The 57,671-nt window shown below is 51.1% G+C and carries 53 protein-coding genes, 1 other RNA gene and 1 riboswitch (1 of these 55 running past the window's edge); of the genes, 22 read left to right on the forward strand and 32 right to left on the reverse strand.

Translation table 11 applies throughout. The annotated features are described in order from the left end of the window. Positions 1 to 30 precede the first annotated feature (30 nt). The 7 genes from gcvP to GBAG_RS16730 form a co-directional block, all read right to left on the reverse strand. Complete coding sequence (gene gcvP / locus GBAG_RS16700) at positions 31 to 2,904, reverse strand: aminomethyl-transferring glycine dehydrogenase (protein ID WP_034498308.1); 2,874 nt, start codon at positions 2,902 to 2,904, stop codon at positions 31 to 33. Between the two features lie 65 nt (positions 2,905 to 2,969). Next, complete coding sequence (gcvH, locus tag GBAG_RS16705; RefSeq protein ID WP_034498310.1) at positions 2,970 to 3,359, reverse strand: glycine cleavage system protein GcvH; 390 nt, start codon at positions 3,357 to 3,359, stop codon at positions 2,970 to 2,972. A 22-nt stretch (positions 3,360 to 3,381) separates the two neighbouring features. Further along, positions 3,382 to 4,479: a glycine cleavage system aminomethyltransferase GcvT gene (gene gcvT / locus GBAG_RS16710; protein WP_034498432.1), complete on the reverse strand. Its 1,098-nt coding sequence runs from the start codon at positions 4,477 to 4,479 to the stop codon at positions 3,382 to 3,384. A gap of 421 nt (positions 4,480 to 4,900) precedes the next feature. After that, a complete protein-coding gene (gene ubiI, locus GBAG_RS16715) occupies positions 4,901 to 6,103 on the reverse strand; it encodes an FAD-dependent 2-octaprenylphenol hydroxylase (RefSeq protein WP_034498312.1) in 1,203 nt (400 codons plus the stop codon). A gap of 24 nt (positions 6,104 to 6,127) precedes the next feature. Then, positions 6,128 to 7,306: a 2-octaprenyl-6-methoxyphenyl hydroxylase gene (gene ubiH, locus GBAG_RS16720; RefSeq protein WP_034498314.1), complete on the reverse strand. Its 1,179-nt coding sequence runs from the start codon at positions 7,304 to 7,306 to the stop codon at positions 6,128 to 6,130. Beyond that, positions 7,303 to 8,619 (reverse strand): Xaa-Pro aminopeptidase, encoded by a 1,317-nt coding sequence (gene pepP, locus GBAG_RS16725; RefSeq protein ID WP_034498316.1) that lies wholly within the window; start codon positions 8,617 to 8,619, stop codon positions 7,303 to 7,305. The genes ubiH and pepP overlap by 4 nt, the downstream gene beginning before the upstream one ends. A gap of 27 nt (positions 8,620 to 8,646) precedes the next feature. After that, positions 8,647 to 9,225: a YecA/YgfB family protein gene (locus tag GBAG_RS16730; RefSeq protein ID WP_156104905.1), complete on the reverse strand. Its 579-nt coding sequence runs from the start codon at positions 9,223 to 9,225 to the stop codon at positions 8,647 to 8,649. Between the two features lie 168 nt (positions 9,226 to 9,393). On the opposite strand from GBAG_RS16730, the gene zapA reads away from it, so the two are divergent. From zapA to GBAG_RS16740, 3 genes are all read left to right on the forward strand, one after another. Beyond that, on the forward strand, positions 9,394 to 9,723 hold the full coding sequence (zapA, locus tag GBAG_RS16735) for a cell division protein ZapA (RefSeq protein WP_034498319.1): 330 nt from the start codon (positions 9,394 to 9,396) through the stop codon (positions 9,721 to 9,723). A gap of 41 nt (positions 9,724 to 9,764) precedes the next feature. Next, a non-coding RNA gene (gene ssrS / locus GBAG_RS22325) (6S RNA) lies at positions 9,765 to 9,948 on the forward strand. A gap of 26 nt (positions 9,949 to 9,974) precedes the next feature. Then, positions 9,975 to 10,571: a 5-formyltetrahydrofolate cyclo-ligase gene (locus tag GBAG_RS16740; RefSeq protein WP_034498322.1), complete on the forward strand. Its 597-nt coding sequence runs from the start codon at positions 9,975 to 9,977 to the stop codon at positions 10,569 to 10,571. Between the two features lie 2 nt (positions 10,572 to 10,573). On the opposite strand, the gene GBAG_RS16745 is transcribed toward GBAG_RS16740, so the two are convergent. From GBAG_RS16745 to rpiA, 3 genes are all read right to left on the reverse strand, one after another. After that, the gene (locus GBAG_RS16745; protein ID WP_034498324.1) at positions 10,574 to 11,185 is read right to left on the reverse strand and encodes a DUF2238 domain-containing protein; all 612 of its coding nucleotides are present in this window, start codon (positions 11,183 to 11,185) and stop codon (positions 10,574 to 10,576) included. A gap of 116 nt (positions 11,186 to 11,301) precedes the next feature. Next, positions 11,302 to 12,540, reverse strand: a complete 1,239-nt coding sequence (serA, locus tag GBAG_RS16750) for a phosphoglycerate dehydrogenase (RefSeq protein WP_034498327.1) — start codon at positions 12,538 to 12,540, stop codon at positions 11,302 to 11,304. 281 nt (positions 12,541 to 12,821) lie between these two features. Then, entirely contained in the window at positions 12,822 to 13,481 is a 660-nt protein-coding gene (gene rpiA / locus GBAG_RS16755) for a ribose-5-phosphate isomerase RpiA (protein ID WP_034498330.1), read from the reverse strand. Positions 13,482 to 13,646: 165 nt separating this feature from the next. On the opposite strand from rpiA, the gene argP reads away from it, so the two are divergent. Continuing rightward, positions 13,647 to 14,546 (forward strand): DNA-binding transcriptional regulator ArgP, encoded by a 900-nt coding sequence (argP, locus tag GBAG_RS16760; protein WP_034498332.1) that lies wholly within the window; start codon positions 13,647 to 13,649, stop codon positions 14,544 to 14,546. An 87-nt stretch (positions 14,547 to 14,633) separates the two neighbouring features. On the opposite strand, the gene GBAG_RS16765 is transcribed toward argP, so the two are convergent. The 14 genes from GBAG_RS16765 to tkt form a co-directional block, all read right to left on the reverse strand. Beyond that, positions 14,634 to 15,368 carry an oxidative stress defense protein gene (locus tag GBAG_RS16765; RefSeq protein WP_034498335.1) on the reverse strand — a complete coding sequence of 245 codons (735 nt, stop codon included), beginning with the start codon at positions 15,366 to 15,368 and terminating at the stop codon, positions 14,634 to 14,636. Between the two features lie 104 nt (positions 15,369 to 15,472). Next, entirely contained in the window at positions 15,473 to 16,111 is a 639-nt protein-coding gene (argO, locus tag GBAG_RS16770) for an arginine exporter ArgO (protein WP_034498337.1), read from the reverse strand. 134 nt (positions 16,112 to 16,245) lie between these two features. Then, entirely contained in the window at positions 16,246 to 17,106 is an 861-nt protein-coding gene (gene mscS, locus GBAG_RS16775; protein ID WP_034498340.1) for a small-conductance mechanosensitive channel MscS, read from the reverse strand. Positions 17,107 to 17,264: 158 nt separating this feature from the next. Continuing rightward, positions 17,265 to 19,559 (reverse strand): formate C-acetyltransferase, encoded by a 2,295-nt coding sequence (pflB, locus tag GBAG_RS16780; protein WP_034498343.1) that lies wholly within the window; start codon positions 19,557 to 19,559, stop codon positions 17,265 to 17,267. Between the two features lie 30 nt (positions 19,560 to 19,589). After that, the gene (tdcD, locus tag GBAG_RS16785; protein WP_034498345.1) at positions 19,590 to 20,798 is read right to left on the reverse strand and encodes a propionate kinase; all 1,209 of its coding nucleotides are present in this window, start codon (positions 20,796 to 20,798) and stop codon (positions 19,590 to 19,592) included. 41 nt (positions 20,799 to 20,839) lie between these two features. Continuing rightward, positions 20,840 to 22,171, reverse strand: coding sequence for a threonine/serine transporter TdcC (gene tdcC / locus GBAG_RS16790; protein ID WP_034498348.1), 1,332 nt, complete (start codon positions 22,169 to 22,171; stop codon positions 20,840 to 20,842). A 24-nt stretch (positions 22,172 to 22,195) separates the two neighbouring features. Next, a complete protein-coding gene (gene tdcB, locus GBAG_RS16795) occupies positions 22,196 to 23,185 on the reverse strand; it encodes a bifunctional threonine ammonia-lyase/L-serine ammonia-lyase TdcB (protein WP_034498350.1) in 990 nt (329 codons plus the stop codon). A gap of 96 nt (positions 23,186 to 23,281) precedes the next feature. Continuing rightward, positions 23,282 to 24,220, reverse strand: coding sequence for a transcriptional regulator TdcA (gene tdcA, locus GBAG_RS16800; RefSeq protein WP_034498353.1), 939 nt, complete (start codon positions 24,218 to 24,220; stop codon positions 23,282 to 23,284). A 464-nt stretch (positions 24,221 to 24,684) separates the two neighbouring features. Next, positions 24,685 to 25,764: a class II fructose-bisphosphate aldolase gene (fbaA, locus tag GBAG_RS16805; protein ID WP_034498356.1), complete on the reverse strand. Its 1,080-nt coding sequence runs from the start codon at positions 25,762 to 25,764 to the stop codon at positions 24,685 to 24,687. 228 nt (positions 25,765 to 25,992) lie between these two features. Beyond that, positions 25,993 to 27,156 (reverse strand): phosphoglycerate kinase, encoded by a 1,164-nt coding sequence (gene pgk, locus GBAG_RS16810; RefSeq protein ID WP_034498359.1) that lies wholly within the window; start codon positions 27,154 to 27,156, stop codon positions 25,993 to 25,995. Between the two features lie 49 nt (positions 27,157 to 27,205). Continuing rightward, positions 27,206 to 28,225, reverse strand: a complete 1,020-nt coding sequence (epd, locus tag GBAG_RS16815; RefSeq protein WP_034498361.1) for an erythrose-4-phosphate dehydrogenase — start codon at positions 28,223 to 28,225, stop codon at positions 27,206 to 27,208. Between the two features lie 369 nt (positions 28,226 to 28,594). Next, positions 28,595 to 30,598, reverse strand: coding sequence for a TonB-dependent receptor domain-containing protein (locus GBAG_RS16820; protein ID WP_034498364.1), 2,004 nt, complete (start codon positions 30,596 to 30,598; stop codon positions 28,595 to 28,597). A 92-nt stretch (positions 30,599 to 30,690) separates the two neighbouring features. Continuing rightward, entirely contained in the window at positions 30,691 to 31,761 is a 1,071-nt protein-coding gene (yncE, locus tag GBAG_RS16825) for a 7-bladed beta-propeller protein YncE (protein ID WP_034498366.1), read from the reverse strand. Positions 31,762 to 31,878: 117 nt separating this feature from the next. Continuing rightward, entirely contained in the window at positions 31,879 to 33,870 is a 1,992-nt protein-coding gene (tkt, locus tag GBAG_RS16830) for a transketolase (protein WP_034498368.1), read from the reverse strand. A gap of 265 nt (positions 33,871 to 34,135) precedes the next feature. On the opposite strand from tkt, the gene loiP reads away from it, so the two are divergent. Then, positions 34,136 to 34,894, forward strand: coding sequence for a metalloprotease LoiP (loiP, locus tag GBAG_RS16835; RefSeq protein ID WP_034498370.1), 759 nt, complete (start codon positions 34,136 to 34,138; stop codon positions 34,892 to 34,894). A 107-nt stretch (positions 34,895 to 35,001) separates the two neighbouring features. On the opposite strand, the gene speB is transcribed toward loiP, so the two are convergent. The 4 genes from speB to GBAG_RS23295 all read right to left on the reverse strand — a co-directional run bounded on the left by speB (position 35,002) and on the right by GBAG_RS23295 (position 38,476). Further along, positions 35,002 to 35,922 carry an agmatinase gene (speB, locus tag GBAG_RS16840; RefSeq protein WP_034457777.1) on the reverse strand — a complete coding sequence of 307 codons (921 nt, stop codon included), beginning with the start codon at positions 35,920 to 35,922 and terminating at the stop codon, positions 35,002 to 35,004. Between the two features lie 165 nt (positions 35,923 to 36,087). Then, positions 36,088 to 38,064, reverse strand: a complete 1,977-nt coding sequence (speA, locus tag GBAG_RS16845) for a biosynthetic arginine decarboxylase (RefSeq protein ID WP_072011206.1) — start codon at positions 38,062 to 38,064, stop codon at positions 36,088 to 36,090. Then, positions 38,057 to 38,203 (reverse strand): acid stress response protein YqgB, encoded by a 147-nt coding sequence (gene yqgB / locus GBAG_RS22330; protein ID WP_147295624.1) that lies wholly within the window; start codon positions 38,201 to 38,203, stop codon positions 38,057 to 38,059. Before yqgB ends, speA begins: the two co-directional genes overlap by 8 nt. Before the next feature lie 102 nt (positions 38,204 to 38,305). After that, complete coding sequence (locus tag GBAG_RS23295; RefSeq protein ID WP_425591311.1) at positions 38,306 to 38,476, reverse strand: hypothetical protein; 171 nt, start codon at positions 38,474 to 38,476, stop codon at positions 38,306 to 38,308. Positions 38,477 to 38,864: 388 nt separating this feature from the next. Between GBAG_RS23295 and metK the strand changes: the two genes are divergently transcribed. From metK to ruvX, 8 genes are all read left to right on the forward strand, one after another. Further along, positions 38,865 to 40,019, forward strand: coding sequence for a methionine adenosyltransferase (gene metK / locus GBAG_RS16850; protein ID WP_034498374.1), 1,155 nt, complete (start codon positions 38,865 to 38,867; stop codon positions 40,017 to 40,019). Between the two features lie 405 nt (positions 40,020 to 40,424). Then, a complete protein-coding gene (locus GBAG_RS16855; protein ID WP_034498377.1) occupies positions 40,425 to 41,819 on the forward strand; it encodes a sugar porter family MFS transporter in 1,395 nt (464 codons plus the stop codon). Positions 41,820 to 41,890: 71 nt separating this feature from the next. Beyond that, complete coding sequence (locus GBAG_RS16860) at positions 41,891 to 42,406, forward strand: SprT family zinc-dependent metalloprotease (protein ID WP_072011209.1); 516 nt, start codon at positions 41,891 to 41,893, stop codon at positions 42,404 to 42,406. 92 nt (positions 42,407 to 42,498) lie between these two features. Then, the gene (endA, locus tag GBAG_RS16865) at positions 42,499 to 43,206 is read left to right on the forward strand and encodes a deoxyribonuclease I (RefSeq protein WP_034498381.1); all 708 of its coding nucleotides are present in this window, start codon (positions 42,499 to 42,501) and stop codon (positions 43,204 to 43,206) included. A gap of 53 nt (positions 43,207 to 43,259) precedes the next feature. Further along, the gene (gene rsmE, locus GBAG_RS16870; RefSeq protein ID WP_034498382.1) at positions 43,260 to 43,991 is read left to right on the forward strand and encodes a 16S rRNA (uracil(1498)-N(3))-methyltransferase; all 732 of its coding nucleotides are present in this window, start codon (positions 43,260 to 43,262) and stop codon (positions 43,989 to 43,991) included. Positions 43,992 to 44,005: 14 nt separating this feature from the next. Next, complete coding sequence (gshB, locus tag GBAG_RS16875) at positions 44,006 to 44,953, forward strand: glutathione synthase (RefSeq protein ID WP_034498383.1); 948 nt, start codon at positions 44,006 to 44,008, stop codon at positions 44,951 to 44,953. Between the two features lie 78 nt (positions 44,954 to 45,031). Continuing rightward, positions 45,032 to 45,595: a YqgE/AlgH family protein gene (locus GBAG_RS16880; protein WP_034498384.1), complete on the forward strand. Its 564-nt coding sequence runs from the start codon at positions 45,032 to 45,034 to the stop codon at positions 45,593 to 45,595. After that, a complete protein-coding gene (gene ruvX, locus GBAG_RS16885) occupies positions 45,595 to 46,014 on the forward strand; it encodes a Holliday junction resolvase RuvX (protein WP_034498386.1) in 420 nt (139 codons plus the stop codon). Before GBAG_RS16880 ends, ruvX begins: the two co-directional genes overlap by 1 nt. Here the strand turns inward: ruvX and GBAG_RS16890 are convergent. Both GBAG_RS16890 and GBAG_RS16895 read right to left on the reverse strand, forming a co-directional pair. Then, positions 46,011 to 46,475: a type II toxin-antitoxin system HicB family antitoxin gene (locus GBAG_RS16890; RefSeq protein WP_034498387.1), complete on the reverse strand. Its 465-nt coding sequence runs from the start codon at positions 46,473 to 46,475 to the stop codon at positions 46,011 to 46,013. The genes ruvX and GBAG_RS16890 overlap by 4 nt on opposite strands. A gap of 106 nt (positions 46,476 to 46,581) precedes the next feature. Beyond that, complete coding sequence (locus tag GBAG_RS16895; RefSeq protein WP_034498389.1) at positions 46,582 to 47,580, reverse strand: type IV pilus twitching motility protein PilT; 999 nt, start codon at positions 47,578 to 47,580, stop codon at positions 46,582 to 46,584. A 15-nt stretch (positions 47,581 to 47,595) separates the two neighbouring features. Here GBAG_RS16895 and GBAG_RS16900 point away from each other — a divergent pair, with 15 nt between their 5' ends. From GBAG_RS16900 to hemW, 5 genes are read left to right on the forward strand one after another with little or no spacing between them, the layout of a single operon-like run. Continuing rightward, positions 47,596 to 48,300, forward strand: coding sequence for a YggS family pyridoxal phosphate-dependent enzyme (locus GBAG_RS16900; protein WP_034498391.1), 705 nt, complete (start codon positions 47,596 to 47,598; stop codon positions 48,298 to 48,300). 26 nt (positions 48,301 to 48,326) lie between these two features. Beyond that, positions 48,327 to 48,881, forward strand: a complete 555-nt coding sequence (locus GBAG_RS16905) for a YggT family protein (protein ID WP_034498393.1) — start codon at positions 48,327 to 48,329, stop codon at positions 48,879 to 48,881. Continuing rightward, positions 48,878 to 49,168, forward strand: a complete 291-nt coding sequence (gene yggU / locus GBAG_RS16910; RefSeq protein ID WP_034498396.1) for a DUF167 family protein YggU — start codon at positions 48,878 to 48,880, stop codon at positions 49,166 to 49,168. Before GBAG_RS16905 ends, yggU begins: the two co-directional genes overlap by 4 nt. Positions 49,169 to 49,196: 28 nt before the next feature. Then, entirely contained in the window at positions 49,197 to 49,790 is a 594-nt protein-coding gene (locus tag GBAG_RS16915; RefSeq protein ID WP_034498398.1) for an XTP/dITP diphosphatase, read from the forward strand. Further along, the gene (hemW, locus tag GBAG_RS16920) at positions 49,783 to 50,919 is read left to right on the forward strand and encodes a radical SAM family heme chaperone HemW (protein ID WP_034498400.1); all 1,137 of its coding nucleotides are present in this window, start codon (positions 49,783 to 49,785) and stop codon (positions 50,917 to 50,919) included. Before GBAG_RS16915 ends, hemW begins: the two co-directional genes overlap by 8 nt. A gap of 44 nt (positions 50,920 to 50,963) precedes the next feature. Here hemW and GBAG_RS16925 read toward each other — a convergent pair whose 3' ends face one another. Together GBAG_RS16925 and sgrT are read right to left on the reverse strand one after the other, a co-directional pair. Further along, positions 50,964 to 52,142, reverse strand: coding sequence for a sugar efflux transporter (locus tag GBAG_RS16925; RefSeq protein WP_034498402.1), 1,179 nt, complete (start codon positions 52,140 to 52,142; stop codon positions 50,964 to 50,966). 247 nt (positions 52,143 to 52,389) lie between these two features. Beyond that, the gene (sgrT, locus tag GBAG_RS22340) at positions 52,390 to 52,551 is read right to left on the reverse strand and encodes a glucose uptake inhibitor SgrT (RefSeq protein ID WP_072011208.1); all 162 of its coding nucleotides are present in this window, start codon (positions 52,549 to 52,551) and stop codon (positions 52,390 to 52,392) included. A gap of 88 nt (positions 52,552 to 52,639) precedes the next feature. On the opposite strand from sgrT, the gene sgrR reads away from it, so the two are divergent. From sgrR to thiQ, 4 genes are all read left to right on the forward strand, one after another. Beyond that, complete coding sequence (gene sgrR / locus GBAG_RS16930) at positions 52,640 to 54,298, forward strand: HTH-type transcriptional regulator SgrR (protein WP_034498405.1); 1,659 nt, start codon at positions 52,640 to 52,642, stop codon at positions 54,296 to 54,298. Between the two features lie 36 nt (positions 54,299 to 54,334). Next, a riboswitch (TPP riboswitch) is annotated at positions 54,335 to 54,434 on the forward strand. Between the two features lie 36 nt (positions 54,435 to 54,470). Beyond that, positions 54,471 to 55,454, forward strand: coding sequence for a thiamine ABC transporter substrate binding subunit (gene thiB, locus GBAG_RS16935; RefSeq protein ID WP_034498407.1), 984 nt, complete (start codon positions 54,471 to 54,473; stop codon positions 55,452 to 55,454). Further along, positions 55,430 to 57,040: a thiamine/thiamine pyrophosphate ABC transporter permease ThiP gene (gene thiP / locus GBAG_RS16940; RefSeq protein ID WP_034498408.1), complete on the forward strand. Its 1,611-nt coding sequence runs from the start codon at positions 55,430 to 55,432 to the stop codon at positions 57,038 to 57,040. Before thiB ends, thiP begins: the two co-directional genes overlap by 25 nt. Further along, positions 57,024 to 57,671: the 5' portion of a thiamine ABC transporter ATP-binding protein ThiQ gene (gene thiQ / locus GBAG_RS16945; protein WP_034498410.1), read on the forward strand. The gene runs 57 nt beyond the window's last position; only the first 648 of its 705 coding nucleotides appear in the window; the start codon lies at positions 57,024 to 57,026; its stop codon lies off the right edge, out of view. The genes thiP and thiQ overlap by 17 nt, the downstream gene beginning before the upstream one ends.

Raw genomic sequence — 57,671 nt, forward strand, 5'->3', positions numbered from 1 at the left:
AGAGGGCCAGGGTGAGGGTTGTTTTAGAGCTTACTGATATTCGCTCATCGGCACGCAAGAACAGAACAGATTGCGGTCGCCAAACACATCGTCCAGGCGTTTCACGGTTGGCCAGTATTTATTGCTATGGCCTGTCGGGAATACCGCCAGTTCGCGGGAGTACGGGTGCGTCCAGTCAGCAACGATTTCGTCCTGGGTGTGCGGGGCGTTAACCAGCGGGTTATCTTCCAGCGGCCATTCACCTCGTGCAACACGGTCGATTTCAGTGCGGATAGTCAGCATCGCGTCGATAAAGCGATCCAGTTCCAGTTTGCTTTCAGATTCCGTCGGCTCAACCATCAGCGTACCCGCCACCGGGAACGACATGGTCGGCGCATGGAAGCCGAAATCAATCAGGCGTTTAGCAATATCCAGCTCGCTAATACCGGTCTCTTCTTTCAGAGGACGAATATCAAGAATACATTCGTGCGCCACATGTCCACTGCGCCCGGTGTAAAGAATCGGGAATGCAGATTTCAGGCGGGTCGCAATGTAGTTAGCATTCAGGATGGCTACCTGGCTGGCTTTTTTCAGCCCCTGCGCGCCCATCATGCGGATATACATCCAGCTGATTGGCAGAATCGATGCGCTGCCAAACGGTGCCGCAGAAACGGCGCCCTGCTGGGTCAGCATCTCTTCAATTTGCACTACGCTGTGGCCTGGAACAAACGGTGCCAGGTGAGCTTTCACACCGATTGGCCCCATGCCTGGGCCGCCACCGCCGTGAGGAATGCAGAAGGTTTTATGCAGGTTAAGGTGTGAAACATCGGCACCGATATAACCCGGTGAAGTGATTCCCACCTGTGCGTTCATGTTCGCGCCATCGAGGTAAACCTGGCCGCCGAACTGGTGAACAATCTGGCACACTTCGCGGATAGTTTCTTCGTAAACGCCGTGCGTGGACGGGTACGTCACCATGATGCAAGACAGCGCATCGCCCGCTTGTTCGGCTTTCACACGCAGATCGTGAAGATCGATGTTGCCTTGCTTATCGCACGCGACAACGACTACTTCCATGCCCGCCATTTGTGCTGACGCCGGGTTGGTACCGTGCGCAGAGCTTGGGATCAGGCACAGATTACGGCTGCCTTCGTTGCGGCTTTCATGGTAACGACGAATCGCCAGCAGGCCTGCGTATTCACCTTGCGCACCAGAGTTTGGCTGCATACAAAGCGCGTCGTAACCGGTCAGTTTCACCAGCCAGTCGGACAACTGGGAAATCATCTGATGATAACCTTCCGCCTGGTTTGCCGGGCAGAACGGGTGCAGTTCAGCGAATTCAGGCCAGGTGATTGGGATCATCTCAGCGGCGGCATTCAGCTTCATGGTGCAGGAGCCGAGCGGGATCATCGCCTGATTCAGCGCCAGATCTTTGCGTTCAAGCGAGTGCATGTAACGCATCATTTCGGTTTCGCTGTGGTAGCGATTAAACACTGGATGCGTCAGGATCGCGTCTTCACGCAGCATTCCTTTCGGAACAGACAGGCTATCGCCCGCCACGTTTTGGTCCAGTTTATCGATATCCAGACCGTGGTTATCACCCAACAAGACATCGAACAGCGCCTGCACATCTTCACGCGTGGTTGATTCATCAAGCGTAATACCCACTGCGTTGAGAATGTCGCTGCGCAGATTTATTTCATTGGCTTCAGCACGCGACAGCACAGCGGCTTTATCAGCGACTTCAACGCACAGAGTATCGAACCAATGTTTGTGGCGCAGCACCAGCCCTTTTTGTTGCAGGCCAGCCGCCAGAATATCGGTCAGGCGATGAATGCGCCCTGCAATGCGTTTCAGGCCAGCCGGGCCGTGGAACACCGCATACAGGCTGGCGATGTTTGCCAGCAAAACCTGGGAAGTACAAATGTTGGAGTTCGCTTTTTCGCGGCGAATATGTTGCTCGCGAGTTTGCATCGCCATGCGCAGCGCGGTGCGGCCCGCGGCATCGCGGGAAACGCCGATAATACGGCCAGGCATAGAGCGTTTGAATTCGTCACGTGCGGCAAAGAATGCAGCATGCGGGCCACCGTAACCCATTGGCACGCCAAAACGCTGCGCGGAACCAAATACGATGTCAGCACCTTGTTTGCCAGGTGCAGTCAGCAGAACCAGCGTCATAAAGTCAGCGGCAACGCTCACGATGACTTTGCGGCTTTTCAGTTCGGTAATCAGAGCGCTGTAATCATGCACTTCACCCGTGGTGCCCACTTGTTGCAGCAGCACGCCGAAGACATCCTGGTGATCGAGCACTTTCGCGGCATCATCGACAATCACGTCAAAGCCGAAGGTTTCGGCGCGGGTACGCACTACATCCAGCGTTTGCGGATGTACGTCAGCGGCAACAAAGAAACGGTTGGCGTTTTTCAGTTTGCTGACGCGCTTTGCCATAGCCATGGCTTCGGCTGCGGCAGTCGCTTCATCCAGCAAGGATGCAGAAGCGATGTCCAGACCGGTCAGGTCCAGCGTCACTTGCTGGAAGTTCAGCAGTGCTTCAAGGCGGCCTTGTGAGACTTCCGGCTGATACGGCGTGTACGCGGTATACCAGCCTGGATTTTCCAGCATATTACGCAGGATCACCGGCGGAGTTTGCACCGCGGTATAACCCATGCCGATGTACGTTTTGAAACGCTTGTTACGGCTGGCGATGGTCTTTAATTCAGCCAGGGCCGCGAATTCAGTTGCAGCCTCACCCACCTGTGGTGGCTCGGCAAGCTGGATATCAGCCGGAACGATCGAAGCGATTAAGTCGTTTAACGAACGAGCGCCCACCGCCTCCAGCATTTCGTGTTGCTGCTGTGCATCTGGTCCAATGTGGCGGTCGATAAACGCTTCGTGATTTTCAAGCTGACGTAAAGACTGGGTCATGAGCGGTGATTCCTGAAACATACTAAACGGTTTCCCCCTCTCCCCCAGGAGAGGGGACATAAAACTTATTCGTCTTCTAACAGAGCTTCGTACGCAGTCGCATCCAGCAAACCATCCAGTTCGGACTCGTCACTTGCTTTGATCTTAAAGATCCAACCCGCCGCGTACGGCTCGCTGTTGATAAGCTCTGGTGAGTCGCTCAGCTCGGTGTTGACTGCGATGATCTCACCGCTGATTGGCGCGTAAATATCAGAAGCGGCTTTTACAGATTCAGCAACGGCACAGTCATCGCCAGTGCTTACGGTTGTGCCCACTTCTGGAAGATCTACAAACACCATGTCACCCAGCAGTTCTTGCGCGTGCTCGGTAATACCCACGGTGTAAGTTCCGTCAGATTCTTTACGCAACCACTCGTGCTCTTTGCTGTATTTCAGTTCGTTTGGCACATTGCTCATTGTTTTTCTCCTGATTTCAAAATCACTGCGCGACAGCTTTACCGCCGCGAACAAAAATGGGTTTGGTTACTTTCACAGGCATTTCGCGGTTACGAATTTGCACAATCGCGGTTTCACCAATGCCTGCCGGCACGCGAGCCAGAGCGATGCTGTAACCGAGTGTTGGCGAGAAGGTTCCGCTGGTAATGACACCCTCGTGGATGTTGCCTGATTCGTCAGTAAAACGGACAGGCAGCTCATTACGTAATACGCCTTTTTCCGTCATGATCAAACCAACGAGTTGGTCGGTGCCTTTCTCACGCTGGGCTTCAAGCGCTTCGCGGCCAATAAAATCGCGTTCTTCAGGCTGCCAGGCGATAGTCCAACCCATATTGGCGGCAAGGGGTGAAACGCCTTCGTCCATTTCCTGGCTGTATAAGTTCATGCCTGATTCCAGACGCAGCGTATCGCGTGCGCCCAGCCCGCAAGGCTTGACGCCAATCTCGACCAGTTGCGCCCAAAACTCAGCGGCTTTTTCGTTAGGCATCGCGATTTCGTAGCCTGCTTCGCCGGTATAACCGGTTGTAGCAATAAACAAATCACCCGCCTGCACACCGAAGAATGGCTTCATACCAGCCACCGCTTTGCGTTGCTCTTCAGTAAACAGTTGTGCGGCTTTTGCCTGCGCGTTTGGCCCCTGAACGGCAATCAGCGACAGATCATCACGCACGGTAACGGAAACGGAGAACGGCTCGGCATGTTGGTTAATCCAGGCCAGGTCTTTTTCACGGGTCGCAGAATTCACCACCAGGCGGAAATAGTCTTCGGTCTGGAAATAGATAATCAGGTCATCGATAACACCGCCGGAGGCGTTGAGCATTGCGGTGTAGAGGGCTTTACCCGGTTGGGTGAGTTTGGCAACGTCATTTGCCACTAAGTAACGCAGGAATTCGCGGGTACGGCTGCCTTTCAGGTCAACGATGGTCATGTGGGAAACATCAAACATCCCGGCATCGTTACGCACCGCGTGGTGCTCATCAATCTGCGAGCCATAGTGCAATGGCATCATCCAGCCATGGAAATCCACCATGCGCGCGCCGCAGAGATTGTGCTGTTCAAACAAAGGGGTCTTTTGAGTCATTTGTTCCTCTTTAACCATCTGGTTGAAAAGCGCTGTTCGCTTTTCTTTTCGTCAGACGAAACCCAGCATCGCCACCGATCCCGATAGCGACGCAAACGTTACCTTTTGCCTGAACTTACCATTGAATGAGGGAGTAAACCATAAGGTACAAACGGCCATTGCATTAGCTTATGACCAAAATGAGAGGCACATGATGCAGAGCATTCATCTGGAAAAATGCGAGGCACCGCGCATAAACAAGAAGTGTTTTCGTCAGAATTTAGCGTTAGCTAACATTTACCACCATTTCAGAAACAAATTCACTACATCGCTAAAAAGGTGGGATGAGAAAAAGTAATCCGAAATTATGGGTGAGATTAGAATTTTTCAAATGAGAAGGGAATTTCCCTTTCCGATAAAAGGAAAGGGAAATGTGACGTAGTTATCTTAACCATTCTGGAAGATCGTGTAGGCCCATCGCCTGCCGAACCAATTGCGGTTTTACGCCCGGCAACGTATCAGCCAGTTTCAGGCCAATATCTCGTAGCAGTTTCTTCGCCGGATGAGTTCCGGCAAACAAGTCCCGGAAACCCTGCATGCTGGCGAGCATCATTGCGGCACTGTGTTTGCGGCTACGTTCGTAGCGGCGCAGATACAAATACTGCCCGATATCTTTGCCCTGGCTGTGCAAACGGCGCACTTCATCAATCAACTCAGCGGCGTCCATAAAGCCCAGGTTCACGCCCTGCCCGGCCAGCGGATGAATCGTATGTGCAGCATCGCCCACCAGCGCCAGACGGTGAGCGGCAAAATTACGCGCATAACGCCCTGTCAACGGGAACACCTGACGCTCGCTTTCAACTTTGCACAAACCCAGGCGCATATCGAAGGCCACACTGAGCGCCTGGTTAAATTCTTCACGACTCGCCTGCTGCAAACGTTCGGCTTCCAGCGGCGGCAACGACCAGACAATGGAACATAAATGCGGGTCGCTTAACGGCAGAAATGCCAGAATACCCTCGCCATGAAACACCTGGCGGGCCACTGCCTGATGAGGTTCAGTCGTACGAATGGTGGCAACCAGAGCGTGGTGGCGATAATCCCAAAATGTCAGGGGGATATCAGCCTGTTTACGCACCCAGGAGTTTGCGCCATCCGCGCCAATCACCAGGCGGGCAGTGAGCATTGCGCCATCTTTAAGGGTGATAAACGCTTCGTTTTCGCCCCATGCGACTTGTTGCAATTCGGCAGGAGCCATCAATGTGATGTCACTGCACTGTTCAGCCTGCTGCCATAAAGCATGGTGAATGACCGCATTTTCAATAATGTGGCCCAGGTGACTAAATCCAAAGGATTTATCATCAAAAGCAATATGCCCGAAACTGTCGTGGTCCCACACTTCCATGCCGTGATAGCAACTCGCGCGTTGGGCGATGATTTTCGGCCAGGCACCAAGATGAGTCAGCAGTTTTTCACTGGCGGCATTGATGGCCGAAACACGCAAAGCTGGCGCTGAATCCGCGGCCAGCGGCTGCGGGAGATGGTTCTCAAGCACTGCGACACGTAAGCCACTTCCTTGCAAACCACAGGCCACTGCCAGTCCGACCATGCCACCACCAACAATCGCCACATCAACGCTTTGCAATTTGACTCTCCTTAAAAACCTGTTTTAACGCGCAACCCAACCGAGAGTACGCTGTGCCAGCAAATCACGTGCCGGAGTTAAATGTTCCATTGCCATCAAACCAAGATTGCGCCCCACAACAAGCGGTGCCCAACGATTGGCGAACAACTGAACTAAACCATCGGTCACGCCAATGGTGGCATTTTTATCTTCCTGACGTCGCTGCTGATACTGGGCCAGCACCGCATAACTGCCAGGGTCCTGAGAGGCTTCGTGTGCTGCCGCTAAATCTTCAGCCAGTGACATCACATCGCGCAGGCCGAGGTTAAAGCCCTGCCCGGCAATCGGATGCAGAGTTTGCGCGGCATTGCCCACCAGCGCAACGCGGTGCGAAACCGACTGCGAAGCGGTAGTCAAGGCGAGGGGATATTGCGAACGCGCGCCAGCGTGAGTGATTCGCCCAAGCCGCCAGCCAAAGGCCCGTTGCAGCTCATTGCAGAATTTCTCGTCATTCCACTGTGCGATTTCAGCCTGAGCGTCTCGCGGCTGGCACCAAACTAGCGAACAGCGCCCATTCGACATCGGTAACATCGCCAACGGGCCATGCTCAGTGAAACGTTCGAACGCACGCCCGTTATGCGGTTGCGATGTGGTGATGTTGGCGATAACCGCGACTTGCTGGTAATCCTGCTGCTGCCAGGTCATGCCACATTGCGCAGCCAGTGGCGAGCGTGAACCATCAGCAGCCACCAGCAATTTGCCTTCGATCAGCTCGCCACTATCAAGCGTAACGCTGACGTTATCGGTTTCACGGGTAAACGAGGCTACGCGCTGCGGACAATGCAGCGTCACACCCGGCGCTTTGCGTAACAGCGCGAATAAACGCAAACCGATATCATGCAGTTCGACGACTTGCCCTAATGCCGGGATTTGATAATCCTGCGCTTCGAGAGTGACAAAACCCGCATGACCGCGATCGCTGACATGAACCGCGGTAATCGGGGTCGCGCAGTCTTTTATGGCTGGCCACACGCCAATGCGCGTTAATTGCTGGCAGGTTCCCTGAGCAATCGCGATAGCGCGGGCATCAAAACCAGGATGCGCCGCCGATTCGGGCGCTGCCGCTTCAATCAAATGAACCGGCAGTTTTCCGTGGGTCAAATGCGATATCGCCAGCGCGAGAGTCGCGCCTGCCATACCGCCACCGACAATAATTACACTCATGACTGACGCGCCGCCGCCATTAATGCTTCGATTTCGTCCGCCGATTTCACCACACTTGCCGTCAGATTTTCGTTACCGTCGGCGGTGATCAGAATATCGTCTTCGATACGAATGCCGATTCCACGGTATTGCGCAGGCACATCGGCATCAGGGGCAATATACAGACCCGGTTCAACGGTTATCACCATCCCCGGCTCAAGCACCCGTGAACGATCCTGCCCATAAACGCCGACGTCATGCACATCCAGCCCCAGCCAATGGCTCAAACCATGCATAAAGAAGGGGCGATGGGCGTTCTCAGCAATCAGTTTATCTATTTCACCGTTGAGAATGCCGAGCTTCACAAGGCCAGTCACCATGATGCGTACGACTTGCGCGGTGACTTCCTGCATGGAAGTTCCTGGGCGATAAAGCTTAAGCGCGGTTTCGAGAGATTCGAGCACGATGTCGTAAATTTCACGCTGCGGTGCACTAAATTTGCCGTTGACCGGGAAGGTACGGGTGATATCGCCTGCATATCCTTTGTATTCGCAACCGGCGTCAATCAGCACCAAATCGCCGTCGCGCATTTGGCTCTCGTTTTCGGTGTAATGCAAAATGCAGGCGTTTTCGCCGCTGCCGACAATCGTGTTGTAAGACGGGAAGCGTGCACCGTGACGGTTAAATTCGTGAAGGATTTCGCCTTCAAGCTGATATTCAAACATACCCGGACGGCATTTTTCCATCGCACGGGTATGCGCCAGCGCGGTGATTTCCCCGGCGCGACGCAGCGCGATGATTTCTTCTTCTGATTTGAACAGGCGCTGCTCGTGAACCCACGGGCGCCAGTCCGTCAGCGTGGCCGGGGCGGTGAGGTTCTGGCGAGAACCGCGGCGGAGTTTATCAAGTGCGGAAAAAACAATGCTATCGGCATAAGCGTATTCGCCCTGCGCGTGGTAAACCACATCCAGACCGTTCAACAATTGATGTAATTGTTCGCCGATTTCGGAGAACGCCAGCGCACGGTCAACGCCCAGTTTTTCTGGCGCGACTTCCTGCCCAAGACGGCGCCCGAACCAGATTTCTGCCGTCTTATCGCGTAAACGGTTAAACAGCACGCTGTGGTTGTGGGTTTCGTCGCTTTTAATCAGCACCAGCACGGCTTCAGGTTCGTTAAAACCGGTGAAATACCAGAAATCGCTGTTCTGGCGATACGGGTATTCGCTGTCTGCACTGCGTGTTACCTCGGGAGCGGCAAAGATGAGCGCGGCGCTCGCCGGTGCCATTTTGGCTAACAACGCCTGACGGCGCCGGAGAAATTCGTGCTGATTCATCACACCTCCTGAAGCTTAACTTTGTTATTAGTGTAGTGTTGGTTTCTGCACTTCCGGCGCAGTCGGAACCGGGCGAGTAAAGTAGTCGTGGCACAGTAGTGCAGCAACGCGCACGTACTCGATTATCTCTTCGAGAGACATTTCCAACTCTTCTTGATCTTCGTCTTCGTCGTAGCCCAGTTGCGCGATGTTACGCAAATCGTCGATTGCTTCACCGGTTTCGCCAGTGACTTTATCAAGCTTCGGTTGCGTCACACCGAGGCCCAGCAGGAAGTGGTTTACCCAACCCGCCAGCGCGTCGGCACGATGAAATACCGTCGCTTCATCGCCTTCAGGCAGATAAAGCTGGAACATAAAACCGTCATCTTCCAGCGAATCACTGGTGGCGCCGTGCATTTGACGCAGGGTGTCGGCAAGATTTTGACCAAAGGCTAAACCTTCGTTAGTCAAATCATGTAACAGCGGTTGCCAGGTGGTGTCTTTGTTGCCGCCGCACAGCATTCCGCTGATTAAGCCGTGCATTTCCGAGGCCGTGAGGCCTACGCCTTGCTGATTCAATAGTTGGCCGACTAAGTCGTAGTCAGGCATAGTGTTCTGTATAGACATGCGCATTCGCCATCGTTGGCAGGGATAGTTCATGTTATGCTACCACCAGGGACCCCAAGGCACCAGAAAAGGGCTTGTATCTTCATTTCGGGATAGCTATAGTGACGCCCCTTTCGTAGCCTGGCATAGGTTAGCGAGAGGCAGGCGAGTTAACAGCAGGAAGGTGGCATGTCTGCACAACCAGTCGATATCCAAATTTTCGGTCGTTCATTGCGCGTGAATTGTCCGCCTGAACAACAGGATGCACTGAATCTTGCGGCTCAAGAGCTTGATCAGCGGTTGCAAGATTTAAAAGTTCGCACTAGAGTCACAAATACTGAGCAGTTAGTTTTTATCGCAGCACTGAATATTTGCTACGAGCTGGCTCAGGAAAAATCGAAAACCCGCGACTACGCTTCCAACATGGAAGAACGTATTCGGATGTTACAGCAGACCATCGAACAAGCGTTGCTTGAGCAAGGTCGCATAACTGAAAGACAGGGTCCAAATTTTGAATAACACTTCCCAGTTACCTATGGTAGAGTAACTTTGAAGACCAAATTTCTCTGAGATGTTTGCAAGCGGGCCAGTCCCCTGAGCCGATATTTCATACCACAAGAGTGTGGTGCTCCAGAGTCTGTGAGCATGCTCGGTCCGTCCGAGAAGCCTGATGATTCTGACGCTGCATTCACCTTGAACCAAGGGTTCAAGGGTTACAGCCTGCGGCGGCATCTCGGAGATTCCCTCTTCCTACCAAACCAGTCATCACCATGACAAAAATTCAGCTAATCCCATCGCTTCGGCAAGAAATCAGACAACACATTCGCCAACGTCGCCGACAACTCACGCCCATTGAACAACACCAATTCGCAGAACTTGCTGCCGAACGCATGCTCGCGTACGAACCTATTGTGAATGCTTCAACGGTTGCGGTGTTTTTGTCGTTTGATGGCGAGCTGGATACCACGCCGCTGATTCGCGCGTTGTGGAAAACGGGGAAAACCGTTTACCTGCCTGTTTTACATCCATTCAGTAAAGGCAATTTGTTGTTCCTGCGGTACGCGGAAAACAGCCATCTGGTGATGAATCGTCTGAAAATCCTTGAGCCTAAGCTTGATGTGCGCGATGTATTGCCGCTGGATAAGCTCGATGTGTTGATAGCGCCATTAGTGGCGTTTGATGAGCAAGGGCAACGGCTGGGAATGGGCGGCGGTTTCTATGACCGCACGTTGCAAAACTGGCAGCAGCACGGTTTGTGGCCGGTTGGGCTGGCACATGATTGCCAGCACGTTCCGGCGTTACCCGCCGAAGAATGGGATATTCCCTTACCCGCCGTGGTCACGCCTTCGCGAATCTGGCAGTGGTAGCATCACGCTGCGCGCAGTTTAAGCAGCTGCTTTGTATGCCAATATTGCAGAATCAAAACCGTAGTCAACGCCCCAAGAAGTGCGCAGAACATATCTGATTGCGTATCCCACACGTCTCCCTGCGTCCCTAAAAATTCATCCGCACCCTGCCCTAATGCCAGCGCGGCCGCCCATTCAATGAGTTCATACAGCGCACTAATGGCAAGCGCGACACAGCACACCAGGAATGCGACCATTTTGCGCCCACGCACATAACCGCCACGAATCAGGATTTCGCGCGCAGCCAGCGCCGGAACTAATCCCTGGAAAAAGTGGCCGAGTTTGTCATAGGGATTACGGCTTAAATTCAGCCATTCCTGAACCTCAAACCCAATCGGTACTTTGGCGTAGGTATACAAACCACCCACCATCAGAATGATGGCGTGCAGGAAAATCAAAAAATAGAGCAGCGGTGTCAGCGGGTAGCGCGAATAAGTCGCTAAAAGCAGAGGGACAATAATGATGACTGGAGTGACTTCCATCAGCCAGGTAACGCGGTCTGCGGTGCTGATGCCCGTGTAGATAAGAATCAACAGAAGTAAAAATGCGCCGGATTTTAATAACGTAGTCGTCATGATGCTTCACCGTCTCGCTAAAAATGTCACTATCGGTGGAGTATAAGAAAAACACAACTGAGGGCGTGGAGTTTCAGATTAAAAGAGGAGTCCTGTTGGACTCCTCAAATTTGGAATTAGTACAACAGACGAGCGCGGATAGTACCTGGAATCGCCTTCATTGATTTCAACGCAGCTTCAGCCACATCTTCTTCTGCATCCACATCAATCACCACGTAACCCATATGCGGCGTAGTTTGCAGATACTGAGCGGCGATGTTGATACCTTGCTCGGCAAAAATCTGGTTCAGTGCGGTCAAGATACCTGGGCGGTTTTCGTGAATATGCAGCAAACGGCTGGTGCTACCACCGTGTAACGGCAGGGAAACTTCAGGGAAATTCACTGCTGACAGGGTAGAACCGTTGTCGGAATATTTCGCCAGTTTGCCAGCCACTTCCAGACCGATGTTTTCCTGCGCTTCCTGAGTTGAACCGCCGATGTGCGGCGTCAGGATCACGTTATCAAACTCACACAGCGGTGAAGTGAACGGATCGCTGTTGGTTGCAGGCTCGGTTGGGAACACGTCGATTGCCGCGCCTGCCAGATGTTTACGCGCCAGCGCATCGCACAATGCTGGGATATCCACGACCGTGCCACGCGCATCGTTGATCAGCAGCGCACCCGGTTTCATCAGCGCCAGCTCGTTGACACCAATCATATTTTTAGTTGAGGCATTTTCAGGAACATGCAGGCTGACCACGTCGCTCATGTTCAGCAAATCAGACAGATGCTGTACCTGAGTCGCGTTACCCAGCGGGAGCTTGTTTTCAATATCGTAGAAGAAGACATTCATGCCCAGCGCTTCAGCCAGAATCCCTAACTGAGTCCCGATATGGCCGTAACCGATGATGCCGAGCTTTTTGCCGCGCGCTTCGTAAGAACCGACCGCCAGCTTATTCCACACGCCACGGTGTGCTTTGGCGTTAGCTTCAGGCACGCCACGAATCAGTAATAACAGTTGGCCGATAACCAACTCAGCAACGGAACGCGTGTTAGAGAACGGGGCATTAAACACCGGCACACCGCGTTTAGCCGCAGCATCCAGATCGACCTGGTTAGTACCAATGCAGAAACAACCTACAGCAACCAGCTTCTCAGCCGCAGCCAAAATCTCTTCCGTTAAGTTAGTGCGGGAACGCAGACCAATGAAATGCGCATCACGGATCGACTCTTTCAGGGCATCGCTGTCCAGCGCACCTTTATGGTATTCGATGTTGGTATAGCCTGCCGCGCGGAGGTTATCCACGGCTTTCTGGTGTACACCTTCCACCAGCAGGAATTTAATCTTGTCTTTATCCAGTGATACTTTTGCCATTTCCCGACCCTATTTTTAGAACTGATGTTGTGCTGTGTGATAAGACACCCTTCTGCCAAAATATCAAAAAATACGGGCGGGGCAATATAAACGATTGCGCAGTCGTCAGTGCAAGAAAGGAATAAGCCACAGTGGGCAGCAGAAAATGCTGAGCTAAAGAAAGAACCAGGAATGAATCACAGGGAGTTGTTCAGAATGTGACATATGTCACCAAATTTGCCGTTAGATTATTTTGTCATTTTTTATTCAGTAATCGGGGCGCAAGAAGCGCCCCGGTCAGATCATTTCACTATGGTTTTCACGCCATCAGCCGTACCAATCAGTGCGACGTCCGCACCGCGGTTGGCAAACAGACCCACAGTCACCACGCCTGGCAAGCCGTTGATGGCATTTTCCAGCGCGACAGGGTCAACGATACTCAGGCCGTGAACATCCAGAATCAGGTTGCCGTTATCAGTCACTACACCCTGGCGATATTCCGGGCGACCACCGAGTTTGACCAGCTCACGCGCCACGCAGCTACGCGCCATAGGAATCACTTCAACCGGCAGCGGGAAGTTACCCAAAATACCCACTTGTTTGGACGCATCGGCGATACAGATAAACTTTTCCGCCACGGAAGCGATGATTTTTTCGCGGGTTAACGCAGCACCTCCGCCTTTGATCATTTGCATCTGGCCGTTGATCTCATCGGCGCCATCAACATAAATACCCAGAGAGTCAACTTCGTTGAGATCGTAAACAGTGATGCCAAGGCTTTTCAGTTTGGCGGTAGAAGCGTCGGAGCTAGAAACGGCACCATCAATTTGATGTTTGATAGTCCCGAGAGCATCAATAAAATGCGCGGCAGTGGAGCCAGTACCCACGCCAACGATAGTGCCTGGTTGCACGTATTGTAATGCTGCCCAGCCGACTGCTTTTTTCAGTTCATCCTGCGTCATGGTTTTTGCCTGTGCTGTGAAAACTGACGCGCATTATAGTGCAAGCGCCTCGAGGTTGTCCCAGGGAATGGCAGAACTCATCCTATCTTTGTGGATTTGGTCTGGATCGACTGCAAATTTATGTCATAGTGCTGAAATAACAAAAACAGGAGTTAGCAAACAACAATGAAACGCCCGGACTACAGAACGCTACAGGCGCTGGATGCAGTGATTCGTGAACGAGGATTTGAGCGCGCAGCACAAAAGCTCTGCATTACTCAATCAGCGGTTTCACAGCGTATCAAGCAACTGGAAAATATGTTCGGCCAGCCATTGTTAGTGCGCACGGTTCCACCGCGCCCAACCGAACAAGGGCAAAAGTTACTGGCATTATTACGCCAGGTTGAACTGCTGGAAGAAGAGTGGCTGGGGGATGAGCAAACCGGCTCCACGCCTCTGTTGTTGTCGCTTGCGGTGAACGCCGACAGTCTGGCAACCTGGTTGCTGCCAGCCCTCGCGCCTGTGCTTGCCGACTCCCCTATCCGTCTGAATCTTCAGGTTGAAGATGAAACCCGAACGCAAGAACGCCTGCGTCGCGGTGAAGTGGTCGGTGCGGTGTCCATTCAACCACAGCCGCTGCCAAGCTGCCTGGTCGACAGGCTCGGTGCGTTGGATTATCTGTTTGTCGGGTCGAAAGATTTTGCCGCTCGCTATTTCCCGAATGGCGTCACGCGTTCAGCACTGTTGAAAGCCCCGGCTGTCGCGTTTGACCATCTCGACGATATGCACCAGGCGTTTTTACAGCAGAATTTTGATTTGTCACCGGGCAGCGTGCCGTGCCATATCGTTAACTCGTCAGAAGCCTTCGTGCAACTCGCGCGCCAGGGCACCACGTGCTGCATGATCCCGCATTTGCAAATTGAAAGAGAGATTAACAGCGGTGAGCTGATTGACCTGACGCCCGGCCTGATGCAACGCCGCATGCTGTACTGGCACCGCTTTGCACCGGAAAGCCGCATGATGCGCAATGTCACCGATGCGCTGCTGGAGTACGGGCATAGAGTTCTACGACAGGACGCTGAATAGAAAAAGGCCGCTAAATTTAGCGGCCTTTTTGTTTTGTCGGATGACGCAAACGCTTATCCAACCTACATTTTACGGTTTTGTTGCGACTTACTGGGCTGGCTGCTCGGTCTTAGCGCGTTCCAGCTCAAACACCACATCAACCTGGTCATCAAACTGAATAGTTTGCTGATCGTAGGTATCCTGGGCCGACACTGGCGCTGCGGCGTCTGCTTTCATCATCCGCACCATTGGCGCCGGCTGGTAATTAGAAACGTGGTAACGCACGCTATACACTGGCCCCAACTTGCTGTTAAAGCCTTCTGCTAACAGTTTCGCCTGGCGGGCAGCATCGTCGATGGCTGCTTTACGCGCTTTATCTTTATATTGCTCCGGGTTTGCAACACCCAGGGAAACAGAGCGAATTTCGTTAAGCCCCGCTTTCAATGCCCCATCAAGCAGCTCGTTCATTTTGTCGAGCTTGCGCAGAGTGACATCAACCTGACGCACGGCACGGTAGCCTTTCAGCTGCGTTTTGCCGTCTTTCAGGTATTCATATTCTGGTTGAGTGCGCAGGTTAGCGGCATTGATGTCTTTCTTCTCGACACCGCTTTGCTGCAGGAATGTCAGATATTGTGCCACACGGTCGTCAGCCTGTTTTTTTGCTGATGCCGCATCTTTGGCAGACACATTCACTTCGATAGCGAGTGTGGCAATGTCAGGAACCGCATCCACGCTTGCGGTGCCGGATGTCACGACATGTGGACCGTTGGGTAACTCATCGGCCAATGCCGGAACCGAACCAAATCCCACTAAAGCGGCTAATGCCAGGGTTTTAAACTTCACTGTAATTCCTCCATGCTACACTCCACTGTCATTACGTCCGTAAAATACACGGACGTCTGGCAGCAAGCTTAGCCTGGAATGGTAACTTGTCTATCGGATTAAGGCTAATTAGCCATAAGGGAAGCGATATGGCGAACCCCATCTGACGCAAGTTGCAGCGCGATAACCCACATCACCAAGCCGACGACGCCATTGATAATACGCTGGGCTTTCGCGGTGCGCAGGCGCGGTGCAAGCCATGCCGCCAGCAGTGCCAGGCCGTAAAACCAAAGGATAGACGCGCTCACGGTTCCTAATGCAAACCAGCGCTTCGGTTCGTCGGCGAGCTGCCCACCGAGACTCCCCAGCACCACAAAAGTATCCAGATACACATGCGGATTAAGCCAGGTCACCGCCAGCACGGTGGCGACAATTTTCCAGCGCCCTTGCTTCATCACTTCAGCGGAGGCCAACTCAACGCTGCTGCTCATCGCGGTGCGCAGCGCGCCCCAGCCGTACCACAGCAAAAACGCCACGCCGCCCCAGGTCACAATCGCCAACAACCAGGGCGACTGCATCAGAAGCGCGCTGCCACCAAAAATACCTCCGCAGATCAGTATCAAATCGCTAATCGCGCAAAGAGAAGCAATCATCAGATGGTATTGGCGGCGAATGCCCTGGTTCATCACAAAAGCATTTTGCGGTCCGAGTGGCAGGATTAACGCTGCACCCAATGTAAGGCCTTGAAAAAAATAAGATAACACGATGATTCACTCTTCAGTATTTAGCGACTGAGGAAGAGTGTAATAGGGAAAAATTATTAGCGGAAATGGATAATTTTAATGGTTTATAAGAATTACTAATAAAAAGAAGGCCAGCCGAAGCTGGCCCCGGACAATCATTCTTGTGCAGGTTCTTTCACACGTTTGAAGTTCACGTCCATTTGCGGATACGGGAAGCTGATCCCCTGCGCATCAAACTCGCGTTTAATGCGTTCCAGCACATCCCAATAAACGTTTTGCAGATCGCCACTGTTGCTCCAGGCGCGCACCACAAAGTTAATCGCGGAAGGCCCCAGTTCATTGAGCCGCACAGTAATATCGCGGTCTTTCAACACGCGTTCATCGCTAGTGATGATGTCGGTCAGGATTTGCTTAACTTTGTCGATGTCGGAGTCATATGCCACGCCAATAATAAACTCATTACGGCGCACCGGTTCACGGGAAAAGTTAATGATATTACCGGCGATAATTTTACCGTTTGGCACCACGACAATTTTGCCATCCAGCGTGCGCAGTGTGGTGGAGAAAATCTGCACATTAAGTACGGAACCTGCGATCCCCCCCAGGTCAACGTATTCACCCGCGCGGAATGGGCGGAAAGTCACCAGCAACACGCCTGCGGCGAGGTTTGAAAGCGAACCTTGCAACGCGAGGCCAATGGCTAAACCTGCGGCACCGAGTACCGCGATAACGGACGCAGTTTGTACCCCCACGCGCCCCAGAGCGGCAATTAACGTAAAGGCGATGATGCCGTAACGCACCAGAGCGGAGAGAAAATCAGCGACGGTGGCATCAATATTTCGAGCGACCATCACACGGTTAATGGCGTTGGACACGATACGAGCCACGATCATCCCGACGATAATAATCGCAATCGCCGCCACAATGTTGACCGCATAGCTCAGCAGTAACGCCTGGTTGCGCACCAACCAGCCCCCGGCATTATTGATACTGTCTACTACGTTGAGATCTTCCATTCACGGTTCCTTGTCATTACTGAAATTCTGCACCCCGAAGGCACAGCAGAACTTTAAAGGGTAAACAAAACAAGCGAATGTGCCAAGTTAGTCACAAATTTGGTCGAAAAAAACCCGCTGGAAGCGGGTTTAGGGGGAATGGCAAACCTACAGATTCATCAGATCGAGTGAGTAAAGGTACGAGATATCACATCCTGTTGCTGCTCACGCGTCAGAGCATTAAAGCGCACCGCATAACCTGAAACACGAATGGTGAGCGTCGGGTAATTTTCCGGATGTTCGACGGCATCCAGTAACATTTCACGATTCATCACGTTCACGTTCAAATGCTGCCCGCCCTCAGTTTTCATATCGTGATGGAAATAACCATCCAGCAAGCCCACCAGGTTTAACTGGCGTATCGCGTCATCACGTCCGAGCGCCGCAGGAACGATTGAGAAGGTGTATGAAATCCCGTCTTTCGCATAGCTGAACGGCAGTTTGGCAACCGAGGTTAATGAAGCAACAGCGCCTTTACGATCTCTTCCGTGCATCGGGTTAGCACCTGGCGCAAATGGCGTCCCCGCGCGGCGGCCATCTGGCGTGTTACCGGTTTTTTGTCCATAAACCACGTTTGAGGTGATCGTCAGGATCGACTGGGTCGGTACCGCGTTGCGATAAGTTGGCAGCGCCTGGATCTTCTTCATAAAGCGTTCAACAAGATCGCAGGCAATCGCGTCAACACGATCGTCATTATTGCCGTATTGCGGGTACTCACCTTCAATCACGAAATCTACCGCCAGCCCGTTTTGGTCGCGCACCGGTTTCACCGTGGCGTACTTGATAGCGGAAAGTGAGTCCACCGCCACCGACAACCCGGCAATGCCACACGCCATCGTGCGATAAACATCTCTGTCGTGCAGCGCCATCAGCGAGGCTTCGTAGCTATATTTATCGTGCATATAATGGATGAGATTGAGCGCCGTAACATACTGCGCCGCCAGCCAATCCATAAAGTGATCGAGGCTGCTCATCACCTCTTCATAATCCAACACGTCATCGAGCAGCATCGGCATTTTCGGCCCGACCTGGATTTTGAGCTTTTCGTCCATCCCGCCATTGATGCAATACAGCAGCGTTTTTGCGAGGTTGGCTCGCGCACCAAAGAACTGCATCTGTTTGCCGATGACCATCGGACTGACGCAGCAGGCGATCGCATAGTCATCACTGTCAAAATCACAGCGCATCAGGTCATCATTTTCATACTGCAACGATGATGTTTCGATGGACACTTTTGCCGCATAAACTTTGAAAGGTTTCGGCAACGCTTCCGACCAGAGAATAGTCAGATTTGGTTCTGGCGCTGGCCCCATGGTGTACAGCGTGTTCAGGTAGCGATAGGCATTTTTGGTGACCAGCGTGCGCCCGTCTAAACCCATACCGCCGATAACTTCTGTCGCCCAGATTGGGTCACCGGAGAACAGCGAATCAAACTCTGGCGTGCGCAGGAAACGCACCATGCGGATCTTCATAATGAAGTGATCGACCAACTCTTGCGCCTGTAGCTCCGTCAACACACCGGCTTTAAGGTCGCGCTCGATATAAATATCAATAAACGAGGTGGTGCGCCCCAAAGACATCGCCCCACCATTTTGCGATTTCACCGCGGCCAGATAGGCAAAATAGAGCCACTGCAAGGCTTCTTGCGCATTGCGAGCCGGGAGAGAAATATCGAAGCCGTATTTTGCTGCCATCTCCTGAATTTGCAGCAGCGCGCGGCGATGCTCCGACAACTCTTCGCGCAGACGAATGACCGCTTCGAGGTTTTCACCGCGTTCAAGCTGGCCTTGTAAATCGGCAAACTGCAATTCACGTTCCCGCACCAGATACGCGATGCCATACAGCGCGACACGGCGATAGTCGCCGATAATGCGTCCACGCCCGTAACCGTCCGGCAAACCGGTCAACACACCCGATTTACGGCAGCGCAGAATATCCGGTGAATAAACGTCAAACACGCCCTGATTATGGGTTTTACGCAAAGACGTAAACTGGTATTCAAAATCGGGATCCATTTCACGACCATAAGCTTCAAAAGAGCTTTTGATCATATTGATGCCGCCATAAGGATGCAGAGCACGTTTCAGCGGTTTATCCGTTTGCAAGCCGACAATCTTTTCGTGGTCTTTGAGAATATATCCCGGGGCATGTGCAGTGATGGTCGTCGCAATGTTGGTGTCGAAATCGACCGGCGCATGAGTGGCGTTTTCGATACGAATGCCATCCATGACCTTTTCCCACAGCGCCGTCGTCGCCGTGGTAGCTCCCGCTAAAAATGATTCATCACCTTCATACGGGGTGTAGTTATGTTGGATAAAATCCCGAACATTAATGTTGGTTTTCCATTCGTCGCCTGAAAATTGTTGCCAGGCATGGGAATAATTATCGTTGGTAATATCAACATCTACTTTCATTACATCATTCCTTTAAACCACATTATTGATTCAGGCATATTCCGCAAGATGACACTGTTTGCCTAATTGCAAAGCATCAAGCGCAATCATTTTCTCTTCGTTAGTGGGGATAACGGCACAAATTATTGATGAACTCTCACTGGAGATTATTCGCTGCCCTATTCGGTTAGGCTGGTTATTTTTATCAATATCCAGCTCAACACCAAATACGCGTAAACGTTCGGCAACCAGACGGCGAATAAGTATTGAGTTCTCGCCAATACCACCGGTAAAAATAATCCCGTCCAGACGATTTAATGCAGCAGCGTGCGCGCCAATCGTTCGGGCAATGCGATGAACAAACGTTCTGATAGCTAATTGCGCACGCTCATCACCTTCATGCCAGGCTTTATCCAGGGTACGTAAATCTGAAGACAAACCCGAAAGGCCTAACAGCCCAGACTCTTTATTAGCGACTTGCTCCAGGTCATCCATCGACTGCTCAGTCTGGCGGGCAAGCCAGGCCATGGCACCGAAATCGACATCACCACAGCGCGTGCCCATAATCAGCCCTTCCAGCGGTGTCATACCCATCGAGGTATCAACACTTTCACCATTCTGGACCGCGCAGACCGATGCGCCATTTCCTAAGTGAGCAATCACCAACCCCGAATCTACTGAGTTCAGGCCGGGTAACTCACCCGTTTGCTGAGAAACGTAGCGATGCGACGTGCCGTGGAATCCGTAACGGCGCACGCCGTACTCTTCAAAATAGCGATACGGTAGACCGTATAAATAGGCCTCTGGTTTCAGGGTCTGGTGAAAGCTGGTATCGAATACCGCGACCTGCGGGACGTCCGGGAAGCGGGTTCGCGCAGATTCCACCCCGTGCAAATTGGCGTAATTATGCAGGGGGGCCAACGGTGAAACCTGGCGAATCTGTTCGATAACCTCATTGGTAATTAATACCGACTCGCTAAATAACGATCCGCCGTGAGCAATCCGGTGGCCCACAAATGCAACGCTATCAATTAAATCGCGCATTTCCAGTTCATGAGATATTGCGGCGAGTGCTTCTTCATAATTCTGGCGAGCCAGAATAACTGGCTCCCCATCATTGACCGTTATAAATGCTTTATCGGTATTAATACCTTCACAAATCCCGGACAACAGCACATCACATGTTTCTGCATCTAATACTGAAAACTTTACCGAAGAAGAACCACAATTAATCGTCAACACTACCGGGTAATCATTCATGTTTAAATCCCACTCATCCTGAGTCAATCTACCCAAAGATATTAGATAAGTTTGTAGACAATATTAAGAATGGTCAGCAAACCAATAACTGTGACAAAAATATTCTCTGTTTTACCTTTATATTTCGCCAGGGCCGGAGTTTTACGAATGGCATACATCGGCAGCAGACAAAGTAAGGATGCAATAATTGGAGCACCCATCGCTTCAATTAGATCGAGGATGTTCGGGTTAGCGTAAGCCACAACCCAGGTTGATCCCATAATGAAGACCATGCTGATAAGGTTGAGTTTTCCGCCAGAAACTTTGGTTTTATCCCCTTTGTAGCCGAACTTCAGAACCAGACCGTTTAACCCTTCAAGGGTGCCAAGATAGTGGCCGAAGAAGGATTTGAAGATAGCTACCAGGGCAATAATTGATGCGCCGTATTCCAGTGTCGTGGCAAAGGTCGATTTGGTGCCAGACATCGAGGAAAAGTGGTTCGCCAGATACGAGAGCACTGGAATATTCTGTGCTTTAGCTTCAGCCATGTTCTGCGGGGAAAGCGTAAACAGGCAGCTAAAGGCGAAGAACATAACCACCGCAACCATCAACATACTGGCGCGAGAAATGATTTTTGAACATTTGTCTTCGGTGTACTGCTTGCCAAAGTCCTGCTCGTACTCTTCGCGTTTGGAAACCACAAACGAGGAGACAATCGGCGAGAAGTTAAAGGAGAACACCATGATGGAAATACCCAGCCATACCGTGACCAGAATGCCATCACTGCCAGTGAACGAAATATCGCTGAGGCTCACTTGATCGATAACCGCCGAGTTCCAGTAAGGGATCAGCGAGACTGAGATCAGCACCAGGCAGGCAATGAACGGGAACACCAGATAGCTCATGACTTTGACCATCAGGTCTTTGCCAAAATAGATAACAAAAGCCATCAACAGCAGCAGGAACAGCGCCACTATTCCGCGGTTTAACGGCATGAGCTGGAGCTGGTTTTCCCAGAATGTCATGAAGGTATTGGTTATCGTGACACCGTAAATCCACAGCAGCGGGCAGATTGCGAAAAAGTACAGGAAGGTGATGACCACGCCGCCCGTTTTACCAAAATGCTCTTCAACCGTTTCTGTGATGTTTCCGGAAGGATTACTGCCGGAAAGGCACAGACGCGCCAGCGCACGGTGGCAGTAAAACGCAATCGGGAATGCCAGGAACAGCATAATCAGTATCGGAATTAAACCGCCATAACCTGCACGGATGGGGAAGAATAAAACTCCCGCACCGATAGCCGTTCCAAATAAACCAAGAGTCCAGGTAGTGTCAGATTTGCGCCATTGCGATTCCGCTTTTTGGCCAACAAGGGTTGCATCAGTATTACTCATAATAAAGTTCCTCGAGAGATTCTATCAAATATCTGCGGAGCCTGTAATTTGTGAGACGCGAGACAGGTCAATATTACCGCCGGAGATAATACTAACTGTTTTACGCCCTTTAATATAATGATCTAACTTACCGCTTAATAATGCAGCAGTCGCTAATGCACCTGCGCCTTCAGTGACAACTTTATTACGTTGAATAAGGGCTACCATACTGTTACGAATTTCGTCTTCACTGACTAATACAATATCAGTAACGAGCTTCTTCACAATTTCATAGGTTATTCTGCCAGGGCGAGAAACATCGCAACCGTCGGCTAATGTCCCGGTCGTACGATGGGCCATTAATTCGCCTTTATAAAACGAAGCAGCCATACCATGTACGTTCTCTGCTTGTACGCCGATAATATTAATGGTCGGGTTTATGGATTTAATCGCCAGTGCAATACCCGCAATTAATCCGCCGCCGCCAATTGGCACAATGACGTTATCGACATCGTATAAATCTTCAAGGATTTCCAGGCCGATAGTTCCTTGCCCGGCAATCACTTTTTCATCGTCATAAGGTGGAATAAAGATGCGCCCTTCCATCTCAACAATTTCACTCACTTTAGCGATGGTGTCGTTGAAGTTATCGCCGTGCATCACGACTTGTGCAGAGTAGTCAGAGGTCGCCGCGACTTTGGACTTTGGCGCGCCATTAGGCATGACGACTTTACCATCAATGCCAAGAATGGCGCAGGAGAGTGAAACGCCCTGAGCGTGGTTGCCCGCAGAGCAAGCAACAACACCTTTTCTTTTTTCTTCTTCAGTTAAAGAACTGAGCTTATTAAATGCACCACGAATTTTAAATGAACCCGTGCGCTGCATGTTTTCAAATTTTAGAAATATCTCACCTTTGCAACATTCGCTGAGATAATTTGAGCGAGGCATTCCAGTTTTATAAATATATCCTGTGAGTCTTTTTTTCGCTTCAAGAACATCAATAATAGTAACGGGAAGTTCATAGTCGATATGCATGTTGACCTCAACATTTAAAAGCAAGAATGATTTATGGGGTGGCTTTATTAAGCCACCACTTTGAATGAGTAATTTTTTATTGGTTACTTAATTAAACTAAGCAACTTCAGTTAATTTGTCAGATTGAAATTTAATTCGTAATGAATGTTTTTTGGCCAGCTCAACTAATGTGGCAGCAGATCTATTAATTCGATAATTCTTAGACCAAACAGCAGCGTATCGCGCGACAGGTAATTTATCCTCAACCGGGACTTTAATAAATTGGTTAGAGCCAAATGGGGAAATCATATCGCGCGGAATAACTGTCAGAAAACCTGCGTTGAGCACCAGATTATAAATGGTTACTACCGAGTCCGTTTTTACGATGTTTTCACTTTTGATATTGTTCTTTTGCAGTGTCGTCAGCAGTTCGCTGTAATATCCCATTTCCGTTTGTGGTAAAACCCATTGCTCATGACTTAATGCGCTGAGCGTGGTCGTCCCTTTAACTACCCGTGTTCGATTGGCAACCAGGACAAACTCTGACTCGAACAGTGGCTCAATGTGCAAATCTTGTAGCAACATTTCGTCGCTCAAAGTGCCAATAGCAAAGTCCAGACGGCCATCGCGGATTGCAGGCAAGAAAGAAGAAAGTTGGGCTTCGAACATCGAAACCTGAGCCTGTGGGAAAAGCTCTTTAAACTCTTTCATCATGCCGGGTAAAAAAGTGAAGCCGATAAGCGATGGGTAGCCAAATGACACATCAACCACGCTATTTCCAACCATACGATTCATTTCACTACACATATTGCGCAATTCACGTGTGATGGATTCAGCGTGAGTCAGCAATACTTTGCCTGCTTCAGTTAATTTAACGCCGGTATTTTTTCTGATAATAAGCTCTAAACCAAAATACGATTCCATGTCGCTTATAATTTTACTGACAGCAGGCTGGGTCAGGCTCAGTTGTTTCGCCGCAGAACCAAATGATCCACTTCTCACCACTTCCTGAAAAACAAGCAGGTGTTGTGTTTTTGGTAAGATATTATTGTCCATTTAAATCTGCGCCTATTAACGTCCCATGCAGCAGATCATATCGAATTATGCATCAGTTGTAGTGTGCAGTGACTCACAATTACTAGACCGCTAATCGTATGCAAATCAAGCAAACAAATTTAACCCTTTTAAATCATAATGTTAAACATTGGTCATTTGCATTTTACATGACAGAGGTCAACCTTAGCAGGAGTAATAAAATAAAGTTATGGTGATAATAAAATCATATCTGTACAAATAACTCCCACTTTTATAGGCACTTATAATAAAAATAAAATAATCTTATAAAATTGCCGAAATAAATAGCGTTCAGAAAATACTCGCATCAGAAAATATCCTTTCTGCCATCAGTTTATTTAAAAGCAATATGCTGGCTTTTTAAGCCTGGTTGCAGATAAAAATTTATTAAGGGTACAAAAAAGCCCGCACGAGGCGGGCTTGATTCAAGCATTTACTGCTTCAAATTACAGAACGTCTACTGCGTTCAGTTCTTTGAAAGCCTGCTCCAGACGGGTGATCATAGAAGTCTGTGCAGAACGCAGCCATACGCGTGGATCATAGTATTTCTTGTTCGGCTGGTCTTCGCCTTTAGGGTTGCCCAACTGGCCCTGCAGGTAAGCTTCGTTAGCTTTGTAGTAGCTCAGGATACCTTCCCAAGTTGCCCACTGGGTATCGGTATCGATGTTCATTTTGATAACACCGTAGCTCACGGAATCTTTGATTTCTTGAGCAGTTGAACCGGAACCGCCGTGGAACACGAAGTTCAGGGAGTTGTGCGGCAGGTTGTGTTTCTTAGAAACATAATCCTGAGAATCGCGCAGGATAGTCGGGGTAAGAACCACGTTACCTGGTTTGTAAACACCGTGCACGTTACCGAAGGAAGCCGCGATGGTGAAACGTGGGCTGATTTTGCTCAGTTCAGTGTACGCGTAATCAACGTCTTCTGGCTGAGTGTACAGAGCAGATGCGTCCATATGGCTGTTATCTACGCCATCTTCTTCGCCGCCGGTGCAACCCAGTTCGATTTCCAGAGTCATGCCCATTTTTGACATACGAGCCAGATATTTAGAGCTGATCTCGATGTTTTCTTCCAGAGACTCTTCAGACAGGTCGATCATGTGGGAAGAGAACAGTGGTTTGCCCGTTGCCGCGAAGTGTTTTTCGCCAGCGTCCAACAGGCCATCGATCCATGGCAGCAGTTTCTTAGCGCAATGGTCGGTGTGCAGGATAACTGGCACGCCGTAATGTTCAGCCATCTGGTGAACGTGGTGTGCGCCAGAGATTGCGCCCAGGATTGCAGCACCCTGAGGAACGTCAGTTTTCACGCCTTTACCCGCGATGAACGCAGCGCCACCGTTGGAGAACTGAACGATGACTGGTGCTTTAACTTTCGCAGCAGTTTCCAGTACGGCGTTGATAGAGTCGGTGCCTACGCAGTTAACTGCTGGCAGAGCAAAGTTGTTTTCTTTTGCTACCTGGAAAACTTTCTGTACGTCATCACCAGTGATTACACCAGGTTTTACGAAATCAAAAATCTTAGACATGGTTGTTTGTCCTGTATCGTCGGCCGATTTGCCCGTCATCCTTCAAGCTGTAACTGCGTTGACTGCCTTCCCATCTCCCAGTCACTTAACGGAGTAAGCTCCTGGAAGCTGCTTAGTTGTCGCCTTGCTACAACTCGAATGATTTTGGGTAAATAAAGAAATATTAACCACCTACCATTCACTGTAAGCGGCAAAAATTCAACGGGCAGGAAACCCTGCCCGTAATCATTACTTCTTAGCGCGCTCTTCGAGCATCGCTACTGCTGGCAGAACTTTGCCTTCCACGAATTCGAGGAATGCGCCGCCACCAGTGGAGATGTAGGAGATCTTGTCAGCAATGCCGAACAGGTCGATTGCTGCCAGAGTGTCACCGCCGCCTGCGATAGAGAATGCTTCGCTGTCTGCGATTGCATTAGCAACGATTTCAGTCCCTTTGCGGAAGTTAGGGAATTCGAACACGCCAACCGGGCCGTTCCACAGAATGGTTTTTGCATTCTTCAGGATTTCAGCCAGTTGAGCTGCTGAAGCATCACCGATATCCAGAATCTGCTCGTCAGATTTAACGTCGTTTACAGATTTCAGAGTTGCAGTAGCAGTCTCAGAGAACTCAGTCGCTACGCGCACGTCTGCAGGAACCGGGATATCACAGATAGTCAGCAGGCGTTTAGCTTCGTCAACCAGGTCTGCTTCGTACAGGGATTTACCCACGTTGTGGCCTTGAGCAGCAACGAAGGTGTTCGCGATGCCACCGCCAACAATCAGCTGGTCAGCGATTTTGGACAGGGAATCAAGAACGGTCAGTTTGGTAGAAACTTTAGAACCGCCAACGATAGCAACCATTGGGCGAGCTGGTTCTTTCAGTGCTTTACCCAGTGCGCTCAGCTCTTCAGCCAGCAGCGGGCCAGCACAAGCGATGTCTGCAAATTTGCCAACGCCGTGAGTAGAAGCCTGTGCGCGGTGCGCGGTACCGAAAGCGTCCATTACGAATACGTCACACAGTGCAGCGTATTTTTTAGACAGGGTTTCGTCGTCTTTCTTTTCGCCTTTGTTGAAGCGAACGTTTTCCAGAACAACCAGTTCACCCGCTGCAACTTCAACGCCGTCGAGGTAATCTTTAGCCAGACGAACCGGAGCAGACAATTTGTCTTTCAGGTAGTTAACAACCGGCAGCAGAGAGAATTCTTCGTTGTACTCGCCTTCAGTCGGACGACCCAGGTGAGAAGTTACCATCACTTTAGCGCCTTGCTTCAGGGCCAGTTCGATAGTTGGCAAAGATGCACGGATACGTGCGTCAGATGTCACTTTCCCTTCTTTAACTGGTACGTTCAAATCTGCACGGATCAGAACACGCTTTCCAGCCAGATCCAGATCGGTCATCTTAATTACAGACATGGTGAATCCTCTCGTTGATTCTTAAAGTTTTGCGGACGCTTTATGCGCCTTACCTGAAACCACTTGCGGCCATGACTAACGTCGTGTCGAGCATTCGGTTAGCAAAGCCCCATTCGTTATCACACCAGACTAGAGTTTTAATCAGATGTTGCCCACTGACCCGGGTTTGCGTGCCGTCAACAATGGCACTGTGCGGATCGTGGTTAAAATCAGTCGAGACCAACGGTAATTCCGTATAGTCAACTATACCATGAAATGAATCCCGTGCTGCTTTTTGCAGCAACTTGTTGACTTCATTGGCATTAACTGCATTTTTCACCGTCACGCTTAAATCGATAGCCGTGACGTTAATGGTCGGAACACGTACCGCAATTGCTTCAAAACAGTCGTCAAATTGCGGGAAAATACGTGTGATACCAGCAGCAAGACGCGTATCAACAGGAATAATAGACTGGCTGGCTGCACGGGTGCGGCGCAAGTCCGGGTGATAGGCGTCGATAACTTGTTGATCATGCATGGCAGAATGAATCGTGGTGACGGTTCCCCACTCAATACCCCAGGCATCATCAAGCAATTTGATAATGGGAATGATGCAGTTTGTGGTGCAGGAAGCATTGGAAACAATGCGATGTTCAGCAACCACACTTTCATGATTCACACCGTAAACAACGGTGGCGTCGAGGTCGTTACCGCCTGGATGGGAGAAGAGGACTTTTTTGGCACCGGCTGCCAGATGCGCTTCACCGTCTGCACGGGAGCCAAACACACCGGTACAATCCAGCACCACATCTACACCCAGTTCACGCCACGGTAAATTTTCGATTCCCGGTTCGTGCAAAATACGGATGGTGTCATCACCGACCCATAACTGGCTGCGTTCCTGACGCACGTCCCAGGCGAAGCGACCATGGCTGGTGTCGTATTTCAACAGATGCGCCATACCCGCAGCATCAGCCAGTTCATTGATTGCCACGACGGTAATTTCCGCACGGCGCCCGGATTCGTACAATGCACGTACCACGTTGCGCCCAATGCGACCGAAGCCATTAATTGCTATGCGTACGGTCATATCTCTCCTGCCAGAATCCCTGAGACTAAGTGGCTGACAGAGTAATCCAGCTATCGCCTGAGGGGAATCCTCGCACTATCGAAACTGCAATTGTTTGCTCAATTGTCGAACATTCATTCGACTGAAACGCTTCAGCCATGTTAAGCGATAAGCGGAATAAATGGAACGTTACCCCAGTACAGGCAACCGATCTTCTGACACAGGTCACATTTTTGATGGAATAACTGCAACGAATTATGGGCTAAGAACGAATAGTAGCCAGCGTAAACACGCGACGACCCAGAATTACAGGCTCCGTAGTAAAACTGGATTTCAACAATGAAGAGTAAACGCTGCCACCTGGCAGCGTTTACTCTTATAGGCTTTCAATCAAAATTCGATTCGTGCCCCCAGATTATAGCGGCGACCTTCCACCAGGCCGTAATCACCCCATGGGCTGATACGCTGTGGATCAACATCAAACAGGTTGTAGACGCCCGCCATCAACTGAGTGTGTTTGTTCAACTGATAACGCGCTCCGAGATCAACCATCGTCCAGGCTTCGTAATCAATATGATCGCCCGTATCACGGTTGCTACTGCGGAAATTCGCTTTGCTCCAAAAATCCAACGCCTCAGTGGCCGACCAGGTCAGCGACACGTTTGCCATATGGCGCGGGTAATCATTGAGCGCGTAGCCTTTATTTACGCCTGTTTTCTGCTCGCTGTGGTTATAGGTGTAGTTGGCATTAGCTTTTACCGTTTCAGTCATCTGCCAGTCAGCATTCAACTCCAGTCCGTAGACATCCGCTTTGCCCACGTTGAAATACTTGCTGATGGAATCGGCCTGATAACCGTTCATCTGGCACTGGTTAGTCGCCGTCGTTTCGCAAATTGTTTCTTCAGAGATTTTGTCTTTGAATTGGGTGTAGAAAATGGTGCCATCTAACGCCAGTTTTTCTCCAGCCCAATACAGACCTAATTCGGAGTTAACGCTTTTCTCTGGTTTCAGGTCATCGTTACCCACGGTCAAATAAGGGTATGGCGGCAATGAACCGCGTGGTGTCACGAAATTAGCAGACGTTTCGCGCAGCTCAGGTTTTTTATAGCCCGCCGATACGCCGCCTTTCAGCGCCCACGCATCGGTTATCGCCCAGTTACCGTAGAGTTTTGGCGTGATATGAGTGCCGAAATAATTATCGCGATCCAGACGCGCGGATGTGGTGAGCGTGAAGTCCCCAATCTGCCAGCCGTCTTCAGCGAACAAAGCCCAGCCATCACGGCTGATTTTTGTCACGGGTTCTACTCCCGGCGCTTCTTTACTCGAAACCGCAAACTGGTCGTTGAGTTCTTCACGCGTGAAGTTAGCCCCCACGGTGAGTTTATGATTATCAAACGAGAAAGTGGTCTGGCTATTCGCAACATAGTTTTCGGTTTCGATGTACTGCGGGGCATCGCCGTCCAGGTTGTATTTAGAGCGCCCCTTCTCATAGTTGAGATAGTTGTTCGTCGCAATCGTATCTTCGGCATACCAACCGCTATGGCTGAGCGTGACCGCATCGCGATCAAAGGTCCACATCCACGGCGCTTCATCACGATTTTTCTTCTGTTTACCCGTCACCACATTCAAGTCAAAAAGGTTGGTTTCGTTTGCCGCAAGACCGACGGTCATATCGAGAGATTTACGATCGTTTTTGCTGAAATAGTTATTCCGTTCGTCATCGCGACGATTGAGCCAGTCGGCGGCGACGCTCACACCGAGCACGTCGGGCACAATTGGCCCCATAGTGAATAAGTTCATCTGGTTGGTATTGCCGAATGAACTGTCTTCCTGGATGAAGGTATTGGCCGCCAGAGCCCCCGTCCAGTCTTGTAAACCATAAGGTTTTTTGGTGATAACGTTAACCACACCGCCAATCGCATCGGAGCCATAAAGTGATGACATTGGGCCGCGAATCACTTCGATGCGTTCGATAGCTTCCATCGGGGGCAAAAAGTTAACTTCAGAGCCGAGATCCTGGCCATACGGGCGCGCTTCACCGGTGTTTTGTTTCACACTGTTGACCATAAATGCGGTGTAGCTTGAGTCCATACCGCGCATCATAATACTGCCGGATGACATATCGCTTGAACCTGAACCGACATTCACACCGGGTAAATCCTGAATAGCCTCGGCGACATTACGGTTAGGTTTTTCATCGAGCTGTTTACGGTCAATAACTGAAATAGTCGCGGGTGCTTCTTTTTTCTGTTGAGAAAAACCCGATGCCGTCACGACCATTTGATCTTCAGACTCACTGAGCGTTGCGTTACTTTCTTCTGCGAGTGCCGGAAGCATTGTGCCTCCAGCGAGAACTACTATTCCTGCCAATGCCAAACGTTTATTGTTTCTCATTTTTTAATTACCTGAGATATTGAAAAATTGAAAATAGACTGCTGGCCCTGTGAATTCTCACCACAGGGCTGTATTGTTCTTTGTTATTAAAATTATATTTTGTTGAGATCGACTTTAATTATATAGTCCGGTTGCTTGCCCATCTCTTTTTCGCCTTGTTTCACACTGGCATACAGCGTGTTTCCATCCGCTGAAAGCGCAAGGCTATTGGGAAGCGCCGTTGTTGAAATGCTGGCTTTCACTTTATAGGTTTTGCTATCAACGATGCTGATCAGTTGTGCATTACGATGGGTAATGTAAATTTCATTACGTGCCGCGTTGTACATCACAGCGAGAGAGTTGATAACATCGATCTGATGAATGATTTTTCCATCTTTAAGCGAAACTACCAGTACATTCGGTAAATCTGGATCGGTAATAAAGGCACGTTCTTTATTCTCATCCACAGCAATATTTAAGAAGAAATGCTTTTTATGCGGTTCGACTTGAGTGCGGGAAAGTATTTTATTATCGCTGGCATCAAGTGTAATTAACTCTCCGCTGCCGTTAACCGCATAAACTCTTCCCTTTTCTTCATCAATTGCCAACCCAGTTGGATATTCCCCCATATTTTCAATGGTGGTAATATGCTGCTGTTTTTGTGTATCGATAACCCAAATAATTCCTTTTTGAGTCACACCCGATACATATAAACGCTGGCGTTTTTTATCAAGCACCATTTCGCGGGTGTGAATAATCTCTTTGGGATTGCTCAGGTCACTCAGTTGTACGGTCTTAATCTCTTTGCCGCTGCGGATATCTATCAGCGTCACAGAGCCTTCGAGGGTGTTGCCAATATACAGAATGTGGTTTTCAGCATCGAGCACCGTAGCGAATGCGCGTCGCTCAGTGGTGATTTTTCCAGAGGCCTTAAGCGTATCCGGGTTAAGTTTGTAGATCAGACCATCAGTCTTATCTTTATCAAATGAAGGCGCAGAGGCGGCAAACAGAACGTTTTGAGAGGCGTCATATGCCAGCTCATACACACCATTTCCCATAGGGACGGTAAGAAAATCCTTTTCAGGTAGTGGTTTAGCGCTCACGCTCAGGGAGTTCATTAATAGTGCGACGGTTAAAGCAATGAAGCCCGATTTCTGGTATCCGTACAAAGTATGTCGATTCATTTACTTAGATTCACATTTATTTACGAATGTGAATGATAATGATTTTCAATTGCATTATCAACAACAGATAAAAAAAAGGCCAGCAATCAACGTTTGCTGGCCTTAGTAGTATTACGTTTACAGAACGGCTTTAGCCTGTTTCACAACGTTTTCAACAGTGAAGCCAAACTCTTCGAACAGCTGCTCAGCTGGAGCAGACTCACCGAAGGTGGTCATGCCCACTACCGCACCGTTCAGGCCAACGTATTTGTACCAGTAGTCAGCGATGCTGGCTTCGATAGCAACACGTGCAGCAACGGCTTTCGGCAGCACCGCTTCGCGGTAAGCTGGATCCTGCTTGTCGAACGCATCAGTAGACGGCATGGAAACCACACGCGCTTTGATGCCTTCAGCAGTCAGTTGATCCCATGCAGCCACAGCCAGTTCAACTTCAGAACCAGTTGCGATCAGAATCAGCTCAGGCGTGCCTGCGCAATCTTTCAGAACGTATGCGCCACGGGCAACGTCAGCCAGCTGCTGTTCAGTACGATCCTGCTGTGCCAGGTTCTGACGGGAGAAGATCAGCGCGGTCGGGCCGTCGTGACGTTCTACAGCGTATTTCCACGCCACCGCAGATTCAACCTGGTCACATGGGCGCCATGTGCTCATGTTTGGCGTCACACGCAGGGCAGCAAGCTGCTCAACCGGCTGGTGAGTTGGGCCATCTTCGCCCAGACCGATTGAGTCGTGGGTGTAGACCATCACCTGGCGTTGCTTCATCAGCGCTGCCATACGCACCGCGTTACGGGCATATTCAACAAACATCAGGAAGGTAGAGGTGTACGGCAGGAAACCACCGTGCAGCGCGATACCGTTCGCAATCGCGGTCATACCGAATTCACGTACACCGTAATGGATGTAGTTACCGGCCAGATCTTCGTTGATGGCTTTAGAACCAGACCAGATAGTCAGGTTAGACGGTGCCAGGTCAGCAGAGCCGCCGAGGAATTCTGGCAGCAGATGGCCGAATGCTTCGATGGTGTTCTGAGATGCTTTACGGCTGGCAATTTTAGCCGGGTTAGCTTGCAGGTTCTTGATGAACTCCTGCGCTTTAGCAGCAAACTCAGCAGGCATGTCGCCTTTCATACGGCGGGTGAATTCAGCCGCTTCCTGTGGGAAGGCTTTAGCGTATGCTGCGAATTTCTCGTTCCATGCCGCTTCTTTCGCCTGGCCTGCTTCACGCGCGTCCCACTGAGCATAAATGTCAGAAGGGATTTCGAATGGCGCGTGTTTCCAGCCCAGAGCTTCACGGGTCAGTGCGATTTCTGCGTCACCCAGCGGTGCACCGTGGGAATCGTGCGTACCGGCTTTGTTCGGAGAACCGAAACCGATGATGGTTTTGCACATCAGCAGTGAAGGTTTGTCGGTAACCGCTTTGGCTTCTTCAACAGCGCGTTTGATAGCGTCTGCATCATGGCCATCAACGCCGCGCACTACGTGCCAGCCGTAGGCTTCAAAGCGTTTCGCAGTATCGTCTGTGAACCAGCCTTCAACGTGGCCGTCGATGGAGATACCGTTGTCATCATAGAAGGCAACCAGTTTACCCAGACCCAGCGTACCCGCCAGCGAGCAAACTTCGTGGGAAATACCTTCCATCATGCAGCCATCACCCATAAAGGTGTAGGTGAAGTGGTCAACGATGTCATGACCAGGACGGTTGAACTGTGCCGCCATGGTGCGTTCTGCGATTGCCATACCGACTGCGTTCGCAACACCCTGACCCAGCGGGCCAGTCGTGGTTTCAACACCAGCGGTGTAGCCCACTTCCGGGTGGCCCGGAGTTTTGGAATGCAGCTGACGGAAGTTTTTCAGCTCTTCGATTGGCAGGTCATAACCTGTGAGGTGCAACAGGCTGTAAATCAGCATTGAACCGTGACCGTTAGACAGCACAAAACGGTCGCGGTCAGCCCACGCTGGGTTCTGCGGGTTATGGTTCAGGAAATCGCGCCACAGGACTTCGGCAATGTCGGCCATACCCATAGGGGCGCCCGGGTGACCGGATTTGGCTTTTTGTACTGCGTCCATGCTGAGTGCACGAATAGCATTGGCAAGCTCTTTACGAGAGGACATTTTGACTCCAGATCGGATGGTTGAAGGTCAGGCCTTGACTACTATGCGTTATGGGCTACGCCCAAAAAATTGCCATCAATGTACCGCAAGCCGTGTGTCATGTACATGGAGCATCCTTTTGTCCGGTTAAGAAATCTCTGGAAGCTGCTCGCATGTTGCGCAAGTTGCTGCGCGAGTTTGGCTAACTTCTTTATACTGAAGCGACTAGCCAACGGTTTGTGGCTGAATGACCTCTGAGCAGTTATCACTAATAAAGGATATTGGCATGAAATTGCGCCCAATTTTACTGAGCCTGAGCGTTGCTGCCCTATTGAGCGGCTGCCAGAATATGGACTCTAACGGCCTGCTGGCTTCCGGTGCAGAAGCCTTTCAGGCGTACACATTAAGTGATGCGCAAGTTAAAGAGCTGAGTGACAAATCCTGTGCTGAACTCGACAGCAAAGCGAGCATCGCGCCCGCGAGCAGCGAGTATGCGCAACGCCTGAGCAAAATATCCGCCGCCCTGGGCGATAACATCAATGGCATGCCGGTGAACTATAAGGTTTATGTCACCAAAGACGTGAACGCCTTCGCGATGGCAAACGGCTGTATCCGCGTTTACAGCGGCCTGATGGATATGATGAACGATAACGAAGTCGAAGCGGTTATCGGCCACGAAATGGGTCACGTCGCGCTCGGCCACGTGAAGAAAGGGATGCAGGTCGCTCTGGGGACCAACGCAGCGCGTGTTGCAGCGGCCTCTGCTGGCGGTGTGATTGGCAGTTTGTCGCAGTCACAACTCGGCGATTTGGGCGAGAAACTGGTGAATGCGCAGTTCTCCCAGCGCCAGGAGTCTGAAGCTGATGACTATTCATATGATTTGTTGAGAAAACGCGGGATTAACCCAATCGGCCTGGCGACCAGTTTTGAGAAGCTGGCTAAAGAGGAAGAAGGCCGCCAAAGCTCAATGCTTGACGACCACCCTGCTTCCGCCGAACGTGCGCAACATATTCGCGACCGTATGGCTGCGGATGGATTGAAGTAAAATTACCCCTCATCCCGACCTTCTCCCCCAGGAGACGGAGAAAACCGTACAATCCCCTCTCCTTTGGGAGAGGGTTAGGGTGAGGGGGCAACACTCAATAAAGGCGATTATTCGCCTTTCTTCGCCGCCTGGATATACAGCATTTCCAGAGCTAAAGTCGCGCCTGCCAATGCAGTGATTTCAGACTGATCGTAAGCTGGAGACACTTCCACAACGTCCATTCCCACGATGTTCAAATCTTTCAAACCGCGGACCAGTTTCAATGCGCGGTCGGTCGTCAAACCACCGATAACCGGCGTACCGGTACCTGGCGCGAAAGCCGGGTCGATACAGTCGATATCAAAGGTCAGATAAACCGGCATATCGCCAACAATCTGCTTAACCTGTGCCAGCACGTCGTCAACAGTGCGGTCGTTAACCTGGCCTGCATCCAGCACGGTGAAACCGTTGTCTTTATCAAACTCGGTACGAATACCAATCTGCACAGAATGGTTTGGGTCAATCAAACCTTCTTTAGGTGCGGTGTAGAACATGGTGCCGTGGTCGAACTCGCAGCCATTTGCGTAGGTATCGGTGTGAGCATCGAAATGTACCAGCGCCATTTTACCGAAGTGCTTCGCATGGGCGCGCAACAGTGGCAGAGTCACGAAGTGGTCGCCACCGAAAGAGAGCATACGCTTACCCGCAGCCAGCAGTTTTTCTGCATGAGCTTGCAGACGTTCGCTCATGTCACGCGCATCACCGAAGGCGTAAACCAGGTCGCCACAGTCAACAACATTCAAGCGCTCACGCACGTCGAAGTTCCACGGGAAGCGGTTACCTTCCCATGCCAGATTGGTAGACACCTGACGGATTGCCGCAGGGCCATGACGACCACCTGCACGGCCAGATGTTGCCGCATCAAAAGGAACGCCAGTGATAACCCAATCGGCATCGCTGTCGTATGGCATGAAATTCAGCGGAAAACGTAAAAAACCGAAGGCATTGGATACCAGGGAATTGTCGTACTGATGGCCTAAGGTGCTCATGGTTTGACCTCACGATGATGGTAATTATTAGCAAAAAAAAGTCCCCTCCGCGTCGTTAAACCCGACGAGGAAGGGACTGTATTCATTCAGACTGCTTGTTGGCGCGGATTATCGCCGAATGCAGCATTATTTGTACACTAATCACTCTAAATAAAGACGAGTAATTTACTCGTCTTCTAAATAAGTATAGCCATACAAACCCGCCTCGAACTCTTCGAGGAACTGCTGCTGCAAACCAGCATCCAGATCGGTCTGTTTCACCTGATCGCGGAAGTGCTTGAGCAGGGTTTTTGGATCAAGCTGAACGTATTCCAGCATGTCCGCAACGGTATCGCCTTCGTCAGACAACTCCACTTCTACGCTGCCGTCAGGGAAGACGAAAACGTCAACCGCTTCGGTATCGCCAAACAGGTTGTGCATATTGCCAAGGATTTCCTGGTATGCACCAACCATAAAGAAACCCAGCAGCGGCGGGTTTTCCGCATCATATTCTGGCATCGGCATGGTGGTCGCAATACCGTCGCCGTCGATGTAGTGATCGATAGCACCGTCGGAATCACAGGTAATATCCAGCAGCACCGCACGGCGCTCAGGGATCTGATTCAACCCTTCAAGCGGCAGCACCGGGAACAACTGATCGATACCCCACGCATCCGGCATTGACTGGAACAGCGAGAAGTTGACGTAAATCTTATCCGCCATACGTTCTTGCAGTTCGTCGATGATCGGACGGTGCGCACGGTTGCTTGGATCAAGCAGGCGCTGAATTTCGTGGCACATGCTCAGGTAAAGTTGCTCAGCCCAGGCACGCTCTTGCAGCGAGAAACTGCCAGATGCATAACCGGTATGGATGTCGTGCAAGTCAATCTGGCTATCGTGCAGCCATTCACGCAGCGAGCGACGGTTATTCGGCTGGTGCATTTCGCCCCAGGTTTCCCACATGCTTTGCAGCGCACGGGAAGCATCTGCAGCCGGAGCCGTTGGCGTGGTGTATTCGTTGCGCTCAACACCGATGATGTTGGACACCAGCACGGTGTGGTGCGCGGTTACCGCACGGCCGGACTCGGTGATCACCGTTGGGTGTGGCAGGCCGTGTTCTTCACACGCATCACCAATCGCCCAGATAATATTGTTTGCGTATTCGTTCAGGCCATAGTTGACCGAACAATCTGACTGCGAACGCGTGCCTTCATAGTCCACGCCCAGACCGCCGCCAACATCGAAGCATTCGATGTTAACGCCCATCTTGTGCAGCTCAACGTAGAAACGCGCTGATTCACGCACGCCGGTGGCGATATCGCGAATGTTCGCCATTTGCGAACCGAGGTGGAAGTGCAGCAATTGCAGGCTGTCGATACGACCGGCTTCGCGCAGCATCTCAACCAGTTGCAGAACCTGTGTGGCTGCCAGGCCAAATTTCGATTTCTCGCCGCCAGAGGACTGCCATTTGCCAGAACCTTGCGATGCCAGACGCGCACGCACGCCAAGGCGCGGTACTACATTCAGGCGCTCAGCTTCTTCCAGCACAATGCGAATTTCAGACATCTTCTCGATGACCAGATAAACCTTGTGGCCCATCTTCTCGCCGATCAACGCCAGGCGGATATATTCACGGTCTTTATAGCCATTACACACAATGACTGAACGCGTCATGCCCGCATGCGCCAGTACAGCCATCAGCTCTGCTTTGGAACCCGCTTCCAGGCCCAGCGGCTCACCGGAATGAATCAGCGATTCAATCACACGACGGTGCTGGTTCACCTTGATTGGGTAAACGAGGAAATAGTTGCCGTTATAACCATAGGATTCACGAGCACGTTTGAACGCAGCATTAATAGAACGCAGGCGGTGCTGCAAAATCTGCGGGAAGCAGAACAGTGCAGGCAAACGTTGCCCCTGTGCTTCACGGGCTTTTACGAGTTCAGCAAGATCAACACGCGCTTCCGGGACATCAGGGTCCGGGCAAACGGTGATATGACCGAGTTCATTGACGTCGTAATAGTTATTGCCCCACCAGGCAATATTGTAAGTACGCAGCATTTTGCTGGCTTCCTGGGAGCTCATGGCAACCTCCTGCATGGAGCGGTGTACATCCTGCTCGCCCACTGACGAACCCGAAACAGAAGAGATTTTGTCAGACATGGCGAACCTCAAATTTAAACGAATGTGCAAAACAGTTGACTACTATCGCAGGGGTATCCCGCAATAACAACCCATTAACAGCGCGTAGAAGCAGCATAAGACGCTGACAGACTAACTGTGCGACCGGTTTCTTTTTCATATCATTGTAAAACACGTAACCGAGCTTCGTAGAACGAGTCGGCGAAACCACGAGAATACTCTTATCGATGACAAGAGAGCCCTTGTTCAGAATCTCGCGGGTTTAAAAACCGGCCCGAGAATCCTGAGAAGCGCCGAGATGGGTATAACATCGGCAGGAATGAATACACGAAATGCAGTTTATGAGGGGCATATGTACGACCTGAGTGGCCGCCAGAGTTTGCGAATTACAACGGTTCATTAATCGAGTCACCTCCACGCATACCAGAAGCATGCGACAAGCCAAAGCTAAGAAATTTGCTCAACCCGGCTGGAAGTGGGCAACACAAAAATGTGTGCTTGTTGAATGAGCCGCGCGCGCCGCTTTATACCGACAACAGCCGGAAATTGCAAAACAAAAATCCCTGGTTTGCTGCGGGTGTCAGTAAAATTTGCCACTTAAGATTATCCGCACAAACTTGCGAGCGTAAAAATCACTGGTAATCTGATTAATGGATAACCTAGAATAGCCGTCCAGATGTTAATCCATCTATACCGATTAACTGTTAGACTGCCTGAAATGAAACCTGTGGTATAAGCTCGATTAACCAGTACATCGCACTGGGGTGAGCACCAATTAGCAGCAGTCTGCACTAACCTAATTCTCTTAGGGTGAATAAAACATGGCCAAACACCTCTTTACGTCCGAGTCTGTATCAGAAGGGCATCCCGATAAAATCGCTGACCAAATCTCCGATGCGGTCCTCGATGCGATCCTGGAGCAGGATCCAAAAGCACGCGTAGCTTGCGAGACTTACGTTAAAACCGGCATGGTTCTGGTTGGCGGTGAAATCACCACCAGCGCCTGGGTTGATATCGAAGAGATCACTCGTCAAACGATTCGTGAAATCGGCTACGTGCATTCTGATATGGGCTTTGATGCAAACTCTTGCGCAGTGCTGAGTGCTATCGGCAAACAATCCCCGGATATCAACCAGGGCGTTGACCGTACCGATCCACTGGAGCAAGGTGCTGGCGACCAGGGTCTGATGTTTGGTTATGCAACCAACGAAACAGAAGTGCTGATGCCAGCGCCAATCACTTACGCACACCGTCTGGTTCAACGCCAGGCAGAAGTTCGTAAGAATGGTTCACTGCCATGGCTGCGTCCGGATGCAAAAAGCCAAATCACGTTCCAGTACGACGACGGTAAAATCGTCGGTATTGATGCCGTGGTTCTGTCTACCCAGCACTCCGAAGATGTTCAGCTGAAAACGCTGCAAGAAGCGGTGATGGAAGAGATCATCAAGCCAGTTCTGCCAGCAGAATGGTTGAATGCGTCTACCAAATATCACATCAACCCAACAGGCCGTTTTGTTATCGGTGGCCCAATGGGTGACTGTGGTCTGACCGGTCGTAAAATTATCGTTGATACCTACGGCGGCATGGCTCGTCACGGTGGCGGCGCATTCTCCGGTAAAGATCCGTCTAAAGTTGACCGTTCTGCAGCGTATGCGGCACGTTATGTGGCGAAAAACATCGTTGCTGCTGGCCTTGCTGACCGCTGTGAAATCCAGGTTTCTTACGCCATCGGCGTGGCAGAACCGACTTCTATCATGGTTGAAACCTTCGGTACTGAGAAAATCTCTACCGAGCAACTGACCCTGCTGGTACGTGAGTTCTTCGACCTGCGTCCATACGGCCTGATTCAGATGCTGGATTTGCTGCACCCAATCTACAAAGAAACCGCGGCATACGGTCACTTTGGTCGTGAACATTTCCCTTGGGAAAAAACCGACAAAGCCGAATTGCTGCGTGATGCTGCTGGCCTGAAATAAAACCCGCCAGTTCATCATCAAACTTTAAAGGCCAGCGCTTAGCTGGCCTTTTTGTTTTTTACTCCCTGCACTCCTTAAATTCCTTTCCCGCAAAATCTCTCGTAACAAACAACACCTAGTGGAAACGGTTACACAGGCGTTAACAAGGCATTAATTAAGACAGTTCTGCATGACAACATTTTGTTGCTGCGCTAGTTACAAAATATTTCAGAATAGTCTTGCATGGAAAATTTCGGTTTTATTTTCTACACTCAATTCACTGTTTTGATTAAATAAATTACACATACAGTTCTTGACACTAGTGTAACCGATTACACTAACGTGAGTTGAATCACACAATTTCACGTCGCGTTAACCTAACCTTAATAGCGAGATATCCCGCAAATTATTCAACTGGAGAGCACTATGCCTGAAATAAAAAAACAAGGGCGCTCGAACAAAAGCATGACCTTTTTTGTCTGTTTTCTCGCAGCCCTGGCCGGTTTGTTATTTGGCCTTGATATTGGCGTGATTGCCGGTGCATTACCGTTTATCGCAAAAGACTTCCAGATAACTGCGCACCAGCAAGAGTGGGTCGTGAGTTCGATGATGTTTGGCGCTGCTGTCGGTGCCGTTGGCAGCGGTTGGCTCTCCTTCCGCATCGGGCGTAAATACAGCCTGATGATTGGTGCCGTGCTGTTCGTTGCGGGTTCTCTGTGTTCTGCTTTCGCGCCAAACACTGAGATCCTGATTCTCTCCCGCGTATTACTCGGCCTGGCAGTCGGTGTTGCGTCTTACACTGCGCCGCTTTACCTGTCAGAAATTGCGCCAGAAAAAATCCGTGGCAGCATGATCTCGATGTACCAGCTGATGATTACCATCGGTATCCTCGGCGCTTACCTTTCTGATACAGCCTTCAGCTACAGCGGCTCATGGCGCTGGATGCTCGGCGTCATTACTATTCCAGCCCTGATTCTTCTGGTTGGCGTTTTCTTCCTGCCAGACAGCCCGCGCTGGTTCGCCGCTAAACGCCGTTTCCACGATGCCGAGCGCGTCCTGTTGCGTCTGCGTGATACCAGTGCCGAAGCAAAACGTGAACTTGAAGAAATTCGTGAAAGCCTGAAAGTAAAACAAAGCGGCTGGTCCCTGTTTAAAGACAACAGCAACTTCCGTCGCGCGGTGTTCCTCGGCATTCTGCTTCAGGTGATGCAACAATTCACCGGCATGAACGTCATCATGTACTACGCACCGAAAATCTTCGAAATTGCGGGCTTCACCAACACCACTCAGCAAATGTGGGGCACGGTTATCGTTGGGCTGATCAACGTGCTGGCGACCTTTATTGCTATCGGCCTGGTTGACCGTTGGGGCCGTAAACCAACGCTGGTTCTGGGCTTCATGGTGATGGCAGTTGGCATGGGGATTCTTGGCACAATGCTGCACGTGGGTATTCACTCCCAGGGCGCGCAATACTTTGCAATTGCCATGCTGCTGATGTTTATCGTTGGTTTTGCGATGAGCGCCGGTCCGCTGATTTGGGTGCTGTGCTCTGAAATCCAGCCGCTCAAAGGCCGCGATTTTGGTATCACTTGCTCCACCGCAACCAACTGGATTGCCAACATGATTGTGGGTGCAACCTTCCTGACCATGTTGAACACACTGGGCAACGCGAATACCTTCTGGGTCTACGCCGCACTCAATCTGTTCTTCATCGTTCTCACACTGTGGCTGATTCCAGAAACCAAACACGTTTCCCTGGAACACATCGAGCGTAACCTGATGAAAGGTCGTCGCTTACGTGAGATTGGTGCTCAAAACTAAGCTTACCCCGCCCCTTTCCTGCATGGAGAGGGGCTTGCACCCTGCCCTTCCTCGCACTATTCTTGCCGGTTATGAAATCCCCGAGACTCCCAATCGCCATCCAACAGGCCGTTATGCGCTGCCTGCGGGAAAAGCTTCAGCAGGCAAATCTGCACTTAGCCCGTAACTACCCGGAACCGAAGCTGGTTTATCAGCAGCGCGGCACAGCTGCGGGTACTGCGTGGATGGACAGCTACGAAATTCGCCTCAACCCCGTATTGTTGATGGAAAACCAGCAAACCTTTATTGATGAAGTCGTACCGCACGAACTGGCTCATTTGTTGGTGTGGAAACACTTTGGCCGCGTCGCACCCCACGGCAAAGAGTGGAAGTGGATGATGGAAACGGTTCTGGGTGTGCCTGCCCGCCGGACACATAAGTTTGAAGTGCAATCCGTACGTAAAAATACCTTCCCCTATCGCTGCCGCTGCCAGCTCCATCAACTCACCGTCCGTCGCCATAATCGAGTGATGCGAGGCGAGGCAGAATACCGCTGCGTGCAATGCGGTGACCTGTTAAAAGCCGACGCTACAACTTCCTGTAATTAAAAGTATTAGCCGAATAATTTCCTGATTTAGCTTATTGAAACTGGATAAATCATCAGGTACGTTGCGAGCACGTTTTAGTAAGGATTCTGGAAATGTCTCGCAAAATTTCTTTGGCTGTTGCACTTGTTGCAGCCTTCTGTACCTTTTCCGCTTTCAGCGCTGGTATCAATAATTTCTCTCAGGCCAAAGCTGCAGGCGTCAAAGTCAACGCCGATGCGCCAGGCGATTTCTATTGCGGATGCAAAATTAGCTGGGAAGGTAAAAAAGGGGTTCCTGACCTTGAGTCCTGCGGTTACAAAGTCCGTAAAAACGAAAATCGTGCGACACGCATCGAATGGGAACATGTTGTCCCTGCCTGGCAATTCGGCCACCAGCGCCAGTGCTGGCAAGATGGCGGACGTAAAAACTGCGCCAAAGATCCGGAATATCGCAAAATGGAAAGCGATATGCACAACCTGCAACCGGCTGTTGGGGAAGTGAATGCCGACCGTAATAACTTCATGTACAGCCAGTGGAATGGGGGTGAAGGTCAGTACGGGCAATGCGCCATGAAAGTCGATTTCAAAGATAAAATCGCCGAACCACCCGCCCGCGCCCGTGGTGCCATCGCCCGCACTTACTTCTATATGCGTGACCAATATCAGCTGAATCTTTCCCGCCAGCAAACCCAGTTATTTGAAGCCTGGAATAAACGATATCCGGTGACAGCCTGGGAATGTGAACGCGATGAACGTATTGCCAAAGTTCAGGGTAATCATAACCCTTATGTGCTACGGGCTTGCCAGGCACAAAACAGCTAACCTACACTAGCGGGAATTGTTATCACTGTTCCCGCTTTTGGATATTAAAAACCATGCGTATACCCCGCATTCATCACCCTGAACTCCTCTCCGTCGGCCAGGACGTAGCACTTTGCGAAGATGCTGCCAACCATGTAGGCCGCGTCCTGCGCATGAGTGCCGGTCACGCGTTGCAATTATTCGATGGCAGTAATCAGGTTTTTGAAGCTGAAATCGTGCAGGCAGATAAAAAAAGTGTGCGGGTGAAAGTCCTGAGCGCAAGCCTTGATAACCGTGAATCCCCTCTGAACTTACATCTTGGCCAGGTGATGTCGCGCGGCGAGAAGATGGAGTTCACCATTCAGAAAGCAGTGGAACTCGGTGTGAATGTGATTACACCTTTGTTTTCTGAACGCTGTGGCGTAAAACTGGATGCCGAGCGCCTGAATAAGAAGCTCGGACAATGGCAGAAAATTGCCATTGCGGCCTGCGAACAATGTGGCCGTAATAGCGTGCCAGAAGTTCGCCCGGCGATGGATCTGGAAAAGTGGTGTACCGAAGAAGATGACAGCCTGAAGCTGAATCTGCATCCTCGAGCCAGCGCCAGCATCAACACGTTGCCACAACCTGTAGAGCGCGTGCGCCTGTTGATTGGCCCGGAAGGCGGTTTAACGGCTGATGAAATTGCCATGACCGCACGTCATCAGTTTACTGATATTCTGTTGGGACCTCGCGTTCTGCGTACTGAGACTACCGCGCTCACCGCCATTACCGCGCTGCAAGTGCGCTTTGGCGATCTGGGCTAAAACGGAGAAAAACAATGATTAAGCTCGGCATCGTGATGGACCCCATCGCAAACATTAACATCAAGAAAGACTCAAGTTTTGCCATGTTGCTAGAAGCCCAGCGCCGTGGTTACGAACTGCATTACATGGAAATGGCCGATCTGTATTTGATCAACGGTGAAGCACACGCACGCACCCGCCTGGTCACGGTCGAGCAGAACTACGACAAATGGTACGAATTTGGCAGCGAGCAAGACATCCAGCTTGCCGATCTCGACGTCGTGTTGATGCGTAAAGATCCTCCGTTTGATACCGAATTTATTTACGCGACCTATATTCTTGAACGCGCCGAAGAACAAGGCACGTTGATCGTTAACAAGCCGCAGAGCCTGCGCGACTGTAACGAAAAACTGTTCACCGCCTGGTTTGCAGATTTAACTCCGGAAACGTTGGTCACGCGCAACAAAACGCAGCTTAAAACGTTCTGGCAAAAACACGGCGACATCATTCTCAAGCCGTTAGATGGCATGGGTGGCGCTTCAATTTTCCGTGTTAAAGAAGGCGACCCTAACATTGGCGTTATCGCGGAAACGCTGACTGAACTGGGCAACCGCTACTGCATGGCGCAGAACTATCTGCCTGCGATTGTCGATGGTGACAAGCGCGTTCTGGTGGTGGATGGCGAACCGGTTCCGTATTGCCTGGCACGTATCCCACAAGGTGGCGAAACACGCGGTAATCTTGCCGCCGGTGGTCGCGGCGAACCGCGTCCGTTAACCGAAAGCGACTGGGAAATTGCCCGCCGCGTGGGGCCAACGCTAAAAGCTAAAGGGCTGATTTTCGTTGGCCTTGATATCATCGGCGATCGCCTGACTGAGATTAACGTCACCAGCCCAACGTGCATTCGTGAAATCGAAGCCGAATTCCCGGTTTCTATAACTGGCATGTTGTTCGATGCAATCGAGACGCGTCTGGCAAAATAGTCCTGTGAGCGGGCTTAGCCCGCTTAGTAGTGATAAACTGACTGCTCGCTTTTTCAACCGGAACCAGAACCTCTGACAATGAATTTACAGCATCACTTTCTAATTGCCATGCCGGCGCTCCAGGACCCATTGTTTAAGCGTGCTGTCGTTTATATTTGCGAATACAACGAAGACGGCGCGATGGGAATAATCATTAATAAACCCCTCGAAAACCTCCAGGTTGACGGCGTTCTGGAAAAGCTGAAAATCGCACCAGAACCGCGTGACCCAGCCATTCGCCTTGATAAGCCCGTTTTTATTGGCGGCCCTTTGGCAGAAGACCGTGGCTTCATTTTGCATTCGCCGCCAGACTGTTTTGCTTCCAGTATCCGTATCTCTGATGAAACCGTGATCACCACTTCCCGCGATGTACTCGAAACCATCGGTACTGCGCAGCAACCCGCAGATGTCATTGTCGCGCTCGGTTACTCATCATGGGAAAAAGGGCAACTCGAACAAGAAATCCTGGATAACGACTGGCTGACAGCCCCCGCAGACGCATCCATTTTGTTCCATACGCCAATTTCAGAGCGTTGGCGCGAAGCGGCTAAATTAATCGGCATTGATATTCACAATATGCCAAGTGAAGCAGGACATGCTTAATGAGTAGCGGAACTTTATTAGCCTTTGATTTCGGTACTAAAAGCATCGGTGTTGCGGTGGGCCAGCGTATTACCCGCACCGCACGCCCGCTCACAGCCATCAAAGCCCAGGACGGCACGCCGGACTGGAACGTAATCGAAAAAATCCTTAAAGAGTGGCAGCCGGATGAAGTCATTGTTGGCCTGCCGCTGAATATGGATGGCACCGAACAACCGCTCACCGCCCGCGCCCGGAAGTTTGCAAACCGCCTGCATGGCCGTTTTGGCGTTAAAGTCGCTTTGCAAGATGAACGCCTGAGCACCGTTGAAGCACGTGCCGGGCTGTTCGAACACGGTGGTTTCCGCGCGCTGAACAAAGGCAGCATTGACTCAGCCTCAGCGGTTATCATTCTTGAAAGCTGGTTTGACTATAATCCTTAATCTTTATTGCTGTCAGGCGTACCTGAGGACTCTTCAATCAGTTCATGCCTGGCTGCAACGGCCAGAAAATGGCTGCGATCCCGGTAACCCGAGGATAGCTGTTTTACGCGGTTATCAATACGCATAAGTAACGTATCCGGCAGCGTAATGTTGATCCTATGTTGTTTTCCTTCCAGAGCCGACAAATCCACATCCACCAGCAGCCACTGATTACAGTACACATATTCTGGATTTGCGGCATAAACAAATGGCCCGGCATCTTTAAGCTGGGTGATATCGACCCCGCGCTTGACCATTTCATCCGCAATTAACAATATGGCTTCTTTGACCATACCCGCGATTTCATCCTGGTTATCTGCCGCTGACACACAGCCGAAATCATCATTGCATAACGCCGGTACAACCAGACCGAACGCATCGTTCTCGTTTGCAGGCATCTCCACGCCAACTGAAAAAAACATAGGTAATCTCCGTGAATTGGGAATCAAATTCCCGCGTTAGTTCATCGCTTTCTCCTGACAAGAAAACAATACACACCAATACACACAGAAGCAATAATTTTAACCATCACTTTTCTTCCCCGTCAGCAATACGACCTTCTACACGCAGCATTGCCTCGCTGTGCGCGAAACTGCGCATCCCATGTTGCTGCCCAGTTTGTATCTGGCCCGGTAGTTGATGCGTTTTCCCTTCACGGATAAGACTCGCCACAGCAGGGGTATTCACCAACAGCTCGTACACCGCAACCCTTCCCCCACGTCTGTCGGGCAATAATTTTTGTGCCAGCACCGCTTTTAAACTGCCCGCCAACTGGCTGCGTACCATGCTTTTTTCTTCCGCAGGAAAGACATCCACCAGCCGTTCTACAGCTTGCGCAGCACCTCGGGTGTGGAGTGTTGCCAAAACTAAATGCCCTGTTTCGGCGGCTGTCAGCGCAAGACGTATGGTTTCGCTGTCACGCAATTCTCTCAGCAAAATGACATCAGGATCTTCACGCAATGCCGCGCGCAAACCCGCTGCAAACGAATGACAATGCAACCCTGGTTCGCGCTGTTGAATCAAACAACGTTGTGAGTGATGGATAAATTCAATGGGATCTTCAAGGGTGAGAATATGTCCGTCTTTCTGAAGGTTGAGAAAATCGACCATGGCTGCAAGCGTGGTCGATTTCCCGCTCCCCGTTGCGCCCGTCACCAGAATCAGTCCGTCGGGGGAATCGAGTAATTCAGGAATCAATGGCGGAACATTTAGCGCTTCCAGTTTTGGGGTTTGCGAAACCAGCAATCTTAAGGCAAGCGAATAACCCTGAAGCTGGCGAAAGGCATTAGCACGCAGCCGTGTGCCGTCTTTTAACGACACGGAAAAGTCCAGTTGCCCGGCTTCTTCAAGCTGTTCTCTTTGCGCGGGTGTGAGCCAAATATCCAACAACGTTTGCGGATCGGGTGCAATTTCTGGCAGAGGTTCAAGCCGCCCTTGCCTGCGCCAGCGAGCAGGAAGCTGCGTACACAGGTGTAGATCAGAGACATTATGCTTTACACTAAGGGCCACAATTTCTTCGATATCCATATCACTTTCCAACCTATGAACGAGATAGCGCACAATCTGGCACAGGTTCAGAACAAAATCTTCGCGGCAACTGAACGCTGCGGCCGTGCTCCAGAAGAAGTGACTTTGCTTGCAGTCAGCAAAACAAAGCCTGCGACCGCCATCGCAGAAGCGATTGCCGCAGGGCAACACGCGTTCGGCGAAAACTACGTGCAGGAAGGCGTGGATAAAATTCGTTACTTTGCCGATAACAGTGAAGCCACACTGGAATGGCACTTTATTGGCCCATTGCAGTCGAACAAAAGTCGCCAGGTTGCTGAACATTTTGACTGGTGCCACACCGTCGACCGTTTACGCATTGCAACCCGTTTAAGCGAGCAGCGTCCTGCCGAATTGCCGCCGCTTAACGTACTGATTCAAATCAATATCAGTGATGAACAAAGCAAGTCTGGTATTGCGCTCAGTGAGCTTGATGCGCTGGCAGCAGAAGTTGCTGCGCTGCCGGGTTTGGTGTTACGAGGTTTAATGGCAATTCCTGCCCCTGAACCTGATTACGAGCATCAGTTAGCGGTTTGCCAGAAAATGGCTGACGCTTTCGCATCGCTCAAAAGCCGTTTTTCAACGGTTGATACATTGTCCCTGGGCATGACCGATGACATGGACGCCGCGATTGCCGCAGGCAGCACCATGGTGCGCATTGGAACCGCTATTTTCGGCGCGCGGGATTATTCCGCTCGTTAATCACAAAATAATAATTGAGGAACGCCATGCTGACGTTGACTTTCCTGGTCAAAACGCTGATTGAACTGTATGTAATGGTGCTGCTAATTCGCATCTGGATGCAGTGGTCACGTTGTGATTTCTACAACCCTTTTGCACAATTTATCGTCAAGATTACCCAGCCGATTGTGGGGCCGCTGCGGCGTGTCATTCCGTCGATTGGGCCGATTGATACCTCTTCGTTGCTGGTGGCGTTTATTCTCACCACAATGAAGTATCCGATTCTGCTGCTTATTCAGGTGGGCGCGCTGTCGCTTGACCCAATGAACCTGTTGGTTGGCCTGTTATCACTGCTGAAATCCGCCGGTACGCTGGTGTTCTGGGTCATTATTATTCGCTCGCTGATGAGCTGGATTAGCCAGGGCCGTAGCCCGATTGAATACGTGTTGATGCAACTGACCGAGCCAATGATGGCGCCGATTCGCCGCGTAATCCCTGCTATGGGCGGTATCGACTTCTCAGCGATGGTCGTCATTTTGATTCTGTACGCGCTGAACTACCTCGGCATGGATTTGTTCCCGGGGCTTTGGTATTTGCTGTGAGTGCAGTGAGTCAAACCGAGGATGGGTTGGTTTTACGGCTATATATTCAGCCTAAAGCCAGCCGCGATAGCATTATCGGGCTGCATGGCGACGAGCTAAAAGTCGCCATCACCGCCCCACCGATAGACGGCAAAGCCAACGCCCATCTGGTAAAGTATCTGGCCAAGCAGTTCAAAGTCGCCAAAAGTCAGGTGCTTCTTGAGAAGGGCGAACTGGGTCGCCATAAGCAAATTAAAATTATTAACCCGCAACACATCCCGACGGAAGTCGCGGCATTGCTTGATTAATTACCTAATTTCACAGGATTTTCTCACTATGCAAAAAGTTGTCCTCGCGACCGGTAACGCCGGTAAAGTGCGTGAACTCGCCGATTTACTCGGTAATTTTGGTCTGGATGTGGTGGCTCAAACGGAATTAGGCGTGGAGTCGGCGGAAGAAACCGGGCTGACGTTTATCGAGAACGCCATTCTGAAAGCTCGCCATGCGGCACACATTACGGGCCTGCCAGCGATTGCTGATGATTCCGGTCTGGCGGTTGACGTGCTGGGCGGCGCGCCTGGTATTTATTCTGCACGTTACGCAGGCCTTGAAGCATCCGACCAGCAAAACCTGGAAAAGCTACTGGCGACACTGAAAGATGTGCCTGATGAGCAACGCAAAGCGCGATTCCATTGCGTGCTGGTGTATATGCGCCACGCGGAAGACCCAACGCCGCTGGTTTGTCACGGCAGCTGGGAAGGCAAGATTACCCGCGAAGCCGCAGGCCAGGGTGGCTTTGGCTACGACCCTATTTTCTTTGTCCCGAGTGAAGGCAAAACTGCCGCTGAACTGACTCGCGACGAAAAACGCGCCATTTCCCACCGTGGGCAAGCGCTAAAACTGTTACTGGAAGCAATGAAAAATGGCTAATTTGCCACCTCTGAGTCTTTATATTCACATCCCGTGGTGCGTGCAGAAGTGCCCCTACTGTGACTTCAATTCCCACGCACTCAAAGGTGACGTGCCGCACGACGAGTACGTCGCTCACCTGTTGCGTGACCTGGATAACGACGCACCGCTGGCGCAAGGACGTGAAATAAAGACCATCTTTATTGGTGGCGGTACGCCGAGCCTGCTGTCAGGTGAGGCGATGCAAACGTTGCTGGACGGTGTGCGTGCGCGCCTGCCGCTGGCGGCCGATGCGGAAATTACCATGGAAGCGAATCCCGGAACGGTAGAAGCAGACCGCTTCGTGAGCTATCAACGTGCGGGTGTTAACCGCATTTCTATCGGCGTGCAGAGTTTTAGCGAGCCGAAGCTCAAGCGTCTGGGCCGTATCCATGATTCAGGCGAAGCGAAACGTGCTGCGAACCTGGCGAATGGATTAGGGCTGCGCAGCTTTAATCTGGACTTGATGCACGGCCTGCCGGATCAATCTCTGGAAGAAGCACTCGACGATTTACGCCAGGCGATTGAACTGAACCCGCCGCATCTCTCGTGGTATCAGCTGACGATTGAGCCAAATACTTTGTTCAGCTCCCGCCCGCCAAAACTGCCGGACGACGACGCGCTGTGGGATATCTTCGAGCAGGGCGACAAACTTCTGACTGCTGCGGGCTACCAGCAATATGAAACCTCGGCCTACGCGAAACCGGGTTATCAATGCCAGCACAACCTGAACTACTGGCGCTTTGGCGATTACCTTGGCATTGGCTGTGGCGCACATGGCAAGGTGACGTTTGAAGACGGACGTATTATGCGTACCGCGAAAACTCGCCACCCTCGCGGTTATATGGAAGGCAAATACCTCGACAAGCAGCACGATGTCGAACAAGCCGATAAGCCGTTCGAGTTCTTTATGAACCGTTTCCGTTTATTGGAAGCCGCACCGCGCAATGAATTCAGTCTGTATACCGGGCTTGATGAATCAGTGATTCGTGCGCAGCTAGACGAAGCGATTGCGAAGGATTATTTGGTTGAGACAGAAGATTTTTGGCAGATCACCGAGCACGGTAAGCTGTTTTTGAATTCGCTGTTAGAGATTTTTCTGGCAGAGTGATTATCTGGCGGATGACGCGCAGCGTCATCCGCCATTATTTCAGCTTAAATGTTCTTCACCCGGCTGGTAAGAATCAACGCGAACACCGACAGCCCGGCAATTAACCAATATACCGAATAGTGCCCAAAACTTTCCGCCAGCGCGCCCTGTAAAACCCCTGCCAAAATCACGCCTGTCGAAATACTGTTGGTGAAAAGCGTGGTCGCCGAACCCGGCCTACCAGGCATTAAATCCTGGAACCACAACATTCCGATACCCGCGACAATCCCGATAAATATCGCGTTAAATAGCTGAAGCAGCAGTAAAGCAGTACGGCTATGGAACAGAATCAGCCCGACGTAAAACAGCACGCCAGCCGAGACAGCAATCACCATCATGCGACGTTTACCGAAGCGCTTCACGTAATAACCCGCCAGGATCATCGCCGGGATTTCCAGCCCTGCGGCAGTGCCCATCAAAAGCCCAGCCAACGATTCGGGCAGCCCTAAATCACTGCTGACCCACAACGGCATGTCGATGATATACATGGTGTTGCAGGTCCACATCAGCATTGAGGCAATAAATAACATGCGGACGTTTTTGTCTTTCCAGCCGCTGACCTGGGTAAGCGCCACATCTGCGGGCTGCTCAATCCTTGCGACGGAGGGAAGTGCGAAGAAGATTAGCGCCAGCGAGATAACAAAAATTCCCGCGGCGATAAGAAACATGGTGGTAAAACCGTAGTTTAACGCAAGCATAAACGACAATGGCGGGCCAATAACCCAGGCCAGCGAGAGCTGCGCACGCATTATCGAGCTGAACATCACCACTTCACGCGCCGAGTTATCGGCATATTCACGGGCAAGGGCAAATATTTGCGGCATCGCGGTATTGGCAATAGACGCAAACATGACGCCAACGGTGATTAACGTCAGGTAATGACGGTTAAAAGCAAAAAGCACACAGTTTGCTACTGCCATCACGCAACAAACCATAATCAGTTTGCGACGGTCACCCTGATTATCTGAACGCTTCGCCAGCGCCAGGCTGACGAGGATCCCGGCTATCGCATTGACGGTATAAAACAGGCCGACCCAGAATGGGCGCACCTCGACTTCGCGACTTAAAAACAGGCTAAGAGTGGGCGCCTGGAGTGCCCCCGCAATCCCCATCATGAAAGCCACAATCATAAATGCGGCATATACCGGATTGAGGCGGCGTCCTTTGGTCAGAAACCAAATCATGCAGAAATTCCTTTTGTTCGAGCGCTCACTGGGTGTGCAAAACGTCAACTATACCCTAAATAATTCAAGTTGCAGGTAGGCGGCAAGGGAGCTTATCCCCAGGAGCTTACTTAAGTAAGTGACTGGGGTAAGTGAGTGCAGCCAACACCCCTGCAGCTTGAAGTATGACGGGCATAAAAAAGCCAGCAGTAACAATCTGCTGGCCAGGTGAACATCACCAATTCTCAGTCACACATGTATCAACGAGTCAGTACTTCACGGTCACGGAAGTTGTCACCTCCCACTGCATTAAGTCCTCAAGCATCCTAAGACGTTGCGATGCTGTCAGGCGAGCCAGCCATCCAGCAGAAACACTTTGGGTTGCGGTAAAATACTGTTGATAAAACTTAACCACTGGCGACCGTTTCATATGTACCTCCTCGCTTTCAACGTTGATGATTATTGGCGTAATATGAGGAAAGTTAAATTGATGAGTTTCTGACAGGAGTTCCTCTTTTATGAGTTCGAGTCGTCTGCAACAACAATTCATCCGCCTGTGGCAATATTTCGAAGGTAAACCGCAGGATTCAACGTTGAATGACCTGGCCTCGCTGCTGAATTGCTCCCGCCGCCATATGCGCACGCTACTCAGTGCGATGCAGGAAAAGGGCTGGCTGAGCTGGAAAGCGGAAGTCGGACGAGGCAAACGTTCGCAGCTCGAATTTCTCTACACGGGCCTCGCACTCCAGCAACAGCGGGCAGAGGATCTTCTCGAGCAGGACAGAATTGATCAACTGGTGCAGATCGTCGGGGATAAAGCCGCGGTGCGCCAGATGCTGATCTCCCACCTCGGACGCAGCTTCCGGCAGGGGCGACATATTCTGCGCGTTCTGTACTATCGCCCGCTGTTAAACCTGTTACCAGGCTCGGCTTTACGCCGTTCAGAAACGCATATTGCCCGGCAAATTTTCAGCGGCTTAATCCGCATAAATGAGGAAAATGGGGAACTGGAAGCGGATATAGCCCACCACTGGCAGCAAATATCCCCATTACACTGGCGTTTTTATTTGCGCCCTGGCATTCATTTCCACCATGGCCGCGAGCTGGATATGCTGGATGTCATGACCTCTTTGCAACGGATCAATGCGCTACCGCTCTATTCTCACATCACCCAGATTAGCTCCCCAACCGCCTGGACACTGGATATTACGCTCTCACAGCCAGATAACTGGCTGCCGTGGTTGCTTGGCAGTGTTAATGCGATGATTCTGCCGCGTGAGTGGCAAACGCTGGACAACTTTTCCCGCCAGCCAGTCGGCTCCGGCCCCTATTCGGTCGTGCGTAACAACACCAACCAACTGAAGATCCAGGCCTATGATGATTACTTTGGCTATCGCGCATTGATAGACGAAGTGAATTTCTGGGTGCTGCCGGAAATTGGCGAAGACGTCAGCTGTGCGGTGCAATTATCGGGAATGCCTGACAGCGAGAAAGCGGTTGAAAGTCGCCTGGAAGAAGGCTGTTACTACATTTTATTTGATAGACGCTCGCATTCCGGCAGCAATGAACAAGTGCGTCGCTGGTTGAGCCATGTGCTGGCACCTATTCACCTGCTTTATAGCGCGGGCGAACAAAACCAGCAGTATTGGTTCCCGGCATACGGCTTATTGCCACGCTGGCACCACACCCGACCGCAGCCGGTCGTCGAAAAACCCGCAGGGCTTGAGTCCGTAACACTGACGTTCTATCGCGACCACGTTGAGCACCGGGTTATCAGTAAAGTGATGGAACAATTGCTGGCACGCACAGGCGTAAAACTGGTGGTACAAGAAGTCAGTTATGAAGAGTGGCATCAGGGCGATGCCGAAAGCGATATCTGGCTTAACAGCGCCAACTTCACCCTGCCGCTAGAATTTTCACTCTTTTCGCATCTTTATGAGGTGCCGCTCATTCAAAAATGTATTGCGATTGACTGGGAATCCGATACCCGTAAATGGCACAACAGTGAGCTTTCACTGCCCGAGTGGTGCCAGAAGCGCGTTGAGAATAATGACATTTTGCCGTTAATTCACCACTGGCTGCGCATCGAGGGGCAACGCAGCATGCGTGGCGTGAGGATGAACACGCTCGGCTGGTTTGACTTTAAATCGGCCTGGTTTGCACCCCCGGAACCTTAATACTTTCGATTCATTCACAGAATCATTACAATGCTCGCGTTCTCAACGGGGTGCTAAGACGAAAGTCTGGCTGAGATAATACCCGTCGAACCTGATCCGGATAATGCCGGCGAAGGGATTTGAGGCTCCATTCTCAAAGTCCTTTGCCACCCCTAATTCCAAGAGGTGCAAAGTGTTCAAAAAATTTCTGCCGTTGCTGGCACTCATCGCTGCCCCAGTTTTTGCCAAACCCCTGCTGACTGTTTACACCTACGACTCCTTTGCCGCCGATTGGGGTCCAGGTCCTGCGGTGAAAAAAGCCTTTGAAGCTGACTGCAATTGCGAGCTGAAATTTGTCGCACTCGAAGACGGCGTCTCTTTGCTAAATCGCCTGCGCATGGAAGGAAAGAACACCAAGGCTGATGTGGTGCTGGGCCTGGATAACAATTTGCTGGAAGCGGCTGCACAGACCAAACTGTTTGCCACCAGCAATGTTGATAGCAGCAAACTGAAAATCCCTGGCGGCTGGAACAACGACACGTTCGTGCCTTTCGACTACGGCTATTTCGCTTTCGTCTACGATAAAAACAAACTGAAAAACCCGCCAAAAAGCCTGAAAGAACTGGTCGAAAGCGACCAAAAATGGAAAGTGATTTACCAGGATCCGCGCACCAGCACGCCGGGTTTAGGCCTACTGTTATGGATGCAAAAAGTTTACGGCGACAAAACACCTGAAGCCTGGGCGAAACTGGCGAAGAAAACCGTCACCGTCACCAAAGGCTGGTCTGAAGCTTACGGTCTGTTCCTGAAAGGCGAAGGCGATTTGGTGATGAGTTACACCACCTCTCCGGCGTATCACATTATCGAAGAGAAAAAAGATAACTACGCAGCGGCGAATTTCAGCGAAGGTCATTATTTGCAGGTAGAAGTCGCTGGCCGTTTAGCTTCCAGCAAGCAGCCTGAACTGGCTGAGAAATTCATGAAATTTATTACCTCGCCAGGCTTCCAGAACACCATTCCAACCGGCAACTGGATGTACCCGGTAACGGACGTGAAATTGCCTGAAGGTTTTAACGGTCTGGTGAAACCGCAGACCACGCTGGAATTTAGCCCGCAAGACGTCTCTTCCCATCGCGCAAGTTGGATTAGTGAATGGCAACGCGCCGTCAGCCGCTGATCCCCGGCTGGCTGATTCCAGGGCTATGCGCCGCTACTCTCGTGGTAGCCGTAGCCCTCGCGGCTTTTCTGGCGCTGTGGTTTAACGCGCCGCAAACCGATATCCGTGCTCTGGTGCAGGATAGCTATTTGTGGCACGTGCTGCGTTTCTCGTTCTGGCAAGCATTCCTCTCCGCTGCCCTTTCGGTATTTCCGGCGATTTTCCTCGCCCGCGCACTTTACCGCCGCCATTTTCCGGGGCGGCTCGCGCTGTTACGTCTGTGTGCCATGACGCTCGTGTTGCCGGTGTTAGTGGCCGTGTTTGGTATTCTGACGGTGTATGGCCGCGAAGGTTGGCTGGCCTCATTGTGCGCCTGGCTGGGCATTGAATGGGTTTTCTCGCCGTATGGCCTTAAGGGCATTTTATTAGCTCACGTCTTTTTTAACCTGCCGATGGCGACGCGCCTGCTGCTTCAGGCGCTGGAAAATATCCCCAGCGAACAGCGCCAGGTCGCCGCGCAGTTGGGAATGCAGGGCTGGAACTTCTTCCGCTTTGTTGAATGGCCGTGGCTACGCCGCCAGATTCTTCCTGCCGCCGCACTCATTTTCATGCTTTGTTTCGCAAGTTTTGCCACCGTGCTTTCACTGGGCGGCGGGCCGCAGGCAACGACCATTGAGCTGGCGATCTTCCAGGCGCTGAGTTACGACTACGATCCTGCCCGTGCGGCGTTGCTCGCATTAGTACAAATGATTTGCTGCCTGGGTCTGGTGCTGATGAGCCAACGCCTCAGTAAAGCGATTCCGGTGGGTATCAGCCAGATGCAAGGCTGGCGCGACCCGCAGGATAACCTGCGCCGCAAACTGTGTGACGGGCTGCTTATCGTGCTCGCACTATTATTGTTATTACCGCCGCTGATAGCGGTCATCATTGATGGTATCAATAGCGGCCTGGGTTCTGTGCTGTCACAACCGATTTTATGGCAGGCATTATTCACCTCATTACGAATCGCCATGGGTGCAGGGTTAATCTGTGTGGTGATAACGGTGATGCTGCTGTGGAGTTCGCGGGAACTGCGCCTGCGCAACCGCGCATTTGCCGGGCAGGCGCTGGAACTGAGCGGCATGTTGATTTTAGCCATGCCAGGCATTGTGCTGGCAACCGGCTTTTTCCTGCTGCTCAATAACAGCGTGGGTTTGCCGCAAACCGCTGACGGCATCGTAATTTTTACCAATGCGCTGATGGCCATTCCTTACGCGTTGAAAGTGCTGGAAAACCCGATGCTTGATGTCGCGGAACGCTACGGCAAATTGTGCCAGTCACTCAATATCAGCGGCTTAAATCGCCTACGCTACATCGAGTTGCGGGCGCTCAAACGCCCACTGGCACAGGCGTTAGCGTTTGCCTGCGTGCTCTCGATTGGTGATTTTGGCGTCGTGGCGCTATTCGGTAATGAAGATTTCCGCACGCTGCCTTTTTATCTCTATCAACAAATTGGTTCATATCGTAGCCAGGATGGCGCCGTTACCGCGCTAATCTTGCTGATACTGTGCTTTGCTTTATTCACATTGATTGAAAAACTTCCGGGACGCCATGCTAACGCTAACTGATGTAACCTGGCTCTATCACCATTTGCCGATGCGCTTTTCGATGCAAATTAATGCCGGAGAACGCGTGGCGGTGCTGGGGCCGAGCGGCGCGGGAAAAAGTACGCTGCTGAGTTTGATTGCCGGTTTTCTGACGCCTGCCAGCGGACAGATTAGGCTCAACAATGAAGATCATACGCATAGCGCTCCTGCGCAGCGCCCGGTGTCGATGCTGTTCCAGGAGAACAATCTTTTTAGCCATTTGACGGTGCGTCAGAACATAGGGCTTGGGTTAAATCCCGGCCTGAAGCTGAATCCTGACCAGCAGCAGCGTCTGGCGACCATTGCCAGCCAAATGGCGATTAGTGATTTGCTCGACCGTTTGCCTTCACAGCTTTCTGGCGGCCAGCGCCAGCGTGTCGCCCTCGCCCGCTGTCTGGTGCGCGAGCAACCTATTTTGCTGCTCGATGAACCTTTCTCAGCACTCGATCCAGCGCTGCGCCAGGAAATGCTGCAATTGCTTGATGACCTGTGCCGCCAGCAGCAGCTGACGCTGTTGATGGTTTCGCACAGTATTGAAGATGCGGCACGCATTGCCGAAAGAAGTCTGGTGGTGGTCGATGGCCGTATCGCCTGGGATGGCGACACGGCAACC

This window comes from Buttiauxella agrestis ATCC 33320, from assembly GCF_000735355.1.
GTDB classification, from domain to species: Bacteria; Pseudomonadota; Gammaproteobacteria; order Enterobacterales; family Enterobacteriaceae; genus Buttiauxella; species Buttiauxella agrestis.

Bases quoted from the DNA above. Each gene is read 5' to 3' on its own strand.
- GBAG_RS23295 (WP_425591311.1), bottom strand. From the start codon at position 38,476: ATGCTTCTGGTATGCGTGGAGGTGACTCGATTAATGAACCGTTGTAAT.
- endA (WP_034498381.1), top strand. From the start codon at position 42,499: ATGTCTCGCAAAATTTCTTTGGCTGTTGCACTTGTTGCAGCCTTCTGT.
- GBAG_RS16730 (WP_156104905.1), bottom strand. From the start codon at position 9,225: ATGTCTATACAGAACACTATGCCTGACTACGACTTAGTCGGCCAACTA.
- yqgB (WP_147295624.1), bottom strand. From the start codon at position 38,203: ATGAAAAAGAAACCGGTCGCACAGTTAGTCTGTCAGCGTCTTATGCTG.
- yncE (WP_034498366.1), bottom strand. From the start codon at position 31,761: ATGAATCGACATACTTTGTACGGATACCAGAAATCGGGCTTCATTGCT.
- fbaA (WP_034498356.1), bottom strand. From the start codon at position 25,764: ATGTCTAAGATTTTTGATTTCGTAAAACCTGGTGTAATCACTGGTGAT.
- tdcD (WP_034498345.1), bottom strand. From the start codon at position 20,798: ATGAATGATTACCCGGTAGTGTTGACGATTAATTGTGGTTCTTCTTCG.
- gshB (WP_034498383.1), top strand. From the start codon at position 44,006: ATGATTAAGCTCGGCATCGTGATGGACCCCATCGCAAACATTAACATC.
- tdcC (WP_034498348.1), bottom strand. From the start codon at position 22,171: ATGAGTAATACTGATGCAACCCTTGTTGGCCAAAAAGCGGAATCGCAA.
- sgrR (WP_034498405.1), top strand. From the start codon at position 52,640: ATGAGTTCGAGTCGTCTGCAACAACAATTCATCCGCCTGTGGCAATAT.
- GBAG_RS16925 (WP_034498402.1), bottom strand. From the start codon at position 52,142: ATGATTTGGTTTCTGACCAAAGGACGCCGCCTCAATCCGGTATATGCC.
- ruvX (WP_034498386.1), top strand. From the start codon at position 45,595: ATGAGTAGCGGAACTTTATTAGCCTTTGATTTCGGTACTAAAAGCATC.
- GBAG_RS16900 (WP_034498391.1), top strand. From the start codon at position 47,596: ATGAACGAGATAGCGCACAATCTGGCACAGGTTCAGAACAAAATCTTC.
- GBAG_RS16820 (WP_034498364.1), bottom strand. From the start codon at position 30,598: ATGAGAAACAATAAACGTTTGGCATTGGCAGGAATAGTAGTTCTCGCT.
- pepP (WP_034498316.1), bottom strand. From the start codon at position 8,619: ATGAATCAGCACGAATTTCTCCGGCGCCGTCAGGCGTTGTTAGCCAAA.
- sgrT (WP_072011208.1), bottom strand. From the start codon at position 52,551: ATGAAACGGTCGCCAGTGGTTAAGTTTTATCAACAGTATTTTACCGCA.
- GBAG_RS16745 (WP_034498324.1), bottom strand. From the start codon at position 11,185: ATGACGACTACGTTATTAAAATCCGGCGCATTTTTACTTCTGTTGATT.
- thiP (WP_034498408.1), top strand. From the start codon at position 55,430: ATGGCAACGCGCCGTCAGCCGCTGATCCCCGGCTGGCTGATTCCAGGG.
- epd (WP_034498361.1), bottom strand. From the start codon at position 28,225: ATGACCGTACGCATAGCAATTAATGGCTTCGGTCGCATTGGGCGCAAC.
- rpiA (WP_034498330.1), bottom strand. From the start codon at position 13,481: ATGACGCAGGATGAACTGAAAAAAGCAGTCGGCTGGGCAGCATTACAA.
- tkt (WP_034498368.1), bottom strand. From the start codon at position 33,870: ATGTCCTCTCGTAAAGAGCTTGCCAATGCTATTCGTGCACTCAGCATG.
- serA (WP_034498327.1), bottom strand. From the start codon at position 12,540: ATGGCAAAAGTATCACTGGATAAAGACAAGATTAAATTCCTGCTGGTG.
- pflB (WP_034498343.1), bottom strand. From the start codon at position 19,559: ATGAAAGTAGATGTTGATATTACCAACGATAATTATTCCCATGCCTGG.
- pgk (WP_034498359.1), bottom strand. From the start codon at position 27,156: ATGTCTGTAATTAAGATGACCGATCTGGATCTGGCTGGAAAGCGTGTT.
- rsmE (WP_034498382.1), top strand. From the start codon at position 43,260: ATGCGTATACCCCGCATTCATCACCCTGAACTCCTCTCCGTCGGCCAG.
- gcvP (WP_034498308.1), bottom strand. From the start codon at position 2,904: ATGACCCAGTCTTTACGTCAGCTTGAAAATCACGAAGCGTTTATCGAC.
- GBAG_RS16740 (WP_034498322.1), top strand. From the start codon at position 9,975: ATGACAAAAATTCAGCTAATCCCATCGCTTCGGCAAGAAATCAGACAA.
- tdcA (WP_034498353.1), bottom strand. From the start codon at position 24,220: ATGGACAATAATATCTTACCAAAAACACAACACCTGCTTGTTTTTCAG.
- ubiH (WP_034498314.1), bottom strand. From the start codon at position 7,306: ATGAGTGTAATTATTGTCGGTGGCGGTATGGCAGGCGCGACTCTCGCG.
- argP (WP_034498332.1), top strand. From the start codon at position 13,647: ATGAAACGCCCGGACTACAGAACGCTACAGGCGCTGGATGCAGTGATT.
- loiP (WP_034498370.1), top strand. From the start codon at position 34,136: ATGAAATTGCGCCCAATTTTACTGAGCCTGAGCGTTGCTGCCCTATTG.
- tdcB (WP_034498350.1), bottom strand. From the start codon at position 23,185: ATGCATATCGACTATGAACTTCCCGTTACTATTATTGATGTTCTTGAA.
- GBAG_RS16860 (WP_072011209.1), top strand. From the start codon at position 41,891: ATGAAATCCCCGAGACTCCCAATCGCCATCCAACAGGCCGTTATGCGC.
- speB (WP_034457777.1), bottom strand. From the start codon at position 35,922: ATGAGCACCTTAGGCCATCAGTACGACAATTCCCTGGTATCCAATGCC.
- GBAG_RS16895 (WP_034498389.1), bottom strand. From the start codon at position 47,580: ATGGATATCGAAGAAATTGTGGCCCTTAGTGTAAAGCATAATGTCTCT.
- zapA (WP_034498319.1), top strand. From the start codon at position 9,394: ATGTCTGCACAACCAGTCGATATCCAAATTTTCGGTCGTTCATTGCGC.
- GBAG_RS16855 (WP_034498377.1), top strand. From the start codon at position 40,425: ATGCCTGAAATAAAAAAACAAGGGCGCTCGAACAAAAGCATGACCTTT.
- GBAG_RS16915 (WP_034498398.1), top strand. From the start codon at position 49,197: ATGCAAAAAGTTGTCCTCGCGACCGGTAACGCCGGTAAAGTGCGTGAA.
- gcvH (WP_034498310.1), bottom strand. From the start codon at position 3,359: ATGAGCAATGTGCCAAACGAACTGAAATACAGCAAAGAGCACGAGTGG.
- GBAG_RS16890 (WP_034498387.1), bottom strand. From the start codon at position 46,475: ATGTTTTTTTCAGTTGGCGTGGAGATGCCTGCAAACGAGAACGATGCG.
- metK (WP_034498374.1), top strand. From the start codon at position 38,865: ATGGCCAAACACCTCTTTACGTCCGAGTCTGTATCAGAAGGGCATCCC.
- speA (WP_072011206.1), bottom strand. From the start codon at position 38,064: ATGTCTGACAAAATCTCTTCTGTTTCGGGTTCGTCAGTGGGCGAGCAG.
- GBAG_RS16905 (WP_034498393.1), top strand. From the start codon at position 48,327: ATGCTGACGTTGACTTTCCTGGTCAAAACGCTGATTGAACTGTATGTA.
- gcvT (WP_034498432.1), bottom strand. From the start codon at position 4,479: ATGACTCAAAAGACCCCTTTGTTTGAACAGCACAATCTCTGCGGCGCG.
- GBAG_RS16880 (WP_034498384.1), top strand. From the start codon at position 45,032: ATGAATTTACAGCATCACTTTCTAATTGCCATGCCGGCGCTCCAGGAC.
- mscS (WP_034498340.1), bottom strand. From the start codon at position 17,106: ATGGAAGATCTCAACGTAGTAGACAGTATCAATAATGCCGGGGGCTGG.
- hemW (WP_034498400.1), top strand. From the start codon at position 49,783: ATGGCTAATTTGCCACCTCTGAGTCTTTATATTCACATCCCGTGGTGC.